Here is a 56,669-nt window from a genome sequence, read left to right on the forward strand (position 1 = left end):
TGAAGGGTCGTTCAAGACCAGGACGTTGATAGGTCAGGTGTGCACGTACAGTAATGTACTGAGCTAACTGATACTAATTGCCCGTAAGGCTTGATCCTATAACCGGTATGTTTCCGGGTTCGGTGAAGAACCCCGAGGCACGGTTGAGATCGGTGTTGTGCCGCAAACAACACAACCCCCACACACACGAATCCTTTACGCTTCTTCCAGATTGGCTGTGGCGCCAGGTCTACCCGGACCCGTCGCGACGCAGCAACCCGTCATGCCTGATGACCATAGCGAGTCGGTCCCACCCCTTCCCATCCCGAACAGGACCGTGAAACGACTCTACGCCGATGATAGTGCGGATTGCCCGTGTGAAAGTAGGTAATCGTCAGGCTCCTCATGCTGTATGTCCAGAACCCCGGTGTCTCCGAAAGAGAACCGGGGTTCTGGCGTTTACGCGGCTGTTCCCGAATAGAACCTCACCGCGGCGGTGGGGTTTTTGCGTTTACGCGCGGCCCCCCCCCGCTGTATGCGGAGCGCAAACCCATCGTGGCTCGTCTCGTCACAGCCTGCCATCCGCAACGCGTCGGCGACACGTTTCCCGCAAAGCTCGATTGCCCGCGATTGACTCAAACCTCCGTACGCTACTTCAGCTTACGCCGGCGACCTGGCTCCTTGCCATGGAAACGCCGTCAGCACTTGCCGGATCGCGATATCGAACGGTGTACGACGGCCTATTCCCAGTTCCTCCAGACGGCTCGAAGCAAGGTGGCAGTTATGCGGGCGCGGCGTCGCGTCCGCCGGCGTGTGTTGCGGCATCAGATGTGCGTCGAGTTGCAGCGCTTCGGCGAGACGTACCGCAATTTCGTATTTGGTCATCGGTTCGTCGCCGGACCATTGCACGATGCCGGTGATTGGTTCGCCGCGTGCATGCCGCTCAAGCATCTGCCGGATCACTACCGCGACGTCCGGCGTGAAGGTCGGATAGCGTATCGCCCACGCGTCCATTGTGGCGGGTTCACCGCCCGGAGCGGCCGACGCGGCGATCGCCGGCACGAGGCTCGTCACTGCCGACTCCGACCAGTTGACGATCGGCCCATACAACAGCGGCAGACGCAGCACGCAGCCGCGGTCCGTTGTCTCAGTCAGTGCACGTTCGCCTTCCAGCTTGCTATGTCCGTACGCGTTGAGCGGCGCGGGTGCGTTGTCGTGTCGATAGGGCGGATGAGTGCCGTCGAACACATAGTCGGTCGAAATGGACAGCGTCCATGCGCCGCGTCGGTCTGCCGCCGCAGCGATTGTGCGCACCGCGTCGACGTTCAGCGCGCGCGCCAGTGCCGGGTCTCGCTCGCATACGTCGGGACGGCGCTCCGCCGCGGCGATCACGACCGCGTCCGGCGCCGTCTGTTCGATGAAGCGTTCTACCGCTCCGGTATCACGGATATCGAGTGCGACGGTTTGCGCCGAGGGCCGGCTGAACGCAGTGGCAACAACTTTCCAGCTGGTTTGCTGCGTCAGTTCATCGACGAGCGCGCGCCCCAACATGCCGGAGCCCCCAATGACGGCAACCTTGAACATGAGCAGCTCCGTTCAGCGCGTGGACGAGACCGTATAGCCGGCCTCATCGATCGCCGCTTTCAGTGCTTCAACCGGCTGCACCGACTCCACCACCACCCGGCCGCTCGCCAGGTCCACCTGTACCTGCGCGGTGGCGTCGTGCTCGCGGATCGCGTTGGTGACGGCGGCGACACAGTGCTGGCAACTCATGCCTTCAACGTGGAGTTCGATTGTCATGACGGAAACCTCGGCGAAAGTAGATTGTGATGGGTTGAATTATGCCTGCCGATCCGTACTTCAGTCGTTGAGCTTCCCATCATGGGAAGGTGTACGATCGACCCAAACCTTGGGGAATAGACATGAACATTGGCGAAGCGGCTCGCGCGTCGGGCGTCACCGCGAAAATGATCCGCTACTACGAAAGCGTTGGTCTGCTGACGGCCCAGTCGCGTACCAGCGCCGGATACCGCGTATACGGACCAAAGGAAGTGCACGCGCTGCGCTTCATCCGCCAGGCACGGCGGCTTGGCTTTCTGGTGGAGGACATTCGCCGGCTGCTCGCGTTGTGGCACGACCGCTCACGCGCGAGTGCGGAGGTGAAACGGATTGCGCTTGAGCATGTCGCGGAGCTCGAGCGCCGGATTGCGGAGCTCACCGACATGCGCGACACCCTTGCGCATCTTGCCGATCATTGCCACGGCGACGACCGGCCTGACTGTCCGATCATCGAGCGATTGGCCGATACTGACCTCGTTTCGGGACAGGGGTGTCATCCTCTTTAAGGTGTCGGCCGGCATGAAGTGCAACTCAATTGCATAACCGGCGCAACCCGCGTGGGCTTTGCACCGATATTGTGCGTTAAATCAAGCATGCGGTTTTGACGCTTATTTTCGCTTTCAAAGAACGTAATGAAATCAGCACGATGTGCGCATCGTATTTGTGCATTATTCCAAAATGGAATGCCCATCATGCGAGCATTTCACTGTTCAGGTTGCACCATCAGGACTATGATTCGGGTTAACCCTTTTACGGGAAATCCCTGATGCCAATCACCGGGGATTCGATCTGATCCTCGGAGAACACCATGTTTGCATTCCTTCTTGAAACGCTGAGCACCTGGTTTGAAACCGCTGAACGTAACCGTCGCGAAGCCTACCTCGCATCGTCGTCGGATATCGTCCAGCTCGAACAGCGTATTCGCTCGCTCGAAACCAACGGCTACTCGCTGTAAATTGACGTTTAGAGCTTGATGTGGCGGCCCTCATTTGGGCGACCGCAGCGGTACCTGTGCAAAGCCCCGTGCAAAACGGGGCTTTGTTGTTTTCCGGCCGCGTAAATCGTCGGCTTTTACCTGCCTGAAAGGCCGCGGCGTCAGGACGCTCAGCGTGGCGAATATCGACTAGCTTCGCAACGTACGTCGAGGTAAGGTAGGGCGTTTTTGCACACGACGGTAATTCATCAACAACCGGGGCCGCCCATGTCTTCCGTCCGTTCGCTCCCATCATTCCAATCTACGCTGGCGACGATCGTCGTGGCGGTGCTGACACTCGGCAGCGCCGCGCCGGAAGCGTTTGCCGGGCCCGAGAGTGCTCGCCCGCCGGTGATTCTTGACACGTTGGGCGGTATCAACAACGGCCAGAGCGGCTCCCTGTTGCTGAACGCACCGCCGTCGCCGCAGCCGATCGTCGCTGCGCCGCCAATCGCCGCCCCCGTCGAGTTGCCGCAGGATTCCGCGCCACCGTTCGTCGTAGCGCCGTATATCCAGTTGCCGGTGGGCGGTGGGCCGTCGCGTCCGATTCCTCGGCCGATGCCGTTGCCGCAATAGACCAGCCCGGCCGCCGCGGCGGCCAATCCCTCACGCCGCGTTTTTCCATCACGTGCTGAACTGACACTGGCCTTGGGCGGCAGGCGACGCGTTGCGCATCTCGCCGTGTGTGCGAGTCCGTGCAGCGATGTGTGTCTGGGTACCTCGGACCCGCTCGATCCTTCATGCCAGCTGTGCATATCTCGTCGTTCCCGCCGCGTCAAAGCATTGGGGTTTCGGCGCATGGCGCCCGCCAAACCGTCCGACGACAATCGTTTCACGCTCTGTCGCTCGAAATCTGCGCGCGGGGGCACCGGCTCTAGATCGGAATACACAACAAGGAGACAGCAACATGCCGACTCATTGGATGCAACGGGCCGCGCGCGTCTGTATAGCGCTGTTCGCGTTTGCGGTGCTGCCCGCCGGGAGCGTGAGCGCAAAGGACACCACCGAAAAGCCGACGCTGACGCTGGCCGTCGGTGGCCTGCCGGGTCTCTACTATCTGCCGGTGCTCGCCGCGCAACAGCTCGGCTATTTCAAGGACGAAGGCCTGAACATCACGCTCGAGGATTTCGCCGGTGGCTCGAAAGCGCTCGAAGCGGTCGTGGGCGGCAGCGCAGACGTCGGTGCCGGCGCGTTCGAGCACACGCTGTTCATGCAGGCAAAGGGGCAGCACTACCGGGCGTTCGCGCTGATGGGCCGCGCGCCGCAGATCGTCATCGGCGTGGTGAAAGCGAAGGCGGACAGCATCAAGTCGCTTGCCGATTTCAAGGGGGCGAAGGTCGGCGTAAGCGCGCCGGGGTCGTCGACGGATCTGGTGCTCACCGTCGCGCTGCGCAAGGCCGGCGTGCAGCGCAGCGAGATTTCGGCGATCGGCGTGGGCAGCGGCGCAACCGTGCTGGCTGCGGTCGGCAGCGGGCAGATCGACGCGTTATCGAACGTCGATCCCATGATGACCAAGCTCACCCGCAGCGGCGCAATCAAGGTGTTGGTCGACACACGGACGGTGAAGGGCACGCAAGAGGTGTTCGGCGGTACGATGCCGGCGGCGACGCTGTATGCGCCGGAGACCTTCATCCAGAAAAACCCGAAGACCACGCAGGCGCTGGCCAATGCGATCGTGCGCGCGAATCACTGGCTGCAGACCGCGAGCGATGCCGATCTGCTGAAGATGGTGCCGCAGGCCTATTTGCTGGGTGACCCGCCGCTTTATCTGGAAGCGTTCCACAACGTGCGCGACGCCTATTCGCCGGATGGTCTGATGCCCGCCGATGGCCCGGCGACAGCGCTGCGCGCACTGGCGTCGTTCGATACCCGGCTCGATCCGAAAAAGATCGATCTGAGCGCGACCTATACCAACGAATTTGCGACCCGGGCCGCTGCGCAGTTGAAGTGAGCGGGCGGAAGGAGCGCGGTCGCGCGCGCGGCCACCGGCGGCCTGCTGCGCGCGCACGAGCAGCGCGGCCGGTGGCTGGCGTGAAGCGAGCGCGCGTAGCCGTGCAATCTAGCTCGGCTGGCCTACGCGCGGACCGGTTCACCCGCACCCGCACCCCTCACGCTCAGTTGCCGCGATACTCGACCTTGAACGTCGCGGCCTTGTCTTCACCGAGCGTCTTCACGAGCCACGGCATCTGCTCCTTCAGCATTTTCGCGAGCGTGTACGGCGGGTTCAGAATGAACATGCCGCTGCCGAACAGCCCGTAGCCATCCTCGGGCGGATTGCTGACCGTCAGGCTGACGTGCAGCCAGTTGTCCTTCTGCAACTGCTTGAGCTGATCGGGGAAGCGCTGCGACTCGGGGCGCTTCACTTGCGGATACCAGACGGCATAGGTACCGGTCGGAAAGCGCTTGAGGCTTTCTTCGACACAGCGCAGCGTGCGCGTGTAGTCGCGTTTATCTTCATACGACGGATCGAGCAGGACCAGCGCGCGCCGCGGCGCCGGCGGCAGCAGCGTGAGGATGCCGTCGAAGCCGTCGCCTGCATAGAGCATCGCGCGGCGGCCCGCGTCGCGGAAATTGTGGCGCAGCACGTCGATCTCGGTGCTGTGCAGTTCGAACAGGCGCATGCGATCCTGCGCGCGCAACTGTCGCCATGCGAGGTACGGCGAGCCCGGATAGAAGCGCAACTGGCCGTCGGGATTGAGCGCGCTCACTTCGTCGACGTATTCGGCGAACAGCGGCGGCAGATCGTTGCGCTCCCACAGTTTGGCGATGCCGGTTTCGAACTCGCCGGTCTTGGTCGCGTAGCCTTCCTTCAGCGAATAGACGCCGGCGCCGGCGTGCGTGTCGATGTACCAGTAGGCTTTGTCCTTCTGGCCGAGATAGCTTAAGAGCTGCAACACGACGGCGTGTTTCAGAACGTCGGCGTGATTGCCGGCATGGAAGGCGTGGCGGTAGCTGAGCATGATGAGAGGACGCTGAAAGAGCGCTGGCCGGGGCAAAGGAGAGGCGGCGCGCGGTCGCGTATTGTACGCGACCGCGCGGGCGCGGCGGTCCGTGCGCCCGCGCGGCCCCGCGGTTCGGTTACTCGTGCGCGTCGCCGATGATTTCCTCGATCCGCTGCTTGAGCTCCGGCGTAATGCGTGTGGCGAATTCGGCCGACCGCATGTTCTCTGCAATCTGCTCGACCCGCGAAGCGCCGGTGATCACCGTGCTGACATGGGGATTCTTCAGGATCCACGCGATCGCGAGTTGGCCGACGGTGCAGCCGAGTTCGTCGGCGATCTCGCCCAACTGGCCGACCACGTTGTTCCTGCCCGGGTCGGTGAGGTGCTGGCGCAGCCAGTCGTAGCCCTGCAGTTGCGCGCGGCTGTCGGCGGGTACGCCGTCGCGGTATTTGCCGGTCAGCAGACCCGATGCGAGCGGGCTCCACGTGGTCAGGCCGAGGCCGATGTCTTCATAGAGACGCTTGTATTCCTGCTCGACACGCTTGCGATGGAACAGGTTGTATTGCGGCTGTTCCATCACCGGCTTATGCAGATGATGGCGCTCGGCGATCTCGTACGCGGCGCGGATTTCGTCGGCGCTCCATTCGGACGTGCCCCAATACAGCGCTTTGCCGCGCGTGATCATGTCGCTCATCGCCCACACCGTTTCCTCGATCGGCGTGTTCGGATCGGGACGATGACAGAACGCGAGATCGACGTAATCGAGTTGCAGACGCTTGAGCGAATGGTCGATCGCGTTCAGCAGATATTTGCGGTTGAGCGTGTGGTACTGGTTCGGCGCTTCGGTGAGCCCCCAGAAAAACTTCGTCGACACCACGTAGCTCACGCGCGACCACCCGAGCTCCTTCAGCGCGTGCCCCATGATTTCCTCGGACTTGCCGCCCGCATAGGCCTCGGCGTTGTCGAAGAAGTTGACGCCGGCGTCGCGCGCCGCGGCCAGCGACTCGCGCGCCGCGCGATGATCGACCTGGTTGCCATAGGTCACCCACGAGCCGATCGACAGCTCGCTCACTTGCAGGCCGGAGCGGCCCAGACGTCGATAATCCATGCATGTCTCCTTGTTGGTGATGCGTCGGAATGGAGCCGGGATGACCCGGAATTCAGCGCCGAAAGCGTCCAGTGTAAAGAGATACCGTTCGATGTGCGGTTTACCTATGCGGGTCACAGGGTTCATGCACAATAGCAAGCCTGGCCGCCGGGCTGTAGCCGCCGAACGGTCTATGCCGTTCGGCCGAATTCACGCCGCGCGCGCTCGTGTGGTCTCATTGCTCATCAACTGCATGGAGGTTCTAGATGTCGTCTACGAACACGAATCTGAGCGGCAAGGTTGCCGTCATTACTGGCGCCGCGAGCGGCATCGGCAAACAGATCGCGTTGACTCTTTCCGCGGCGGGCGCGGCGGTCGCGATCGCCGACCTGAACCAGGACGGCGCCAACGCCGTAGCTGAGGAAATCAACAAGGCCGGCGGCAAGGCGATCGGCGTGGCGATGGACGTGACCAACGAAGACGCGGTCAACCAGGGCATCGACAAGGTCGCCGCCGAGTTCGGTTCGATCGACATTCTGGTGTCGAACGCCGGCATCCAGATCGTCAACCCGATCGAAAACTATTCGTTCGCCGACTGGAAGAAGATGCAGGCGATTCACGTGGACGGCGCGTTCCTGACCACCAAGGCCGCGCTCAAGCACATGTACAAGGACGATCGCGGCGGCGTCGTGATCTACATGGGCTCGGTCCACTCGCATCTGGCCTCGCCGTTGAAGTCGGCTTACGTGACCGCCAAGCATGCGTTGCTCGGTTTGTCGCGCGTGCTGGCGAAGGAAGGCGCGGCGCACAATGTGCGTTCGCACGTCGTGTGTCCGGGCTTCGTGCGCACGCCGCTGGTCGACAAGCAGATCCCCGAGCAGGCAAAGGAACTCGGCATCAGCGAAGAAGACGTGATCAAGCGCGTGATGCTGGGCGGCACGGTCGACGGCATCTTCACGACGGTCGAAGACGTCGCGCAGACGGTGCTGTTCCTGGCGGGCTTCCCCACCGCCGCGCTGACCGGTCAGTCGTTCGTCGTGAGCCACGGCTGGTATATGCACTAACGGAGTGCCTATGGCGCAACGCAATCTGAAGCGGGCGCGCGTGGGCGTGTCCGGCGACGGGGAGGGGGCCGGTCCGGCGCCCTCCACCCATCCGCGCCGGCCTCTCCAGTTGCCCAACTACGAAACCATCGCGCTGATGCTGCAAGGCGGCGGCGCGTTGGGCGCCTATCAGGCCGGTGTCTTTCAGGGACTTTACGAAGCCGGTATCGAACCGAACTGGCTCGCGGGAATTTCGATCGGCGCGCTGAATACCGCGATCATTGCTGGCAATCCGCCGGAAAAACGCGTCGAGCGTTTGCTGCAGTTCTGGGAGACGATCTGTCAGCCGGCTTTCGGGCCGCCGTTGCCGGCCTTCATCGAGCATGCGCTGTTCAATTCCAGCGATGCGGTGCGCAAGGCTTTTACCGCGACCCAGGCGGTGAGCGCACTGGTCGAGGGACAACGGGGCTTTTTCGTGCCGCGGTTCCCGCCGCCATTGCCCACGGTGTCCGGGCCGCCGCAAACGGCCAGCTACTACGACACCGCGCCGCTGAAAGCCACGCTCGAGTCGCTGTGCGATTTCGACCGGATCAATTCGGGCGAGATGCGCGTGTCGGTGGGCGCGGTCAATTGCGGGACCGGCAACTTCGCGTACTTCGACAATACCCATACGACGCTGCGGCCCGAGCATTTCATGGCCTCGGGCGCGTTGCCGCCGGGCTTCGCGGCGGTCGAGATCGACGGTCAGTACTACTGGGACGGCGGCCTGATGTCGAATACGCCGCTGTATGAGGTGATTCAATCCACCCCGCGGCGCGACACGCTGGCATTCCAGGTCGATCTGTGGAGCGCGATCGGCCCGGTGCCGGACAACCTCACCGACGTGCAGGGCCGCATGAAGGATATCCAGTATTCGAGCCGCACTCGTCTCGTGACGGACATGCTGCAGCGCTCGCAGCGCTTCCGGCACGTGCTGCGCGAAGTGCTGGACCGGGTGCCGGCCGGGCAGCGCGACGACCCGTGGTGCAAGCTCGCCGACGAGTTGTCCTGTTCGAAGCGCTACAACGTCATCCACCTGATCTACCGCCACAAGGAGTACGAAGGGCACTACAAGGACTTCCAGTTCGGCCTGTCGACGATGCGCGAGCATTGGCAAAGCGGTCTGGACGATATCCGCCGGTCGCTTGAACAGCCCGACTGGCTCGACTTGCCTGAGAACGAAGCGGGCTTCGTCACGCACGACATTCATCGCGACTCGCGTTGAATATCGACCAACAAAAAAACGGCGCCCTTTCCACCAGAAAGGGCGCCGTTTCTACAGGCGCTTGCAGCATCGAATCCGCTGGCTGGCGCGGCCTGAAAGCCGCGCCGCTCAATCTCTTACTTCAGCACCTGAGCAATCGCGCTAGCGACGACGTCGAGGTTGCGCGTGTTCAGCGCGGCCACGCAGATACGGCCGGTGCCCACCGCGTAGATGCCGAACTCTTCGCGCAGACGGTCAACCTGCGGTGCGGTCAGACCCGAGTACGAGAACATCCCGCGCTGCGCGTTCACGAAGCTGAAATCGCGATCGACGCCATTTGCCTTCAGACGCTCGACCAGACCATTGCGCATCGCGCGGATACGGTCGCGCATTTCGCCCAGTTCGGTTTCCCACGTCGCACGCAGTTCCGCCGACGCGAGCACCGCCGCCACCACCGAGCCGCCGTGCGTCGGCGGGTTCGAGTAGTTGGTGCGGATCACGCGCTTCAGTTGCGACAGCACACGGGCCGATTCTTCCTTGCTGGCGGTGATGATCGACAGCGCGCCGACGCGCTCGCCGTACAACGAGAACGACTTCGAGAACGACGACGACACGAACGCGTTGAGTTCCGCCGCCGCGAACAGACGCACGGCTGCCGCGTCCGCATCGATGCCGTCGCCGAAACCCTGGTAGGCGATGTCGAGGAACGGCACGAGATTGCGCGCCTTGACGACTTCGACCACCTGCTTCCACTGTTCGACGCTCAGGTCGACGCCGGTCGGGTTGTGGCAGCAAGCGTGCAGCACGACGATCGTGCCTGCCGGGTAGCTGTTCAGCGCGCCGAGCATGCCGTCGAAGTTCACGCCGTGCGTGTGCGCGTCGTAGTACGGATACGACTCGACGGTGAAGCCCGCGCCTTCGAACAGCGCGCGGTGGTTTTCCCAGCTCGGATCGCTGATCGCGACCTTGGCCGCCGGATTCATGCGCTTGAGGAAGTCCGCGCCGATCTTCAGCGCGCCCGTGCCGCCCAGCGCCTGCGCCGTGACGACGCGGCCGGCCGCGATCAGCGGCGAGTCGTTGCCGAGCAGCAGCTTTTGCACCGCGGCGTCGTAGGCGGCAATGCCTTCGATCGGCAGATAGCCGCGCGGCAGCGCGGCTTCGACGCGGGCCTTTTCCGCATCTCGCACGGCGCGCAGCAGCGGAATCTTGCCTTCTTCATTGAAGTACACGCCAACGCCCAGGTTGACCTTGGTGGCGCGGGCATCGGCGTTGAAAGCTTCGTTCAGGCCCAGAATCGGGTCGCGGGGAGCAAGTTCGACGGCGGAGAACAGAGACATGATGAGTGGGCAACAGTAGTGAAAAGAGGGCGGCTTCGCGCGCGGGCGGCGTTGCCATTGGCGTTGCGGAGTTCCGGGCGTTCGACGTAAGTCCGGCCAAACGCGAAATCCGCAGGTGGCCTGGCGGCAGCGGCGGGCGAGCGCAACTTCGCATTGTAACGAATCCGCGTGCGTTTTTAGGACGGCGGCGCCGGCGAACGACAATTATTTGCTTGAAAATCAGGCACTCCGGGGCCATCTGCGGCTGGTCGGAATTCGCGCGGGCCCGCTCACGGCGCCCGCCCATCGCGACGCGAGGCCACCCGATCCCCGCGTCGCGCAACCCGTTAGAATGATCCTTTGCCCCTGGCCCGGTGCCGCATCTCATGTCCGAACACCATCTGACTGAAGCCGACGATACGCTCGACGAATCCAAATTCGTCACGTTCGAAGGCTCGCCGTTCAAGCTCTACCAGCCGTATCCGCCCGCCGGCGACCAGCCCACGGCCATCGACTCGCTCGTCGAAGGGGTCGGCGACGGGCTGGCGTTCCAGACGCTGCTCGGTGTGACCGGTTCCGGCAAGACCTTCACGATGGCTAACACGATCGCGCGGCTCGGCCGCCCGGCGATCGTGTTCGCGCCGAACAAGACGCTTGCCGCGCAGATCTATTCGGAGTTCCGCGAGTTCTTCCCGCGCAATGCGGTCGAGTATTTCGTGTCGTACTACGACTACTACCAGCCGGAAGCGTACGTGCCGCAGCGCGACCTGTTCATCGAGAAAGACTCGTCGATCAACGAGCACATCGAGCAGATGCGGCTGTCGGCGACCAAGAGCCTGATGGAGCGGCGCGACGTGGTGATCGTCGGGACCGTGTCGGCGATTTACGGTATCGGCAATCCGTCCGAATACCATCAGATGATCCTGACGCTGCGCATCGGCGACAAGCTCGGCCAGCGCGACATCATCGCGCGTCTGATCGCGATGCAGTACAACCGCAACGAGGCGGACTTCCAGCGTGGTTCGTTCCGCGTGCGCGGCGATACGATCGATATTTTCCCGGCCGAGCACGCCGAGATGGCGGTGCGCGTCGAGCTGTTCGACGACGAAGTCGAAACGCTGCAGCTGTTCGATCCGCTCACCGGCCGCGTCCGGCAGAAAATTCCGCGCTTCACTGTGTATCCGTCGTCGCACTACGTGACGCCACGCGAGACCGTGCTGCGCGCGGTCGAAACGATCAAGGCCGAACTGCGCGAGCGGCTCGAGTTCTTCTACAGCGAAGGCAAGCTGGTCGAAGCGCAGCGGCTCGAGCAGCGCACCCGCTTCGACCTCGAAATGCTGCAGGAGCTCGGTTTCTGCAAGGGCATCGAAAACTATTCGCGGCACTTCTCCGGCGCCGCGCCGGGCGAGCCGCCGCCGACGCTGGTCGATTATCTGCCGCCCGACGCGATCATGATGCTCGACGAATCGCACGTGCTGATCGGCCAGTTGAACGCGATGTACAACGGCGACCGCTCGCGTAAGGAAAACCTCGTCGACTATGGTTTCCGTCTGCCGTCGGCGCTCGATAACCGGCCGCTGAAGTTCAACGAGTTCGAGCGCAAGATGCGCCAGGTGGTGTTCGTGTCGGCCACGCCCGCCGACTACGAGCGCAAGACCACCGGGCAGGTCGTCGAACAGGTGGTGCGGCCGACCGGCCTCGTCGACCCGGAGATCGAAGTGCGCCCGGCACGCACTCAGGTCGACGACGTGCTCAGCGAGATCAACGAGCGCATCAAGGCCGGTGACCGGATTCTGGTCACGGTGCTGACCAAGCGGATGGCCGAGCAGCTCACCGAGTTTCTCGCCGACCACGGCGTCAAGGTGCGCTATCTGCACAGCGACATCGACACCGTCGAGCGGGTCGAGATCATCCGCGACCTGCGGCTGGGCGCATTCGACGTGCTGGTCGGCATCAACTTGCTGCGCGAGGGGCTCGATATTCCGGAAGTGTCGCTCGTCGCGATTCTCGACGCGGACAAGGAAGGCTTCCTGCGCGCCGAGCGCTCGCTGATCCAGACGATCGGCCGGGCGGCGCGTAATGTGAACGGCAAGGCGATCCTGTATGCGGACAGGGTGACCGACTCGATGCGTCGCGCGATCGACGAAACCGAGCGGCGCCGCGCGAAGCAGATCGCGTTCAACGCCGAGCACGGCATCACGCCGCGCGGGGTGGTCAAGCGGATCCGCGACATCATCGACGGCGTGTACAACGTCGACGAAGCGCGCGCCGAGTTGAAGGAACAGCAGACCCGCGCGAAATTCGAGGATATGTCCGAGAAGCAGCTGGCCAAGGAAATCAAGCGCCTCGAAAAGCAGATGATGGAGCACGCGAAGAATCTCGAGTTCGAAAAGGCCGCGCAGACGCGCGACCAGCTGGCCTTGCTGCGTCAGCGCGTGTTCGGCGCGAATGTCGGCGACCACGTCTCGGGCCTCGAATAACCGCTGCGTTTTCCCGCTGCACTGAGTTTGTTGCTATCCCGACGGGTGCGGCTGCGCGCCGCGCCCGTTTGACGAAGCCCCGCCCTTAAACGTCTGCGCAATTTGCCCGTAGCGGGGGGCCCTCGGCCTGTCAATTCCGGCCCCGTTTGACCGCTTCCACACCGTCTTCCTTAAGCCAGCCTTAAGACCCTTCCGGCATAAGGCCTGGCGTGCTTCCGTGTTTGTTCTCCCTCGCGAACGATGATAAACTCGACCAATATTGAGAATGGTTCGCATTTAAATTTACATCCGGCTTGCGCGGCGCACTGTTCCCAATGGGTTCGATTCCAGTCTGATAAAAACAAGGAGTTTCAATGCGGATTTCTTCATTTGTGCGTGGCGGCGCGGCAGCCGTGGCCGCCGTCGCGGCGCTGTCGGCGTCGGCGGCCGAATATCCGATCGGCAAGCAGCAGATCCAGGGTGGGATGGAAATCGGCGCGGTCTATCTGCAGCCGATCACGATGGAACCCGAAGGCATGATGCGCAAGGCTTCGGATTCGGACATCCACCTCGAAGCCGATATTCACGCCGTCAAGAACAATCCGACCGGTTTCGCCGAAGGCGACTGGATGCCGTATCTGCAGGTGCGCTACGAACTGACGAAGGCCGGCTCGAGCCAGCCGCTCAAGGGCGACCTGATGGCGATGGTCGCGAACGATGGTCCGCACTATGGCGACAACGTCAAGCTGCAAGGCCCGGGCAAGTACCACCTGAAGCTGATCGTCGAACCGCCGATGCAAACCGGCCACATGGCGTTCGGCCGTCACGTCGACAAGGAAACCGGCGTGGGTCCGTGGTTCAAGCCGTTCGCGATCGAATATGACTTCACCTTCGCCGGGATCGGCAAGAAGGGCGGGTATTAAGCGGTGCAGCGAGTGATGCGGCGGGGTGCCCATCAGTGAATGCAGCAGACGGCGCGCGGGCGTCCGGTGATATCTCCGGAGTCGGCGCGTCGTGTTTTCCGGAAAGGCCAATGAGAATCAACCGAAAGATCGCGACGCTCGCCGCCACGCTGTTGCTGGCGGCCACGGCTCAGGCAGCCGACCTGCCGACCTTCCAGCTGGAAATGAACGACGGCAAGCTGAACCCGGCCCGGATCGAGGTGCCGGCGGGGCAGCGCATCAAGATCGAAGTGCGCAACACCGGCAAGGGCGCGGCCGAATTCGAAAGCGTGCAGTTGCGCAAAGAGAAGGTGTTGGCGCCCGGCGCCGACTCGTTCGTCGTGATTGCTCCGTTGCAACCGGGCGAATACAAGTTTTTCGACGATTTCCACCAGCAGGCGCAGGGCGTGATCGTCGCGAAGTAGCAATGGCCTCGAACGCGAGCGCGCCGCGTCAGGCGAGCGCTCGCGTTCGTGGGTAGTAGAGGCATCGAAGGGAGAGCTCGAATGGGTCAGATTCTGTTCATCGTGTGGCGGGAAAGTGTCGAGGCGCTGCTGGTCGTCGGCATCCTGTACGCGTGGTTGAAAAATGGCGACGCCGATGCGCGCCGCGGCTTGCCGTACCTGTGGGGCGGCGTGGCGGCCGGTATTGTCGCGGCGGTGGCGCTCGGCGCGGCGCTGGTGGGCTTCACCGAAGTCCTTTCCGGCGACGCTCAGGACTACTTCCAGACCGCGATGGTGCTGATCGCCTGCGTGCTGATCGTGCAGATGGTGCTGTGGATGAAGCAGCATGGCCGCACGCTCAAGCGCGACATGGAACAGTCGCTGCAAAAGAGCCAGCGCGATTCGAACTGGTGGGGCGTCGCGCTGCTGGTCGCGCTGGCGATCGCGCGCGAAGGAAGCGAGACGGTGATCTTCCTGTATGGCCTCGGCTTCGGCCAGTCGGGTCACGTCGACGGCAGCCAGACGCTAGCGGTGGCGATCGGCCTCGCGCTCGCGTTCCTGACCTTCTACCTGCTGCAACTCGGCGGCAAGGTGTTCTCGTGGCGGCTGTTCTTCCGCGTCACCGAAATCATGCTGCTGTTCCTCGGCGCGGGCCTGTTCCAGACCGGCGTCGACAAGCTGATCGACAAGGAATTCCTGCCGACGCTGGTCGACCAGCTGTGGAATTCGTCGGCGATCCTCGACGATTCAGGCACCTTCGGCTCGCTCGTCGCGACGCTGACCGGCTATCGCGCGCATCCGGCACTGATGAACGTGCTTACCTATGCGCTGTATTGGGCGGTCGTCTGGCTGCTGGTGCGTCGCGCGACTCGCAAGCCGGCGCAGCAGACCGCGGGGCGCGCGGCATGAGCACCATGATGGCTCCCCGGCCGGGCCGCCTCGCGGCGGCCGGCCAGTGGATGCAGCGGCATGGCGCGCTGATCCGCGGCATTCAGTGGATCGTAGTCGCGGTGTACGCGTTCCTGATCATCGTGCCCGCGGTGATGCCGTTGCCGGACGACTCCGCGCATCTGTGGAACAACCTGACGCTCGCCGCGCAGTTCGTGTTCTGGGGTATCTGGTGGCCGTTCGTGCTGCTGTCGATGGTGATGCTGGGGCGCGTCTGGTGTGGCGTGCTGTGTCCGGAAGGCGCGCTCGCCGAATTCGCCAGCAAGTTCGGCCGCGGCCGCGCGATTCCGCGCTGGATGCGCTGGGGCGGCTGGCCGTTCGTCGCGTTCGGCATCACGACGATCTACGGCCAGATGGTCAGCGTCTACCAGTATCCGAAGGCGGTGCTGCTGGTGCTGGGCGGCTCGACCTTCGCGGCGATCGTGATCGGTCTGCTGTACGGGCGCGAGAAGCGCGTCTGGTGCAAATACCTGTGTCCGGTGAACGGGGTCTTTTCGCTTCTGGCGCGGCTCGCGCCGTTCCACTACAAGGTCGACGAAGACGCGTGGCGCCGTTCGTATAAGAACGGCGAGCACGGCCATCGGGTGATTCCGATCAACTGCGCGCCGCTCGTGCCGTTGCGCAACATGAAGGGCGCCGCGGACTGCCATATGTGCGGCCGTTGCAGCGGCCATCGCGACGCGATTTCGCTGAGCTGGCGCACGCCGTCGACGGAAGTCGTGCAGCTGGGCGACCAGCGCGCGAACCCGTGGGACACCGCGCTGATCCTGTACGGTCTGCTCGGCATCGCGATCGGCGCGTTCCACTGGACCGCGTCGCGCTGGTTCATCGACCTGAAGATGTTCGCGGCGACGTGGCTCGTCGATCGCGATATCACGTGGCCGCTGGAAACCAACGCGCCTTGGTTCCTGTTCACCCATTACCCCGAGCAGAACGACGTGTTCTCGTGGCTCGACGGCTCGCTGCTGATCGGCTACATCCTCGCGACCGCGCTCGTCTATGGCACCGCGTTATTGCTGCTGCTGATCGGCGCGACGCGCATGCTAGGCCGCTTCAATGGGACCCGGCTGCATCATCTGACCCAGGGATTGATTCCGATCGCCGGTGCCGGCGTGTTCCTCGGCCTGTCCGCGACGACGCTGTCGTTGCTGCGCGCCGAGCACGTGCCGCTGTGGTGGGCGTCGGATCTGCGCATCGCGATTCTGGTCGTCGCCAGTGCGTGGAGCGCGTGGCTCGCGTGGCTCGTCACCGGCCGCTACAGCAAGCGCTTCGTGCCGCGCGCGCTGACGATGCTGTGGTTCGTCGCGGCGCTGGCGGTCGTCAACAGCGCGTGGTGGCTGATGTTCTGGGGCTGGGCGTCGAAGTAAGGCAGCGCCTGCGAGTGTTCGGTTGTCCCGCGAGCTAATGCGCGCGGGACAACCCGGAGACAACTCCAGGCGCGCTCAAACCCGCAACGGAAAAACAATAAGGCCGTGAGATGCCAACATCTCACGGCCTTATTCATTTCGATTCTCAGCGCTGCACGCCATCGCGCGCCTTCACTGCAGGTGGGAACCAAAAAAGCGGCCTGGCTCGCTGCGACGGCTGGCTTGGTGTCTGCACGAAGGGGTCTAGTTCTCGCGTGCAAGCCGTCGTGGCTGGCTAATGCCAAACACCTCTCTGGGAGGTGGTCCCCACAATACCCGGTACGACTAACTACTCGTGCTGCTTACTTCGTCAGAATCAGTTTGCCCAGGCGCGTGGCCCGCAGCTGGTACGTCTCGCCGTTGTGCACGATGCTGATGTGGCTATGGCCTTGCAGCAGCGCGTCGCTGCGCACGACCCGCTCCGACGTCTCTGCCGAACCGTTGCTCCTCTCCGAGGCGGGTTTCGCGGCGGGCGCGCCCGTTGACGACGATTTCGGGCGACTGGTCAGCGCGGCCGCCGGGCGGCGCAGGCTGAGCGTGGAAGGGCGGGAGAGATCGGTCATTCGTTTGAGCTTGTTCGTCGATTCGATGAAATAATTCTAAATGATAACCATTCCTATTTACAAGTTTGCGAAATTCATCGGGTTGTACTTTCGATAGGTAGTGGAGAAAGCGGCCGAGAGAATCGTGGGGGGCCGCCTGAATACGGCCCCGCGAAGGCGACGCGGGAGCAGCGCGCCCGCGTCGAAGATCAGTGCAACGGTCCCGGTTCCTGTTTCGCCGCGACGTACTGGCGAATCAGCCGCACCGTGTCGATGTCGTTCTCGCGATACGCGGACTTGACGATCTCCTGCGTCTGCACGGCGTCCTGATCGGTCGACACCGGCAGCGTGGTCGCGTATTCAAAGCGCAGGAACAACTGCAACTCGTCGGGCTGCTCGATCGTCATCGTCAGCGAGCCGCCGACGTGATCGGCGGTCGGCAGGATGTCGTAGCGCACGCTCTGGCTCTGCTCGAGCGTCACGCGATCGCGCACGGTCGCCTGGCCGTAGTGCAGCTCGCGCTCCAGCACATTGCCTTCGCGCGCCAGGATCGTGCAGCTGTCGAGGCCCATCACGAACAGTTGCGGCTGCTCGGCGCGCAGCACGAGCCCTTCCCACAGCTGCTCGCGGGTCATCGACTCGACGAAGGGATTCAACGGATCGTTGATCTGGATGAGGTGTTCGAAATTCAAGACGGCTGCGTCCTATGAAAATATTGCAATACCCGTGGTCCGGCCGGCGCGGGCGTTCGCGCGTGCCGGTCCGCCGCCTGTTTCATGCGACGGCGAGGGCGGAGCGGATCGAAATGGTATGCGTGAGGATCTTGTGGACCGGGCACGCATTGGCGATTTGCAATAGCCGTTCCCGCTGCTCGTCGGAAAGCTCGCCTTCGAGGATGATCTGGCGGTCGATCGTCGAGCCCCCGTCGCCGGTCTCGATCGACAGTTTGACGCGCACGCCGGCGAGCGGCCACGCTTTGCGCTGCGCGTACATCTTCAGCGTGATCGACGTGCACGCGCCGAGGCTCGACAGCAACAGCGAGACGGGTGTCGGGCCGCGGTCGCCGCCGCCTAGCGATTCGGGTTCGTCGGCGAGCCACGTGTGCTTGCCGTCATCGAACATCACCTGGAAATTCGTCGAACCGATGTGGGCGGTGACGGTGGACTCTGCCATGCGCGCTCCTGAAAATGGACGGGAAACGGGGATGAGAAACGCCGCGCGCCGTGGCCCGTCGCGATGACGGGCACGCTGCACGGCATGAGTCGTTATTGTGACCGAATTTATCGGCGTTCGCGCCTTGAAGGATGGGCTTCGGCCGGGTCGACAAACCGGCCGCTGCGCGGCGCGCTGTGCGTCAGTGCGTGATTTCGCCCATCCGCCCGGCCTGATAATCGATCACCGCCTGGCGGATCTCATCCTCGGTGTTCATCACGAACGGGCCGTAGCGGACCACCGGTTCCTTGAGCGGCACGCCGCCGAGCAGCAGCACCTCCAGCGGCTCGTCGCCGGCGGCAAGCGTCACCGAGTCGCCGTCATCGCCGAACACGATCATCTGGCGCGCGTCGATCGCGCGACCCGCGTCGCCGTCTCCATACCGCCCGCGCCCCGACAGCCCATACGCGAACACCCGATAGTCGGCGGGCACCGGTTGGCGGATAGACGCGCCCGGTTGCAGCGAGAAGTGCTGGTACAGGATCGGCGTGCGCGTTTCGATCGCGGCCTTCACGCCGAGCGCCTCACCGGCGATCACCTTCACGCGCACCTTGCCGTCCGCGGAGGTGGCCACCGGAATGCTCGCCGACGGTATCTCCTGATAACGCGGCGCGATCATCTTGTCGCGACGCGGCAGGTTGACCCACAACTGCAATCCGTGCACACGGCCGCCGGTGCGGGTGAATTCCGGGTCGGGCATTTCGCTGTGCACGACGCCCGCGCCGGCGGTCATCCATTGCACGTCGCCGGCGCGCAGGGTGCCCGAGTGGCCGGCCGAATCCTTGTGGCCGAACTGACCCTCCAGCACGTAGGTGACGGTCTCGAAGCCGCGATGCGGATGATCGGGCGCGCCGATCGCTTCGCCCGGCGCGTAATCGACCGGTCCCATTTCGTCGAGTAGCAGGAACGGGTCGAAGTCCATCAACAGCCGCGTCGGAAACGGGCGGTGGACCACAAAGCCACCGCCTTCGACCGTGTGAACCGACGGAAAGGTGCGTTCGATCGTGCGTGACGTGCTCATCAATATCACCTCAAAAAATGGGGAATAGCGTCATTTTTGAAACATGGGGCTATTATAGGGACCGTTTTTCGAGGTGCCAGCCGCCCGATGGCAATGGATTGTTCTGTTAATGGAACGATGAGATGAAGATCGATTCACATAATCTGAATGACCTGATGTACTTTTCGCAGGTCGTCGAACATGGCGGGTTTTCCGCCGCAGAGCGGGTGCTCGGCATCTCGAAGTCGCGTCTGTCGCGCCGGCTCACGGAGCTGGAGGCGTCGCTCGGCGTGCGGCTGTTGCAGCGTTCGACCCGCAAGCTCGCGCTGACCGAAGCGGGGCAACTGTTTTATCAGCACTGTCAGGCGATGCTGAGCGAGGCGCAGGCGGCGGTCAACGTGGTACAGCAGCTACGCTCGTCGCCGCGCGGCACGGTGCGGGTCAGCGTGCCGGTGACGATCTCGCAGACGATCCTGTCGACCATCCTCCCTGAGTTCATGCACCGCTATCCCGAGGTGCGCGTGGTGATGCGGGTCACGAACCGGGTGGTCGATCTGTTCGAGGATTCGATCGACGTCGCGTTGCGCGTGCGTTCCGATCCGCCGGAAAACGCCAACATCGTCGTGCGGCCGTTGTGGCGCACCGAGCAGATGCTGGTCGGCGCGCCGAGCCTGCTGCAGCAGAACGCGCCGCCGCTCACGCCCGCCGATCTGAGTCGTTTCGAAACGCTCGACGTCCCGACCGGCGACGGCCGTCACGTCTACAACCTGATCTCGCCCGACGGCACGCGCCACGCGCACGAACACGAACCGCGCCTCGTCACCGCCGACCTGATGACGATCCGCGAAGCGGTGCTGGCCGGCGTCGGCATCGCCGCGCTGCCGGAGATGATGTATGGCGCCGCGTTGCGGGCGGGGCAGTTGTCGCCGGTGATGCCGGGCTGGAGTTTTCCGACTCCGCAGTTGTACGCGGTGTTCGTGTCGCGCCAGGGGATGGTGCCGGCGGTGCGCGCGTTCGTCGACTATCTGGTCGAGATGCTCGATCCGGATCAAGGTACGCACATCCTGGGCGAGTGTCCGGTGCGCGATGAAAAGGCGCAAGCGCGAGAGGCATCGGTCAGCAAGGCGGCTGCGACGTCCGCGGTAACTTCATAAGTAGCCCGCTCAGGTGGCCCGCTCGGCTAGCCCGCTGCGCCGGTCATCCGCCCAGGCCGCCGGCGCGTATCCGCATCGCGGGCGCGCGCGGCGCAAATCGTTTTTAGCATTTAAGCGCGGCCTGTCATGATTACTTTCAATGGCCGTTTGCTTGAATGCGTGCGCGCACAGGCATATATTGAAATCCCTTTCGCTAAGGAGCCTCCTATGCGAAAACTCATGGCCGCTATCATAGCGAGCCTGATAGGGCTGACCGCGCTGTCCGTGTCGACCACGGCCGTCGCATGCGGTGGTACGAGCTATCAGTCTTCGGCCGATGGCAAATGACCCCGCCGCCCGAAGGCGCCGAGTGCGCGCAAAAAAAGGCCTTCATCGGACGATGAAGGCCTTTTACTTTTTGGGCCCTGTTCGAGGGGCCCGGCGTGGCTTTGCAGCAGGCGCCGGTTACTTCGCCTTCGGCTGCGTGACGAAGCCGATCTTGGTCAGACCGCCGGACTGCGCGGCCGACATCACCTGCGCGACCTTCTCGTACGGCACCTTGCGGTCCGCGTCGAGATGCAGTTCCGGCTGCGGGCTCGCCTGCGCGGCCTGCGCGATCTTCGCCGCGAGCGCCGCGTCGTCGACCTTGTCTTTGTCCCACAGGACATTGCCGTCCGCGTCGATCGAAACCGTGACCTGCGCGGGCTTGGTGTCTTCTTTCTGACTGCTTGCATGCGGCAGATCGATCTTGACCGCGTGACGGATCACCGGAATCGTCACCATGAACACGATCAGCAGAACCAGCATCACGTCGACGAGCGGCGTCATGTTGATCTCGTTCATCAGGCCGTCGTCATCGTCTCCGGCAAAAGGGCTCATTGCCATCGGAATGCCTCGTCGATCAGTTGGCGCGGGTCGCGAGACGCAGACCGTCGCGCTTGGTGGACGACAGACGCGCGCCCGTCACGAAGAACGCATGCAGACCGTGCGCGAAGCGGCTCAGCTTCGCGACGATCGCCTTGTTGGCGCGGGTCAGCGCGTTGTAACCGAGCACCGCGGGAATCGCGACGAACAGACCGAACGCGGTCATGATCAGCGCCTCGCCGACCGGGCCAGCGACCTGATCGATTGACGACTGGCCGCTCGCGCCGATTGCGAGCAGCGCGTGATAGATGCCCCACACGGTGCCGAACAGACCGACGAACGGCGCGGTGCTGCCGATCGACGCGAGAATCGCGAGGCCGCTCTGCATGCGCGCGACGCTCTCGTCCATCGTGTCCTTCAGGCAGCGCGTGACCCAGTCCGACACATCCATCCGGTCGTGCAGATGCGGCTGCGTCTGATGATGATGGTCGGCCGCTTCCTGACCCGACAGCGCGAGCGCGAGGAACGGGTTGTCCTGCGGGGTCGATGCGCCGCCGCCGAGCTTCTTCACGCCGTCGGCGAGATCGTCCGAATGCCAGAACGCCTGCTCGGCGTTCTTCGTCAGACGCTTCAGACGCATCACGTTCCAGCCTTTGACGACGATTACGCTCCACGACATCACCGACATCACCAGCAGCGCGAGCGCGATACCGCGCGTCACGAAATCCCCTTGCGCCCACACGTGCGCCAATCCGTAGTTTTGCATTGCAATTCCTTGTTTTGAAAGCTGCTTCAATCGGTCAGATTGAAGTTGAAAGGCTGGGTATACGCGGCCCTGACCGGCTGGCCGTTCTCGAGATAAGGCTTGCAGGCGCTCGCGTGCACCGCGGCGAGCGCGGCGTCGTCGAGGCGGCTGAAGCCGCTGCTCTTCTTCAGCGCGATCTCTTCGAGCTTGCCGCTCAGGCCGATCACGAAGCGCACGTACGCGGTGCCGGTCTCGCCGCGACGGCGCGACAGCGCCGGGTAGTCCGGTTGAGCGATATTGCATTCGACGTGCGAAACGTTCTTCGGCGCGCTGATTTCCATCGTCTGCCGGCCGATCGCGGGAGCCGCGGCGGCGGGCGGCGCGGCCGGAGCGGCGGGCGCGGGCGGCGTGGGATCGGCGGCCTCGACCGGCGTCGGCGACGGCGCGGCCGCTTGCGGCAACGGAGTCGGCGCCGGTTTGGGCGTTGGCTTCGGCTTGGGCTGGATCTTCGGCTTCGTTTGCACCGGCGGCGTCGGCTGGGGCGGCGGCGGGGCGATCGATTGCAGCGCGATCGGCGCGGCGAGCGGCGCCGGCGGCAGCAGCTCGGCCGTCATCACGTGCGACTCGATCGCCGGCTGAGCCGGCTCCTGACGCAGTGTCATCACGACCGCGAGCAGCGCGACGTGAATCGCCGCGACCGCCGCAATGGCGGTCAACGTGCGCGAATTCGGTCGGGTGGACGAAGCCAGCGGAGCGCCGGCGGTTACGGGTTGTGGTGCCTGCATGGTCAGTGTGGCAGCACGGCGCCGGGGCGGCGTGTCGGACGGGACAGCGTCATGTTCGGAAGATCAGCAGCGAAATGAACAGGGTAGCAACGAAACCAATCAGCAATTCCATCGCGAACTCCTTTCTCAGGGTGAGCGGGATAGCTGGCTGGTACGGATACTGGCTTGCTGACGGCAGTGGATGAAGCAGTGGCGCCGAAGATGTGCAGCACGTCGGCGGCACATTCGAAAGCGCATTAAAAGCTACGTTAAATGTGTATCCGGCGTAAGGGGCGCGTGGACGCAGCGGGCAAAGCCCGTGCGCCCGTCGAGCCGACTCAGGCTGCCTTGCGCTCGTAGAACGACACCTGCGCGACCTGGGCAACCGACTGCACATGCTGGTGGTCGATCCCGACACCGCAACGGCTCGCGCACACGCCGCTTTGCAACATGACGTCGCGGACGGATTCCTCGCACTTGCCGCAGCAGGAGGCGACGCCGAGCTCGAACTGCAGCTCGTCGAATGAATCGATGCCGTCCGCAATCGAGGAGCGGATTGTGCGGTCGGACACGGATTTGCAGACACAGACAATCATGGCAGGGCGTGATAGCTAACGTTAATGCGAATTATTATCATTTTGTTTGGACCGTTTGGCAAGCGCGCTGGACGATTTTTTGTAACAAAACCAGACTCTTAGAATGGGTTTCGTCGGAGGGAAGGAAAGTCGGCGGCGTGCTGGGCGGGGCAGGAAATCGCCGTGGAGGCGAGGCCGCGCCGGCCTGCGGGTGCCGCAGGCTGCGCCGGTCAGGCCGCGCGCGAGTCCGCGGCGGCCGTGCGGCGCGACGGGATCAGCACCTGTTCGACCGCCGCATCGATCTGCAGCAGCGTCGCGGCGAGTTGTTGCTGGTGGCGGCCGTCGTCGGTGGAGTAAAAGCGCGGCAGCGGGGCGGCGGCCGGTGCGGCGGCGCGCAGGCCGTGCTGCTCCAGCACGCGTTCGAGCTGGCGCGCGATCGCCACGCTGGTGTCGATCAGCGCGAGCCGCTGGCCGACGATGTCGCGAATCGCCGCGTCGAGGAACGGGTAATGGGTGCAGCCGAGCACCAGCGTGTCGGCACCGGCGTCCAGCATCGGTTCGAGATAGCCGTGCAGCAGCGTGCGCAATTCGGCCGAGCCGACGTCGCAACGCTCGACCGCCTGCACGAGGCCGTGGCCGGGCTGGCACAGGAAGCGGCAGTCGGCGGCATAGCGTTCGAGCAGCCCCTGAAAACGGGCGCTGCGCAGCGTGGCCTGAGTCGCGAGCACGCCGGCAACCCGGCTTTTCGATTGCAACGCGGCCGGTTTGACGCCCGGTTCGACGCCGACGAGTGGAATAGGGAGTTTTTCGCGCACGTACGCGATCGACTGCGCAGTCGCGGTGTTGCACGCGACCACCAGCGCCTTCGCGCCTCTGGCGGCCAGCCATTCGCCGATCGCGAGCGTGCGGTCGGTGATGAAGTCGTCGTCGCGTTCGCCGTATGGCGCGTACAGCGAGTCGGCGACGTACAGCAGCGCCTCTTCCGGCAATTGCGCGCGCACCGCGCGCAGTACCGACAGACCGCCGAGCCCCGAATCGAAAATACCGATCGGCGCCTGCGACGCGGCGTCAGCGGCAAGACCGAAGGCAGTCGGGGAGGGCGATTGGGCAGGCATAGGCGAAGAAAACGTCCGCGGCGCGGCGAACCGCAACGAGCGGGGAAATCCGGAAGGTGCGCAAGTATATCGCCGGCACGGCGCCCTTTAGCGCGAATCCTCAGCGCCGTGGCGGTGACGCTACGCTTGCGGCTCAACGCATTGCCGAGCCGCCCGCGCGTGAACGTGCAGCGTGATCCGCTCAGGATTCGACCGAACCCATCGCGCTTTGCTGATAGTTCTGGATACCGATTTTGTCGATCAGATCGATCTGCGTTTCCAGCCAGTCGATATGTTCTTCGGTGTCGTCGAGAATTGTCGTAAAGATTTCACGCGAAATGTAATCGCGAACCGATTCGCAATACGCAATCGCTTCCTTGCAGGTGCTTTGCGAAATCTGTTCGAGCTTCAGATCGCATTCGAGAATCTCTTTGGTTTCCTCACCGATCAGCAGCTTGTGCAGATCCTGCAGATTCGGCAAACCGTCGAGCATGAAAACGCGTTCGATCAACATGTCGGCGTGTTTCATTTCGCCGATCGACTCGTCGTATTCGTGCTTGCCCAGCTTTTCGAGGCCCCAGTGACGGTACATCCGCGCGTGCAGGAAGTACTGGTTGATAGCGGTCAGCTCGTTTTTCAGCTGCGCGTTCAGATATTCGATGACCTTCTTGTCGCCTTGCATGTTTATTTCCTTTAGGGGACCCTGGAATTTCCAACAACAATAAACGCCCTACCTGAAAAAGCCAAGGAAGCCGGCACAACTTTTGGCATATTCGCCAATACCGTGTGACGCTTCGCATGGGCAATAAAAAGCCGGGACCGCGGCCCCGGCTTCTTCACGCACACTGGCAGGCGTGCTCAGGCTTTCGCGGTCGATCAGGCGGTCGCGACCGGGATCTTGCCGATCTTCGCCTGCCACTCCTTCGGGCCGGTCTGGTGCACCGAGGTGCCGGTCGAATCGACGGCCACCGTCACCGGCATATCCTGCACGTCGAATTCGTAGATCGCTTCCATGCCGAGGTCTTCGAACGCGAGCACTTTCGCGCTGCGGATCGCCTTCGACACCAGATACGCGGCGCCGCCGACGGCCATCAGATACGCGGCCTTGTGCTTCTTGATCGCCTCGATCGCGACCGGGCCGCGCTCGGCCTTGCCGATCATCGAAATGAGGCCCGTTTGCGCGAGCATCGTCTCGGTGAACTTGTCCATGCGGGTCGCGGTGGTCGGGCCTGCCGGGCCGACTGCCTCGTCACGCACCGGATCGACCGGGCCGACGTAGTAGATCACGCGGTTGGTGAAATCGACCGGCAGCTTTTCACCCTTCGCGAGCATGTCGGCGATGCGCTTGTGCGCGGCGTCGCGGCCCGTCAACATCTTGCCCGACAGCAGCAGCGTCTGGCCCGGCTTCCAGTTCGCGACCTGTTCCGGCGTCAGCGTGTTCAGATCGACGCGCTGGCTGGTTTCCGTGTTCGGTTCCCAGTGCACCTTCGGCCATGCGTCGAGCGACGGCGCTTCGAGTTTGGCGACGCCCGAGCCGTCGAGCGTGAAGTGCGCGTGGCGGGTCGCCGCGCAGTTCGGGATGATCGCGACCGGCTTCGACGCGGCGTGCGTCGGCGCGGCCATGATCTTCACGTCGAGGACGGTGGACAGACCGCCGAGACCCTGCGCGCCGATCCCCAGTGCGTTGACCTTCTCGTGCAGTTCGACGCGCAGCTCTTCGATCCAGTCCTTCGGACCGCGAGCGATCACGTCCTGAATGTCGATCGGATCCATCAGCGATTCCTTGGCCATCACCATTGCTTTTTCAGCGGTGCCGCCGATACCGATGCCGAGCATCCCCGGCGGACACCAGCCGGCGCCCATCGTCGGCACGGTCTTCAGGATCCAGTCGACGATCGAATCCGACGGGTTCAGCATCGCGAACTTCGACTTGTTTTCCGAGCCGCCGCCCTTCGCCGCGACCTGCACGTCGACCTTGTCGCCAGGCACGATCTCGTAGTGGATCACGGCCGGCGTGTTGTCCTTGGTGTTCTTGCGCGCGCCTTCCGGCGGGCTCACGATCGATGCGCGCAGCACGTTGTCCGGGTTCAGGTAACCGCGGCGCACGCCTTCGTTGATCATGTCGGTCACGCTCATCGTCGCGCCGTCCCAGCGCACGTCCATACCGACCTTGACGAACACCGTGACGATGCCGGTGTCCTGGCAGATCGGGCGCTTGCCTTCGGCGCACATGCGGCTGTTGGTCAGGATCTGCGCGATCGCGTCCTTCGCGGCCGGGCTCTGCTCGAGTTCGTACGCGCGGCCGAGGGCTTCGATGTAGTCGAGCGGATGGTAATAGCTGATGTACTGCAGCGAATCAGCGATGCTCTGAATCAGGTCTTCCTGTTTGATGACGGTCATGGCTAGCTCAGTGGGGAGTGGCGCTTGTAGTCGGATCGCAGCGCGGTGCGGTCAGTCTTGCGCCTTCAGGGGAGTGGAACCTTTGATGCCGCCCACGGCGTGCAGATGCGCGGGCTCTTCGAAATGCTTCGGATGCGTGTGCGTGGTCAGACGATCGACCAGCGCCATCACCAGCGCGGACACGAGGAACGCGACGTGGATGATCACCTGCCACATGATCGTGTGGGTCGAATTCTGGTCGGGGCTGATGAAGGTCTTGAGCAGATGGATCGACGAAATGCTGATCAGCGCCATCGAAAGTTTGACTTTCAGCACGCCGGCGTTCACGTGATCGAGCCATTCCGGCTCGTCCGGATGGCCTTCGAGACCGAGCCGCGACACGAACGTTTCATACCCGCCGATGATCACCATGATCAGCAGGTTCGAGATCATCACCACGTCGATCAGGCCCAGCACGACCAGCATGATGTTGGTCTCGTCGAGCTTCATCGAATCGGCGACCAGATGCCAGACTTCTTTCAGGAACAGCACCACATAGACGCCCTGCGCGACGATCAGGCCGAGATAGAGCGGCACCTGCAGCCAGCGGCTCATGAATATGAGGTGGGGGAGCGCGCGTATTGGGCGGCGCGGATGGGCGGCGGTGGGTCGCGAAGCGGACATAGGCAACGGTTCGATGAAGCGCGGATGACGGAACGTGGGCCAACGCGCCGGCGGCGCGTGGGACGGGCACGCGGCGGGAATGGATCGGTGCACTGCGCGAGCACGCTGCTCGACTGCGTATCCGACACGCAAACCCGGCGCCGACGACGCTGCGGCTCGCGGCCACCGTGGGCCGCGCGGCTCGCGTCGGGCGCGCTATTGTACAGCGTCGGTCGAAAATGCTGCCGGGCGGCCGGCAAGCGCGGGCGCAATGCCCGGCCGGCTCACGACGCGACCGGCGGCACGCGCCGTGCCTTCAGACTCGCGAGCCCGATGCCGGCGACCACGCAGGCGAGCGCGATGCCGTGCGCGAGCGTGGGCCGCTCGCCGAGAACCACGATCCCATAGAGCGCGGCGGCGACCGGCAGCACCGCGCTGAACACGCCGGCGAGACTGCCCGGCACGTGGCGGATGCCTTTCATCCACAGCCAGAACGAGAAGATGCTGGCCGACAGTCCGTACCACAGCACCAGCATCCAGACGCTCGACGGCACCGCGCGATAGTCGAACTGTGCGAGCGCGCCGGCGCCGAGCGGCAGCATCAAGAGCAGGCCGAACAGGTGCGTGTACGCGCAGATGTCGAGCGGCGCGAGCGTTTGCGTGAGACGGCGCGACAGGATGATATAGAGCGATTCGCAACCCACCGCGCCGAGCACCATCAGGTTGCCGGCGAGCGAACCCGCGCCGGCCGCGGCACTCGCCTCTTGCCCGCTATGCGCGAGATTGATCACGACCACGCCGGCGATCGCCAGCCCGATCGACGCGAGCGCGCGGCGATCGGGCCGCTCCCTGAGGATCAGCCACGACAGCAGCGCGACCACCGCGGGAATCGTGCTGGTGATCACGCCGGCCGCGACCGCACTGGTGCGCGCGACGCCGTTAAGCATCAGCAGCGTGAAGCCGAAGGTGCCGAACAGGGCCTGCAAAAACAGATTGATCCATTCGTCGCGTTTGACGCGGCGCAGCCTGGCGACGCGCAACAGCGGCCACAGCACCGCCATCGCGATCACGAAACGCAGCAGCGCGAACAACGGGACGGGGACAAAGGCGACGATCGATTTACCGATTCCGACATTGCTGCCGACGAGCAGCATCGAGGTAATGAGGAGCAGGGCGTAGCGATTCAAGCTGGAATCCGGACGGCTAGTTCAGTTAGCATTGTAAGAGCCCGTGCCGGACGGCGTAAGGGCGGGACAAGGGCGCAACGAGGGCGCGCCGCGTGCCGCGCGATCTAAGGGTTTTCGCTGGGGCGGCAGGCCGCGCTGCGTAAGTGGCCGGTAAGTTGCAGCCATTATGTTTGAACATGACGGGCGGGCCGCGTATCTGGCCCGCGTCGCATGGACGATGTTGCGACGCCGCACCGCCAGGGGCGGCATCGCGAGGTGGGAGACAGCGCCGCTTGCGTTCGAGCGGCGCGCACACGATAAGGCGCGCGAGCAGCGCGCGCCGGCCAGGTTTTACGTTTCATCTTCACCAAGGGGTTGTCGATGTCTGCGATTGAATCGGTTCTTCAGGAACGCCGCGTTTTTCCGCCTTCCGCCGCCACGGCGAACGGCGCCACGATCTCCGGCATGGACGCGTACCGCGCGCTCGCCGCCGAAGCGGAGCGCGATTACGAAGGCTTCTGGGGACGTCTCGCGAACGAGACGCTCAGCTGGCACAAGCCATTCACGAAGGTGCTCGACGAATCGAAGGCGCCGTTCTACACGTGGTTCGAGGACGGTCAGCTGAACGCGTCGTACAACAGCATCGACCGTCACGTCGAGGCCGGCAACGGCGAGCGCGTCGCGATCGTGTTCGAGGCCGACGACGGCACCGTCACCAACGTCACCTATCAGGATCTGCTGCAGCGCGTGTCGCGTTTCGCGAATGCACTGAAAAAGCGCGGCGTGAAGAAGGGCGACCCGGTCGTCATCTATATGCCGATGTCGATCGAAGGGATCGTCGCGATGCAGGCTTGCGCGCGCATCGGCGCGACCCACTCGGTGGTGTTCGGCGGCTTCTCGTCGAAGTCGCTGAACGAACGGCTGGTCGACGTCGGCGCGGTCGCGCTGATTACGTCGGACGAACAGATGCGCGGCGGCAAGGCGCTGCCGCTGAAGAACATCGCCGACGAAGCGCTCGCGCTCGGCGGCTGCGAGAAGGTCAAGAGCGTGATCGTGTATCGCCGCACCGGCGGCAAGGTCGGGTGGCACGAAGGCCTCGACCTGTGGATGCACGAGATCACGCAGGGCGAATCGGATCAATGCGCGCCCGAGTGGGTCGACGCCGAGCATCCGCTGTTCATCCTCTATACGTCCGGTTCGACCGGCAAGCCGAAGGGCGTGCAGCACAGCACCGGCGGCTATCTGCTGTGGGCCGCGCAGACGCTCAAGTGGACCTTCGACTGGCGGCCCTCCGACGTGTTCTGGTGTACCGCCGACATCGGCTGGATCACCGGCCATAGCTACATCACGTATGGACCGCTGACGCTCGGCGGCACCCAGGTCGTGTTCGAAGGCGTGCCGACCTATCCGGACGCCGGCCGCTTCTGGCAGATGATCGCCAAACACAAGGTCACGCTGTTCTACACCGCGCCGACCGCGATCCGTTCGCTGATCAAGGCGTCCGAAGCCGACGCGAAAGTGCATCCGAAGAGCTACGACCTGTCGACGCTGCGCATCATCGGCACGGTCGGCGAGCCGATCAATCCGGAAGCGTGGGTGTGGTACTACGAGAACGTCGGCGGCGGCCGCTGCCCGATCGTCGATACGTGGTGGCAAACCGAAACCGGCGGCCACATGATCGCGCCGATGCCGGGCGCCACGCCGCTGGTGCCGGGCTCGTGCACGTTGCCGCTGCCGGGCATCATGGCCGCGGTCGTCGATGAAACCGGACAGGACGTGCCGAACGGGCAGGGCGGGATTCTGGTGGTCAAGCGTCCGTGGCCGGCGATGCTGCGCAACGTGTGGGGCGATCCGGACCGCTACAAGAAGAGCTACTTCCCCGACGAACTCGGCGGCAAGCTGTATCTCGCCGGCGACGGCGCGGTGCGCGACAAGGAGACCGGCTACTTCACGATCATGGGCCGGATCGACGACGTGCTGAACGTGTCGGGTCACCGGCTCGGCACGATGGAAATCGAATCGGCGCTGGTTGCCAATCCGCTCGTCGCCGAGGCCGCGGTGGTGGGCCGGCCGGATGCGACCACCGGCGAAGCGGTGTGCGCGTTCGTCGTGCTCAAGCGCGCGCGTCCGCAGGGCGAAGAAGCGGTGAAGCTCGCGAACGAGTTGCGCAACTGGGTCGGTAAAGAGATCGGTCCGATCGCCAAGCCGAAGGACATCCGCTTCGGCGAGAACCTGCCGAAGACGCGTTCGGGCAAGATCATGCGCCGCCTGCTGCGCTCGCTCGCCAAGGGCGAAGCGATCACGCAGGACGTGTCGACGCTGGAGAACCCGGCGATTCTCGATCAGCTCGGCGAATCGCTGTAAGTGCGCGAGCGCTCCGGCTGCTTTGCGTGCTTCGATTGCTTTGAGGAGAGGGGCTGGGTCGGGCCTCTCGTGCGAATGGCCGGCGTGAACGGGGCGCGGTTGCAGGCGGCCTGTTTCACGCGGGCCGCTTCAATGCCTGCCGCACGGCCATTGTGCATGGCCTTCGTTGTCGCGTGCCGCAAGGCCTCGTCAAGGACTCGCTCATCAAGCCTCGCGCGGACAATCCCGATTGCCTGCCCGAGGCCTTTTTGATAAATAGGCGCATGGCCGCGCCTCATCCTTCCTCCCGCGCTACGTTGAACCCGGCACCCGAACCGCCTCCGGTCTCGGCGGCGATGGCGCTCGCGCATCGCAAGTACTGGCGTTTCAATCTCGCGCTGATCGCCACGTTGATGACGCTCGGCTTCATCGTGTCGTTCGTCGTGCCGCTGCTCGCGCCGTCGCTCGATCCCATACGGCTCGGCGGCTTCAGGCTGCCGTTCTATTTCGGCGCGCAGGGCGCGATCCTGATCTACCTCGCGTTGATCGTCGTCTATATCGTGCTGATGCAGCGCGCCGACCGGCAATTGCAGCGCGCGTTCGACGCGGATGCGCGGCGCGGTGCGGCAGCCGATGCGATCAGCGATACCGTCGCGGCAGCGACGGCCCCCAGCAGCGCCGACGCCGACGCCGGCGCGCAGTCCGCGCGCGGACGCTGAGCCGATGAAGCTCACGCACCGGCTGATCCGCTCATATGCGTTCTATACGCTCGGCTTCCTGCTGTTCGTCTATGTGATGTGGCGCATCGAGCGCAGCACCGGACCGGGCGTGTGGATCGGCTATGTGTTCCTGTTCGTGCCGATCGCGGTGTACGCGGTGATCGGCGTGCTGTCGCGTACCTCCGATCTCGTCGAATACTACGTGGCCGGGCGGCGCGTGCCGTCGGCGTTCAACGGGATGGCGACCGCGGCGGACTGGCTGTCGGCCGCGTCGTTTATCGGCCTCGCCGGCTCGATCTACGTGACCGGCTATGACGGCCTCGCGTATCTGATGGGTTGGACCGGCGGCTACTGCCTCGTCGCGTTCCTGCTCGCGCCGTACGTGCGCAAGCTCGCGCGCTACACGATTCCCGATTTTCTCGGCACGCGCTTTTCGAGCAACGCGGTGCGCGGGCTCGCCGCGCTTGCCGCGATCCTGTGCTCGTTCGTTTATCTGGTCGCGCAGATCCAGGGCGTCGGGTTGATTGCGACGCGCTTTATCGGCGTCGATTTCGCGATCGGGATTTTCTGCGGGCTGGCCGGCATTCTCGTGTGTTCGTTTCTCGGCGGCATGCGCGCGGTCACGTGGACCCAGGTCGCGCAGTACATCATCCTGATCGCGGCGATTCTGATTCCGGTGTCGATGATCGCGCACAAGGACGGTCTCGGCTGGGTGCCGCAACTCAATTACGGTCGTCTGATGGAGCGCATGGAAGCGCTCGAAAAGCAGGTGCGCGACGCGCCGCTCGAGGAGCGCGTGCGCGACGACTATCGACGCCGCGCCGCGCTGATGCAGCTGCGCATCGATACGTTGCCGCAATCGTATGTCGATCAGAAGCAGCGTCTCACCTTCGAGGTCGCCGATCTGCGCCGCCACAACGGCCCGTTGCGCGAAATCAAGGAACGCGAGCGCGCGCTCGAACAGTTTCCGCACGATGCGTCCGCCGCGCAGATCGTGTGGACCCAGCAGCGCGACGAGATGCTGATGCGCGCGACCGCGCCGGTGCCGATGCACGAGCCGTTTCCGGCGCGCGGCGACGAAGACCGCAGCACCCATACGCGCAATTTCCTGTCGCTGCTGCTGTGTCTGTCGCTCGGTACCGCGAGCCTGCCGCACATTCTGACGCGCTATAACACGACGACCTCGGTCGCGTCGGCGCGGCGCTCGGTCGGCTGGACGCTGTTTTTCGTCGCGCTGTTTTATCTGACGGTGCCGGTGCTGGCAGTGCTGATCAAGTACGAGATGCTGACCAACCTGGTCGGCCATCACTTCGCCGATCTGCCGCAATGGCTGACGCAATGGCGCAAGGTCGAGCCGAGCCTGATCAGCCTCGCCGATACTAATGGCGACGGCATCGTGCGCTGGAGCGAAATCCAGATGCAGCCGGATATGGTGGTGCTCGCGGCGCCGGAGATCGCGGGGCTGCCGTATGTGATGTCGGGTTTGATCGCGGCGGGGGCGTTGGCGGCGGCGCTGTCGACCGCGGACGGTCTGTTGCTGACGATCGCCAATGCGCTGTCGCACGACGTGTACTACCACATGGTCGATCCGAATGCGTCGAGTCAGCGGCGCGTGACGATCTCGAAGATTCTGCTGCTGGGGGTGGCGCTGTTTGCGTCGTATGTCGCGTCGCTCAATACCGGGAACATTCTGTTTCTGGTCGGCGCGGCGTTTTCGCTGGCGGCGTCGAGTCTGTTTCCGGTGCTGGTGCTCGGCGTGTTCTGGAAGCGCACGACGCGGCTCGGCGCGGTGGCGGGGATGGTAGCGGGGCTGGTCGTGTGTATCTACTACATCGTGTCGACGTACCCGTTCTTTACGCAGATGACGGGTTTCACGGGTCCGCGCTGGTTCGGGATCGAGCCGATCAGTTCGGGCGTGTTCGGTGTGCCGGCGGGGTTTCTGGTTGCGATCGGGGTCAGTCTGTTGGATCGGAAGGCGGATGCTTATACGATGGCGTTGGTGGATTACATTCGGCATCCGTAGGGTCGCCGGGAATCTGGCGACCAAAACAAAAATCCCCGTAAGTCGTTGACCGTACGGGGATTTTTTGCGAATTCTTGCTGGCGGAGAGAGGGGGATTCGAACCCCCGATAGGTTATTAACCTATACACGCTTTCCAGGCGTGCGACTTAAACCACTCATCCATCTCTCCGCGAAGGAGGCGAATTATAGCAAACTTCGCGCCGTCCGCCAGAGCCGGCTTGAGGGAGTTCGATGCGCGCCTCGAACTTGCGTATCGTTCGACGCGTCGTGTGGTCGAGCGCGCCGCGCTTGTGATGCCGGATACCATATCGGGCACCACGCCTCCACTCGCGCAACACCCACAACGAACCGGACCGACCCGCCATGAGCGTATTCACCGAAGACAAGATCGACTGCCACTGTCACGTATTCGACCCGTCGCGCTTTCCGTATCGCGCGGACGCGGTTTACCGTCCCGCGCAGCAGGAGATCGGCACGACCGCGCAATTCGTCAACGTGATGGATGCATACGGTGTGCGCCACGCGCTGCTGGTGGGGCCGACCAGCGGCTACCGCACCGACAACCGTTGCATGCTCGATGCGCTGCAAAGCCACCCGGCGCGCTTTCGCGGCATCGCCGTGGTCGAGATGGACACCGGTCGCGACGAACTGCGTGCGCTGCGCGCTCAGGGCGTCGTCGGCGTCGCGCTCAATGCGGCGATGGACGGGCTCGAACCGGTGATGGGCGCGGCCGGCCTGTTCGCCGCGCTCGCGGATCTCGGCATGATCGCGCAGGTTCAGGTGGTCGACGACCAGATGACGACACTCGGTCCCTGGCTGGCGCGGCAGCCGGCGACGCTCGTCGTCGATCACTGCGGGCGGCCGGACGGCGCGCTCGGTGTCGGGCAGCCCGCTTTCGAAGCGCTGCTGCGTCTGGCCGATCGCGGTAACACGACGGTGAAGCTGTCCGGCTGGCAAAAGTACGCGCGCCTGCCGTATCCGTACGAGGACGCGTGGCCGTACGCGCATGCGTTGCTGCGCGCGTTCGGGCCGGGACATTGCGTGTGGGGCTCGGATTGGCCGTTTCTGCGCGCGCCCGAACGTCTCGATTACGGGCCGTTGTTGACGCTGTTCGAACAGATCGTGCCCGATGCCGAAGCGCGCCGGCAGATCATGTGGGACACGCCGCGGCGGCTTTTCGGCTTTGACCAGCCGTTGCGGGGCGCAGCGTAGAGCGCGGCTATTCGCGCATTCAAATTGCCGGACACGGGCGGCGCGGGCAAGATAGCGTGAACGGCGCACGACCGCGCACGACGGCGCACGACGGCGCACGACGGCAAAGCAGCGGGTCGGCGCGTCAATTCTTCGAGGACACGCAGATGAATCATCCCGACTACGCACGCGAGGACACCGGCAATCTCGTGCTGCTCGAGCACGTCAACCTGACGATCCCGGACCAGCGTCCGGCGACCGCGTTCTACGTCAGCGGTCTCGGACTCACGCGCGATCCGTATCTGATGACCGGCGTGACCAACATGTGGATCAACGTCGGCCGTTCGCAGATTCATCTGCCGCACGGCGACCCGCAGCGTCTGCGCGGCCATGTCGGGCTCGTGCTCGGGGAGCGCGCGGCGCTGCTCGAACGGTTGCGCGCGGTGCGCCCGTTGCTCGCGCATAGCAGCTTCGGCTGGCGCGAAGGCGCGGACCGCGTGGAAGTGACCTGTCCGTGGGGCAATCGCTACGACTGCCTCGATCGCGACGCGGGCGCGCCCGACGCTCCATGGAGTGGTCTCGATCTCGGCATCGCGTACGTGCAACTCGATGTGCCGGTCGGCAGCGCGGCGTCGATCGCGGCGTTCTATCGCGAGATGTTCGGCGCGTGCGTCGAAGTGCGTGAACGCGACGGTTCGCGGCAGGCAGTGGTTGCAATCGGCACGCGCCAGCAATTGATTTACGTGGAGACGTCCGGCGCGACCCAGCGCTACGACGGGCATCACATCCAGATTTACGTCGCCGATTTTTCCGGACCGTATGCACGCCTTGCCGCGCGCGGACTCACTTACGGCGAGGAGACGCATCAATACCGGTTTGCCGATCTCGTCGATCCGGTGAGCGGCGAGCGCCGCTTCCAACTCGAACATGAAGTGCGCAGTCTGCGTCACCCGCTGTATGCGAGACCGCTCGTGAACCGCAACCCGGACATGACGAACCGGAACTATCCAGGCGGTGGCGAAGGCTTTCGCGGACGGTTCTGATCGCGTTCGCTTATTCGCGGGCGATACGCTCAGCCATTTGTTATTCGTCACTCAAGGCCGGATCCGGCCACCCACATTCAGCCGCCCGATTGAATTTCCTTGCGCCGGTATTTAACCGGCTTTTGATTTTGCTTTGCCGCTGCTACCTAAAGACAATATGAAAACGAGCAGGGCCGGCGGTTTCATCTCCCGAATGGCTGCGCATTAATCGCTCTGTACTACGCGCTGCCGTGACGAATACTTGCGTCGCCGCTTGCGGCATGAGTGGGCCGCCGAGGGCCCCGGCAACCTGCGGTCGACTCGCTATCTGGGACGCGCTACCGCTGGCTGCGCATTGCTATACAGGGTCGGATTCAACCAGCGCGCGGCTATCCGCCCTCCGATCGAAGTTCAGAAAGTGCGAATCTTTACCGACGCAACACATACAAGAAAAATTTGACCTTTTTTGGTAAAAAAGTATGACTTGTTCTAGGCCAAGTCATTTCTTCAGGGTACGATTTACGCCGGTTTGAACGATTTCGGGAATAATTTCCCGGTAAAGTTGTATCTGGGCTGTAATCGGTAAAAGGTTCGCGGCAGTTTTTTGCCCGCGCACCCGTACGTGTCGACCCTGTCAATCTGAATCGCCGCGAAGCAAGCCTTCGTGCGCCTCGGTTCAATCGGACACCAGACGTGCGTTCATAGCACTGTAGGACAGTAGGTTCACAGAACCGCGATTTGATCGCGAGAAGTTCTGCGCCGCTGTTCGTCCGAATCTCAGCAAATTCAAATTCAGTCTTTTTATCGGGAATTTTCCCGGCATTGGATTTACTCTTCATGGTAAAACGACGTCAATTTATTGGCTGCCTGACGGCATTTGGCGCAAGCGCTCTTTTGACCGCGTGCGGCGGTGGCGGCAGCTCGGAAGAAGGCGGCAGCGCTAATTCCGCTTCTCCCAACGCGACGAATAAGGCGACCGCGAAATCCGCGTCCGCGCACAATACGTCGATTCCGCCGGCTTCGTCGCTCACCGACGGCAACGGCGACGTGTGGACGCTCTCCGGCGGTTCGGTCTACAAGAATGGTCAGAAAGCCGGCAACAACTACAACGTGTCGCTGGTCCTGTTCTACGGCAACACGATCTATCACGAGGGCACCGGCGGTCAGTTCTACGGATGGACCGGCTCGGGTTGGGTGTCGTGCAACGATCCGCGTCTGGGCGGCACGTCTGCCGATGGCACCACGTTGCCCACCGCGTCGTACATCATCGACAAGTCGGCCGCGATCTGGACGCTGGTCAACGGCGTCATCTACTGCAACGGTGCGACGGTCGGCAACACCTACAACGTGACGCTGGTGTTGTGGTACGGCGGCAAGATTTATCACTGCGGGACCGGCGGCCAGTTCTACGTCAACGCGGACGTCTCCCAGCAATGGCTGCCGTGTAACGATCCGCGTACCGCCATCTCGGCGCCGGCGGGCATGTTCTACGGGATGAACGGCCACTTCGACTACACGTACACGCCGAGCAAGCTCGTGTCGATCCTGCAGGCGATGGGCTGTACCAGCTATCGCGTCGGCTGCACCGCCGACCAGATCCAGCTCGACGCGGTAAGCAAGATCGCGAAGGCGTTCCAGTCGGCCGGCATGACCCTGGTGGTCCTGATCAATCAGGGCGTCTACGACAACAACGGCCGGGTGTGGAACAGCGAATCGACCGCTTACAGCGAAGGCTTCTCGGCCGCGCAAACGATTGCGAACACGATGAAGCCGTATGGCGTGACCATTTACGAATGCGGCAACGAGTTGACGCGCCAGGATGCCACCGTGAACGACTTCACCTACGCTGGCACCAAGGCGTCGGACTTCAACAACGCGAACTGGCCGGCGATGCGCGGCGTGATGCGCGGGATGATCGACGGCGTGAAGTCGGTCCAGCCGGACGCCAAATGCGGGATCAACTTCTGCGTGAACGACGTCGGTGCGTCGGATGCGCTGTGGGACGGCATGCAGCCCGATGGCAGCGGCGGTTATCCGAAGGTGCGTTGGGACATCACCACGTGGCACAACTACGAGGTGTATGGCGATCTGCTGTCGCTCGGCACCGACGGCGCGGGCCCGGGCTTCGATCTGCCGACCTACTGCAAGGCGCGCTATGGCGTACCGTTCATCGTCACCGAATGGAACACCGGACCCGAGCAGACGCAAGCCTATCGCGGCAGCTACATCACGTCGAAGCTCGGCGATTACTACCAGGCTCGCAAGACCCACAACATCCAGGCCGTCATGTATTACGTGCTCGATAGCGGCAACGACACGTACGGGATCATGCTCAACGGCACGCCGATGAATCCGCCGTACAGCGCGTTCACGAGCTTCACCTCGAGCCATCCCGACAACTGATGCGCAAACGTTAGCGCGTCAACTTCTGTCCGGTGTGACGGGATAGCGGCGCCAAGCGCGCAACGCAGCGGCGCCCGTCACTCTCGCGGATCGTTCCGGGAGGTGCGGGCGCCGTTCTATTTCCGCCGGGCGCGCGCACCCAGGCCATCGCCATTCCGCCGTCAGCACGTCCACCGATCTTGCTCTAAACTACCGCGCCGAACTCACGCCGCCCGCCACGTCACGAGCAAGTCACCGATGCCCGCTCCCGCCGATCCCACCGATTCGTCCACCATCAGCCTGCCCAAACATCCGCCGTTCCAGCGCTTCTGGTGCACCCGCATCCTGTCGTCGCTGTCGTTCCAGATGCTCGCGGTCGCGATGGGCTGGCACGTCTACGCGCTCACGCACAGCGCGTTCGCACTCGGCCTCGTCGGCCTCGCGCAGTTTCTGCCGATGTTCCTGCTGACGCTGGTCGTCGGTCACGTCGCCGATCGTTACGATCGCCGCCGCATCGCCGCGATCTGTCAGAGTCTCGAAAGCATTGTCGCGCTGCTGTTCGCGATCGGCACCTTCGGCGGCTGGCTCAGCGCGCCGGTCATCTATGTGCTGGCCGCTTGCGTCGGCGCATCGCGCGCGTTCGAGTCGCCGGCGGTGTCGTCGCTGCTGCCGGCGGTGGTGCCGCGCGGCGAGTTGCCGAAGGCGACCGCGTGGGCCACTTCCGCGAATCAGACCGCGCAGATCGCCGGGCCCGCGCTCGGCGGTTTGCTATACGGGATCGGGCCGGGCGCCGCGTATCTCGCGTGCATGGTGTCGTTCGCGGCCGCGGCAGTAGCGGTATGGAGCATTCCGCTGCAACTGAAACCCGCGAGCCGCGCACCGGTCACGCTCGAATCGATCTTCTCGGGCATCGCGTTCATTCGCCGCGAACCGGTGATTCTCGGCGCGCTTTCGCTCGATCTGTTCGCGGTGCTGTTCGGCGGCGCGACTGCGCTGTTGCCGATCTTCGCGCGCGACGTGCTGCACGCGGGCCCGCTCGGGCTCGGGCTGCTGCGCTCGGGCACCGCGATCGGCGCGCTCGCGGGCACCATCTGGCTCGCGCATTTCCCGCTGCGCAGGCGGCCCGGCGCGGCGATGTTCGGCGGCGTGATCGCGTTCGGCATCGCGACGATCGTGTTCGGGCTGTCGCATCAGTTCATCGTGTCGCTGATCGCGTTGATGGTGCTCGGCGCGTCGGACACGATCAGCGTGGTGGTGCGTTTGTCGCTCGTGCAGCTGCGCACGCCCGACGATATGCTCGGCCGCGTCAATGCGGTCAATTCGCTGTTCATTGGCACGTCGAATCAATTGGGCGAGTTCGAGTCGGGGATTACCGCGGGGTGGTGGGGCGCACGGCCGGCGGTGCTGGTCGGCGGCGTCGCGACGGTGGCGATCGCGCTGCTGTGGATGCGGCTGTTTCCGCAGCTGCGCAATACCCGCAAGCTCGAACGCGAAGAGGAACTGGCGAGCGCCTGACAGCGCTCGCCGGAGCGCGGGCCGCTCAGGTGCCGGCCGGCATCCGCGCCGGGCGCCACGCGCTCCAACGTACGGTCGCGAGCACCGATGCCGCGACGATCAACCCGCCCCCGACCCACGCGGTCAGCGAAATTCGCTCCCCTAACCAAAGACACGCGAACAGCGCACCGAACGCCGGTTCGCTGCCCATCAGCAGCGACACGCGCGTCGGGCTGCTGCGTTTGATCGCGAAGTTCTGCGCGAAGAACGCGAACAGCGTGCAGGCGATCACCAGATACGCGACGTAGCCCCAGAAGGCCGGATGCGCATGCCACGACGGCAGCGCGGGCCACTGCCGCGGCGCGAACAGCAAAGCGGCGACCGTGCTGCCCATCGCGACCACGCCGGATTGCACCGCGGTCACCGTCAACGGCGGCAACGCCGGATCGCGCATCACATGCTTGGTTACGCAGACGGTCAGCGCGCGCAGCAGCGCGGCGAGCAGGATCAGCGCATCGCCGGGATTCACGCTCAGCGTGCCGGCGCCGGCCAGCAACCATGCGCCGCCGAGCGAAAGCAGCACCGCGAGCCATTCGACGCGGCTCGGCGCGCGCCGCAACAACCCCCATTCGACCAGCGGCGTCAGCACCACGCAGACGCTGATCAGAAATGCCGCATTGGCCGCGCGGGTCATCAGGATCCCAAAGGTTTCACACAGGAACACCGCGAGCAGCAGCAGGCCGACGCCCACCACGCCGCGCAGCGTGCGCGCGTTCGTGGTGCGCAGCGCGCGCAGTGACGGCGTCAGAAGCGCGAACGTGATGCCGAAGCGCAGCGCGAGCAGACCGAGCACCGGATAGAACGCCAGCGCGCTTTTGACGACGCCGTACGAGGTGCCCCAGACGGCGGCCACCGCAAGCAGCATCAGATCGGACAGCATCAATAGACGTTCGGATTTCGACATGGCGGGGGCCTTGGAGAGGTAGCGGAAGACAACGAACGAGTTATTGTCCCGTTTTGCGCCACGAACGATAATCGGGTCGTCGCGCACAGCTTTTATGTCGCGAATGCACAAATCGATTGAACCGCGTTGTGTCCGTCCCGCGAGGCTGCTCCCCATGATTCCAACCGAACTGTTTGCGCTGTTGCCCGATATGGCGGTGTTTGCGCGCGTCGTCGAGGCCGGCAATTTTTCGCTGGCGGCGCGCCAGCTCGGCAGTACGCCGTCCACCGTCAGCCGCCAGATCAAGCGGCTCGAGCACGCGCTCGCGACGCGCCTGCTCGAACGCTCGACGCGCACGGTGCGCGTGACCGAATCGGGCGCGCAGGTCGCGCTGCTGTGCCGCGACATGGTGAGCGCCGCGTCCGCCGCCGTCGATGCGGCCGGCCAACTGGCCGGCAAGCCGCAAGGCAAGGTCAGCGTCAGCGCGCCGACGCAGTTCGCGCGCACGATGTTGCATCCGCTGATGCCGGGTTTTCTGCGCGCGTACGACGCCGTCGATCTGCAGATTCTGTTCACCGATCACGACGTCGACCCGCTCGCCGCCGATGTCGATCTGGTGATCCGCCTGACCGAACATCCGCCGCCGGGTCTGGCGGGGCGTCGGCTCGGCGCGGTGCGCTGGCTGCTGGCGGCGTCGCCCGGCTATCTGCTCACGCACGGAGTGCCGGCCGAGCCGCGCGATCTGCGCGGCCACGCGTGCATTTACCTCGGCGAAAGCGCGGACGATAACCGCTGGCGCTTTCGTCGCGGCGCCGAGACGCAGAGCGTCGAGGTACGCGGGCGCTATGTCGCCAATCATGCGGGCGCGCGACTCGAAGCGGCGTTGCAGCACTTCGGCATCGCCTGCGTGCCCGAGTTCGCGGCGGCCGCCGCGCTGGCGAGCGGCGAGCTGGTCGAAGTGCTGCCCGACTGGCAGCTCGATATGCGCGCGTATGTGGGCTCGGTGTGGCTGCTGTATCCGCCGAACCGCTTTTTGCCGCCGAAGGTCAGGGTGCTGATCGACTACCTCGCGCAGCATGTGGGCGCGGCGCTGGATGCGCACGTAAAATCGCTCACCCCCAACCCGACGCGTGTCGCGGCGACCCGGCCGCGACCGACAGGAGAACCTTCATGAGCCAAGCCGAACTGCAGCCAGGCGCGCCGGTCGCGGCGACCGTCTATCGCGGCGACTGCATCGAGAACACCCATCTCGCGCACATCGCGCTCGTCGATGCGGATGGCCGTCTGCTGTATTCGTTCGGCGATCCCACGCGCATCACGCTGCCGCGCTCGGCCGCGAAGCCGGCGCAGGCGCTCGCGGTGCTGGAAACCGGCGCGCTCGACCGTTACGGTTTCGACGCCGCCGATCTCGCGCTGATGTGCGCGTCGCACAGCAGCGAGCCGCGCCATCTCGAACGCACCCGCGCGATGCTCGCGAAAGTGCAGGCGAGCGAAGCGGACATGCGTTGCGGCGGGCATCCGCCGTTGTCGGACGCGGTGTATGTGGACTGGCTCCGGCGCGGCTTCACGCCGACCGCGGTGTGCAGCAATTGCTCGGGCAAACACGCGGGGATGCTGGCCGGCGCACGCGCGCTCGGCGTCGCGCTGGCCGGCTATGAGCTGCCCGACCATCCGTTGCAGCAGCGCGTGAAGCAGACGGTCGCGAGCGTATGCGATCTGCCCGACGACGGCGTGCAATGGGCGATCGACGGCTGCAATCTGCCGACACCGGCGTTTGCGTTGGACCGGCTCGCGCGGCTCTTCGCGAAGCTCGCCGCCGCCGAAGATCAGGTCGAAGCCGCCGCGCTGCCAGCGCAGTTGGCGCCGCGCACGGCCGCGCTCGCACGGATCTATCGCGCGATGACGTCATATCCGGAGCTGGTCGGCGGGGAAGGGCGGTTCTGCACGCTGCTGATGCAGGCGTTCGGCGGCGCGCTGGTCGGCAAGCTCGGCGCGGACGGCAGCTATGCGATCGGAGTGCGCGCGTCGGAGCAGACCGCGCGGCTCGGCGCGCGCGGTGCGCTCGGCATCGCGGTGAAGATCGAGGATGGCAACGTCGGCGTGTTATACGCGGTGACCGCCGAGCTGCTCGCGCTGCTCGAGTTGGGGACTCCTGAGCAACGCGCGGCGCTCGCCGGTTTTCATGCGCCGAAGCGGCTCAACACGATGGGCGTCGAGATCGGCCGGATGGATTTTTCGACCGAACTGGCGCGCGCGCCGCAGTGATGTACTACGCGGCCGCGCGCGCTGGCGCGACGCCGAGCGCATTGCGGATCGCGTTGGCCAGTTCGGCTGCCGCGAACTTCGCGACGTAGCCGTTGGCGCCCGCGTTTTTCACGTGCGCCTCGTTGGCCGCGCCGGTCAGCGACGAATGGATGATCACCGGAATATCACGGGTGCGTTCGTCGGCCTTGATCTGGCGCGTCAGCATGAAGCCGTCCATCTCCGGCATCTCGAGGTCGGTCAGCACCAGCGCGATGCTGTCTTTCGCGCGCGCGCCGTTCTGCTGCGCGTCGCGCGCGACCTGTTGCAGCGTGGCCCACGCTTCCTCGCCGGTCTTGGTCATGATGAAGTCCGCGCCGATCGCGGTCAGCGCCTGTTCGATCAGCTTGCGCGCGAAGCCGGAATCGTCGGCGGCGAGAATCTTCGCCCCGCGCGCAATGCCGAGCGCTTCGCCGACCGAGGCCGGATCGACGCTCGGATGCTGCGACGGGAACACGTCGCGCAACACCTGTTCGACGTCGATCACCTGAGCGAGCCGCGAGTCGCCGGTATTGCCGTCGATGCGCGCGATGCTGGTCACCAGCTTGCCGCCCGCGGAGCCGTCGGCCGACAGCACCTGGTTCCATTCGAGCCGCACGATGTCGTCGACTTCCTCGACCGCGAACGCCTGGGTCGAGCGCGCGAATTCGGTGACCAGCAAAATATTCAGGCCGCGCGTCGGCTCGCAGCCCATCAGGCGCGGCAGGTCGATCACCGGAATGATCTGGCCGCGAATATCGACCGCGCCCATCACGAACGGCGACGAACCGGCGATCGGCGTGACCGTCGGCATCGTCGAGATTTCGCGCACTTTGAACACGTTGATCCCATACAGCTCGTGCGCATCGCTGCCGGGCACGCTGCCGAGGCGATAGAGCAGCAGTTCGAACTTGTTGGAACTCGTGAGGTTGCTACGTTCGTTGCTGCGGTCGTTGTTGCGTTCGTGGTTGGCACGCTGTTCGTTTGCCATCGGAATCTTTCTCCAGGGTGCGGCGCTCGCCGCTTGTCAATGCGTGGGTGCGCCATGCAGGTCGTTCGCCCTGGCGCGTGGCTTATTTCTCGGTTATCGGCCGCGGTCGCGAAAAATTCAGCGCGATGCCGCGTTTTTTGCGTGGCGCGCGGGTTGATACGGATGCCTGACCACCGGTGGTCCGATGCCGCGTTTTCGTATAAGGGTTGCTGCGCCGGTCGGCGCTACGCCGAATGCGATCTTTTCAGCGATAATCCGACGCTCGTTCGGAGCCGTTCTCACGCACCGCGCTTGTGCGCGCGAATGCGGCGCAACAGCAGGCGTCCCGACGATTCTTTCCGCCTTCGATCCGGATGCCCGCATGAGCAAACCCGCCAATCTGCCGCAACAGCTGGACCATCTGCTTCGGCAAGCCGTCGCGATGCAACAGAACGGCGCGCTCGCCGAAGCGGAAGAACTCTATCGCGAGATTCTCGAACTCAAGCCCAAACATGCGGACGCTTTGCGCTGGCTCGGCGAACTCGCGTTGCAGGGCGGCCGTTTGCCCGAAGGTGTGGAGCTGCTGAAAAAGACCCTCGCGGTCAATCCAAAACAGCCGGCCGTGCATTCGAATCTCGCGTATGCGTTAAACGCGCTGCAACGTCACGACGAAGCGCTCGCCAGCGCCGAACGCGCGCTCGCGCTGCAGCCGAAATTCCCCGATGCATTGAACAATCGCGGTAATGCGCAGGCCGCGCTGAACCGGCCGCTCGATGCACTCGCGAGCTTCGAGCGCGCGCTTGCGCTGGCGCCGCAATTCGCGGCGGCCTGGAATAATCGCGCGTGCGTGCTGCGCGATCTCGGCCGTTATACCGATGCGCTCGATAGTTGCGATCAGGCGCTGAGCTTGCAGCCGAACTATCCGGATGCATGGAGCAATCGCGGCAATGCGCTCGGCGATCTGAACCAGCCGCAAGAGGCCGAGCGCTGCTATCGACGCGCGCTGGAACTCGCGCCCGGCTTCGTCGATGCATGGAATAACCTGGGTCTCGCGCAGGTCGAGCTGGACCGGCGCCGCGACGCGTTATCGAGCTACGAACGCGCGCTCGAACTGAATCCCGCAGCGGTGGAAACGCATTGGAATCGGGCGCTGTGTCTGCTGCAGATGGGCCGCTTCGAGGCCGGCTGGCGCGAGTACGAATGGCGCTGGGAACGTAACCGTATCCGCGCGGGCAAGCGCGAATTCGCACAGCCGCTGTGGCGCGGCGATTTTCCGCTCGACGGCAAGACGATCCTGCTGCATGCGGAGCAGGGGCTTGGCGATACGTTGCAGTTCTGCCGTTATGCGCCGCTGGTCGCGAAGCTCGGCGCGAAGGTCGTGCTGGAAGTGCCGGGCGCGTTGCTGCGGCTGATGAAAACGCTCGACGGAGTGGACCAGTTGATCGAAGCCGGACAGCCGCTGCCGCCGTTCGATTGTCATTGCCCGTTGCTCAGTTTGCCGCTTGCATTTCGAACCGACGAGACGAGCATCCCTGCGACGACGCCTTATCTGTTTGCCGATCCGGTTGCTGTCGAGCAATGGCGCAGGCGGCTGGATGTCGATGCGAATTCCAGTGCCCGCCAACTGAAAGTCGGCCTCGTGTGGGCCGGCGAAAACCGCGCGCACGTCGCCGAACTGCGCAAGATCGATGCGCGCCGCTCGCTCACATTCGAGCGTTTCGCGCCGCTGCTCGACGTGCCGAACGTGCGCTTTTTCAGCGTGCAGAAGGGGATGGCCGCGCCGCAACTCGCCGCGAGCAAACTGCGCGAACGGGTCGCCGATTACGCCGATGAGTTGCACGATTTCGCCGACACGGCAGCGCTGGTCGCGAATCTCGATCTGGTGATTTCAGTCGATACATCCACCGCGCATCTGGCCGGCGCGCTCGCTACGCCGGTGTGGATTTTGAACCGTTTCGATACCTGCTGGCGCTGGCTGCTCGCACGGAGCGACACGCCGTGGTATCCGCACGCGCGGCTGTTCAGGCAGCCGGCTCTAGGTGATTGGGACAGCGTGATCGACGCGGTTCGCGACACGCTCAGCGAGTTGAATGCGGCGCATGCCGGCGGGGCGTAGCGCGTAGCGGCGCTCGCGCTCGTGCCCCTATCCGTTGTTCGAGCCGCGTTCGCATTCCCATTCGCTGCTCGCGGCCGAACCTCAACGATCAAAGGCCGCAATGAAGGGCGATACAGACGGCCGCCACATCCATGCTGGCGGTTCAACGCACTTCTACTCCCCGGCAGCCTGCTCGCGCATGCGACGGGCTTCGTCGCGCAGGAACTGCTGGTAATCGTCCAGATCGCCGTCGAAGGGCTCGACGCCGCCCTTGGTGACCAGCCAGAACTCGTCGCATACCGCGCGCAGCAGTGACCGGTCGTGACTGACCAGCATCACGGTGCCTTCGAATTCGTTGAGTGCCACGCCTAGCGCTTCCCGTGTGGCCAGATCCAGGTGGTTGGTCGGCTCGTCGAGCAGCAGCAGGTTGGGGCGCTGCCACACGATCATGCACAACACGAGCCGCGCCTTTTCGCCGCCGCTCATCGTGCTGACCGCCTGATGGACCATGTCGCCACTGAAGTTGAAGGTGCCCAGGAAGGTGCGAAGCGATTGTTCAGTGCCGCTCTGGCCGGGGGCGCGCATATGCGGCGGCGTGTCTCTCGCAAGGCGGATCATGTGTTCCATCGGCGTGTCGAGCGGGCGCAGCACGTCGAGTTCCTGCTGGGCGAAGTAGCCGATGTTCAGGCCTTTGCCTTCGCTGATTTCGCCGGCAATCGGCGCCAGCGCGTGCGCTATCGTCTTCACCAGCGTGGACTTGCCCTGACCGTTGGCACCCAGGATGCCGATGCGCTGGCCGGCCAGCACGGATCGGTTGATGCCGTGCACGATGACCGTGGGCGGCGTGCCCGCCGATGCGTCGGTCGGCGCGGGGTAGCCGAAGCTCGCGTCCAGCATCGACAACAGCGGGTTCGGGACGTTGAGGGGCTCCTTGAACTCGAAGTTGAACTCCGCATCGGCAAGCACCGGTGCGATCTTCTCCATGCGCTCGAGCGCCTTGACCCGGCTCTGCGCCTGCTTAGCCTTCGAGGCCTTGGCCTTGAAACGGTCGATAAATTTCTGCAGGTGGGCGATCTTGTCCGCCTGCCTCGCTATCGCGGCCTGCTGCAACAGCAGCTGTTCAGCGCGCATGTCTTCGAACTTGCTGTAGTTGCCGCCATAACGCACGAGCTTGGCGTTGTCGACGTGCACCGTCACCTGCGTCACCGCGTCGAGGAATTCGCGATCGTGGCTGATCACGACCAGCGTTCCCTGATAGCGCTTGAGCCACGCTTCCAGCCAGACCAGCGCATCGAGGTCGAGGTGATTGGTCGGCTCGTCGAGCAGCAGCAGGTCGGACGGGCACATCAGCGCGCGTGCCAGTTGCAGCCGCATGCGCCAGCCGCCGGAGAAACTGTTGACGGGCTGGCTCAGCTGCGCATCAGTGAAGCCAAGACCCAGGATCAGCGCCTGAGCACGTGCGGGGGCATCGTGTGCGCCGGCGTCGTGCAGGTCCATGTAGGCGTGCGCCATGCGCATTCCGTCATCGCCAGCTTCGGCGGCGGCGACTTCGGCCTGCGCGGCGAGCAGCACGGTGTCACCTTCGACGACGAAGTCGGTCGCGCTCTGCTCGGTTTCGGGCATCTCCTGCGCGACCTGACCCATTCTCCATGCGGGAGGGATCGAGAATTCGCCACTATCTTCGTGCAGCGTGCCGTTTAGAAGGCCGAAGAACGATGACTTGCCGGCGCCATTGCGGCCGACAAGGCCAATCTTTTCGCCGGGTGCGAAGGTGACGGACGCGCGGTCGAGCACGACATTGACGCCGCGGCGCAGCGTGACATTACGGACGGAAATCATAAGGAGCTACTTCGGAGAGGACCCGCATGATAGCCCACTGGACGTACGAGACTGTCTCTTTCTGGCCGCACGAAGCGTGACCGGCTAGCTGGATCTGTCCCCGGCGATCGGCAACCGCGATTGCAACCGGTGACGCATAATATCGGCCATGTCATTTTTGCGCGCCATTTTCAGGACCCGCCATGGAAATTAAAGTCAACTTTCTCGACAAACTCCGCCTTGAAGCCAAGTTCGATGACTTCACGGTTATTGCCGATCAGCCCATTCGTTATAAGGGCGATGGCTCGGCGCCTGGTCCGTTTGATTACTTTCTGGCCTCGTCGGCTTTGTGTGCGGCTTACTTTGTGAAGCTGTACTGCGTAAATAAAAATATTCCGACAGAAAATATCCGCCTGTCACAGAATAATATTATCGATCCTGAAAACCGGTACAAACAGATTTTCAAGATTCAGGTGGAACTGCCGCCGGATATCTCGGAAGTGGACCGCCGGGGCATCTTGCGCTTTATCGACCGTTGTACGGTGAAAAAAGTCGTGCAAACCGGACCCGAGTTTGTCATTGAAGAGGTGGAAAACCTCGATGCCGACGCTCAGTCGTTGCTGACGTTGAAGCCGGCATCGGATGTCAGCACTTATATTGCGGGTAAAGATCTGCCGTTGGAGCAAACCATCGCCAATATGTCGGGCATTCTGGCGGGCCTTGGCATGAAGATCGAGATCGCTTCGTGGCGCAATATCGTTCCGAATGTATGGTCGCTGCATATCCGCGATGCGCACTCGCCGATGTGTTTTACCAATGGCAAGGGCTCGACCAAGGAAAGCGCGTTGGCGTCGGCATTGGGAGAGTTTATCGAGCGCCTCAATTGCAACCATTTCTATGGCGGTGCGTTTTGGGGCGAAGATATCGCCAACGCGGAATTTGTCCATTATCCGAACGAGCGCTGGTTCAAGCCGGGCCGTAAGGATGCGCTGCCTGCTGAAATTCTGGACCCGTATTGCCTGGAAATTTATAACCCCGATGGCGAGTTGCGAGGCTCGCATCTGTACGACACCAACTCCGGCAATGTGCAGCGCGGTATCTGTTCGCTGCCGTATGTGCGGCAGTCGGACGGCGAAGTGGTGTATTTCCCGTCCAACCTGATCGAGAACCTGTTCGTCAGCAATGGCATGAGTGCCGGTAATACGCTGGCCGAAGCACAGGTGCAATGTCTGTCCGAAATCTTCGAACGCGCGGTCAAGCGTGAAATTCTCGAAGGTGAAATCGCGTTGCCCGATGTGCCGCAAGAAGTGCTGGCGAAATATCCCGGCATCCTGGCCGGGATTCAGGGATTGGAAGAGCAGGGCTTTCCGGTGCTGGTAAAGGATGCATCGCTGGGGGGCACCTATCCGGTGATGTGCGTCACGTTGATGAACCCGCGCACAGGCGGTGTGTTTGCCTCGTTCGGCGCGCATCCGAGCTTCGAGGTGGCGCTCGAGCGCAGTCTGACCGAATTGCTGCAGGGGCGCAGTTTCGAAGGCCTGAACGATTTGCCTCAGCCCACCTTTGTCAGTAACGCGGTGACCGAACCGAATAACTTTGTCGAGCACTTCATCGATTCCAGCGGTGTGGTGTCGTGGCGCTTTTTCAGCGCCAAGGCGAATTTCGAATTCGTTGAGTGGGATTTCTCGGGCCACGGTGAAAATTCCAATGCGCAAGAAGCCGCCACGTTGTTCGGAATTCTCGAAGAGATGGGCAAAGAGGTCTACATGGCGGTATTCGATCAACTGGGTGCCGTCGCCTGCCGGATTCTGGTGCCCGGTTATTCGGAGGTTTATCCGGTAGAAGATCTGATCTGGGATAACACCAATAAGGCGCTATTGTTCCGCGCCGATATTCTGAATCTGCATCGTCTGGATGATGCCGCGCTGGAAGCATTGCTCGAGCGGTTGGAGAACAACGAACTGGATGAGCAGTCCGATATTGCCACTTTGATCGGCATCGAATTTGACGAGAACACGGGCTGGGGGCAGCTAACCGTTCTCGAATTGAAGCTGCTGATACATCTGGCGTTGCAGCAATTCGAGGCGACGCAAGAACTGGTGGGAGCCTTCCTGCAGTACAACGACAACACGGTCGAGCGTGGATTGTTTTACCAGGCCTTGAATGCGGTGCTGGAAGTACTGCTCGACGACGAGCTGGAACTGGACGACTACGCGGTCAACTTCCGTCGCATGTTTGGCGATGCCCGGATGGACGCGGTAATGGGGTCGGTGGACGGCAGCGTGCGCTTTTATGGCTTGACGCCAACCAGTATGAAACTGGAGGGTCTCGACAGACACCATCGTCTCATCGATAGCTATAGAAAACTGCATAAAGCGCGGGCTGCTGTGGCGGCTATCGCGAGTTAGGGGTTCATTTCACGACTGGATTCTCCGGGCGCGCGCGGATTTCGGTGGCCGGAGAATCCCGTGTCAAAGAGGCCTCTCGTTGGCGGGGCCTCAATCGACGACATCACCGTATTCTTTTAGTACGTCACGGAAGCCCCACTGCCCGTAAAACTGTGCTGGGTAGGAGAGTCATTCGCATAGTCGGAAACCGCCTGGATGATGTTGACGATCTGCTGCGGCAGCCGGCCGCCACTGATAGCGGTCATGGCAGTGCGATCCATCTCGACGGCGACGGGGATGTCTTTGATAACGAGCGTGTTCATGTCGATTCTCCAAGGGGCAATGAGTCAGTCAGGAATGTGAGAGCTTGTAGCGAGGGTGTCGTCACGCCTCGATCGTGATCGAGGCAAAGTGCATGCCAAACGCTTACGCCGCGCGTCAGGCGATCCCGCAACCACCTGAAAATACTGGCTCGTAATGGCGAGCGGCGCGAATGGGCCGAGCGACGTGCGCGCCGCGGCCGGTGGGCCGCGTCCAACGGTTCGCAGGCGCTGTCGGTTCGATCGCGACACATTCCGTTGCCCCGCCCGCGCGATCCGACGCATTTCCGCCGACCCGCGTAGACTGAGCGTCCGTTCATCGACGGCAATGCCAAGGAGAGCTATTCAATGGAATACAGACATCTGGGTGCATCCGGTTTCAAGGTGCCGGTGCTCAGTTTCGGCACCGGTACATTCGGCGGCAAGGGCGAGTTTTTTCAGGCGTGGGGCGCGACCGACGTCGCCGAAGCGCGGCGTCTGATCGACATCTGCTTCGACGCGGGCGTGACGATGTTCGACACCGCCGATATCTATTCGCGCGGCGCGTCGGAGTCGGTACTCGGCGAAGCGCTGAAGGGCAAGCGCGACCAGGCGATCATCTCGACCAAGGCGACCTTCCGGTTCGACGATGGACCGAACAACGTCGGCTCGTCGCGTTTCCATCTGATCCAGGCGGTCGATTCGGCGCTCAAGCGGCTGCAAACCGACTACATCGATCTGTTCCAGCTGCACGGTTTCGATGCGAAGACGCCGGTCGCCGAAGTGCTGTCGACGCTCGACGACCTCGTACGCGCGGGCAAGATCCGCTATACCGGCGTGTCGAATTTCTCCGGCTGGCATCTGATGAAGTCGCTCGATGTCGCCGACCGCTACGGTTATCCGCGCTACGTCGCGAATCAGACGTACTACTCGCTGGTCGGCCGCGATTACGAATGGGAGCTGATGCCGCTCGGCATCGACCAGGGCGTCGGCGCGGTGGTCTGGAGTCCTCTCGGCTGGGGCCGGCTGACCGGCAAACTGAAGCGCGGCCAGCCGCTGCCGGAGACGAGCCGCCTGCACAAGACCGCCGACATGGGGCCGCCGGTGCCCGAAGAGTATCTGTTCCGGGTGCTCGACGCGCTGGACGAAGTCTCCGCCGAAACCGGCAAGACTGTGCCGCAGGTAGCGTTGAACTGGCTGCTGCAACGCCCGACCGTCGCGACCGTGCTGATCGGCGCGCGCAATGAAGAACAGTTGCGCCAGAACCTCGGCGCGGTCGGCTGGAGTCTGACGCCCGAGCAGGTCGCGACGCTCGACGCGGCGAGCGCGACGCGGCCAGCGTATCCGTACTGGCATCAGGAAGGTTTCGCGGAGCGCAATCCGAAGGCGGTCTGAGCATCGCGCCGCACGGCGCCGCGCCGAGATCGGGCGCGGCGCGCGGCGAGTCTCCCGGTCCGGCGCAGCGGCTAGCCGGACCGGTCACTCGTCAAGCCAACCCGCCATTGGCCCGCAACACCTGCCCATTCACCCACCCACCGTCCGGCCCCACCAGAAACGCAACCACGCCCGCCACGTCGTCCGGCTCGCCGAGCCGTTGCAGCGGCGGCATCTTCGCGAACGTGTCGATCTGCCCGGCGGTTTTGCCGTCGAGGAACAGCGGCGTCGCGACTGGTCCCGGCGCGACCGCGTTGACCGTGATGTTGCGCCCGCGCAGCTCTTTCGCGAACACTCGCGTGAACGCTTCGACGGCCGCCTTGGTCGCCGTGTACATGCCGTAACCGGGCAGGTTCAGCGCGAGCGCGCTGGTCGAGAAATTGACGATGCGCGCGCCGTCGTTGATCCGCGCGGCCGCTTCGCGCAGCGTGTTGAAGGTGCCGCGCACGTTGATGTCGAAAGTCTGGTCGTAGAGCGCGTCGGAGGTGTCGGCGAGCGGCGCCGGCTTCATCACGCCTGCGTTGTTGATCAGCACGTCCACTTTGCCCAATTCCCGTTCGGTGATGTCGAACAGGCGGCGCACGTCGTCCGGCTTCGACACATCCGCCTTCACCGCGACGGCCTGGCCGCCGGCTTCGCGGATCGCGGCGACCAGCGTTTCGGCTTCGCCCGCACTGGACGCGTAGTTGACCGCGACCGCGAAGCCGTCGCGCGCGAGCCGCTGCGCGATGGCCATCCCGATGCCGCGCGCCGCGCCGGTGACGATTGCGACTTTCGATTGTTGAATGCTGTTCATGATTGGTTTCCTTTGCGGAGTGGGTGAGTCGGTGAGCTGAATCATGAATGCTTTCGACGCCGAGATAATCGGGCTAGACTTGCGATCATCATTCCATTTACTTTAATAATCCCGTTGCCATGGACCGGTTCGAGGAAATGCGCGTATTCGTGCGGATCGCCGAGCGCCAGAGCTTTACCCGCGCATCCGACGATCTGCGTATTCCGCGCGCGACCGTCACCAATCTGATGAAGCGGATGGAGCAGCGGCTCGGCGCCCGCTTGCTCGAACGCACGACCCGCACGGTGCGCCTGACGCCCGACGGCGACGCGTACTACCGCCGCTGCGTGCGTCTGCTCGCCGATATGGAGGAGGCCGAAGGATCGTTTTCGAATCTCGCGCCGAAAGGGCTGCTGCGCGTGAATGTGCAGGGCACGCTCGCGCGGCATTTCGTGGTGCCGGCGCTGCCCGCGTTTCTCGAACGCTATCCGGGCATCGAACTGATGATCGGCGAGGACGACCGGCTCGTGGATCTGGTGCGCGAGGGGATCGACTGCGTGTTGCGCGCGGGCGTACTGCAGGATTCGTCGATGGTCGGGCGGCGCGTCGCATTGCTCCAGCAAGTGACGGTTGCGAGTCCTGAGTATCTGGCCGCGTACGGCGAGCCGGCCACGCCGGCGGAGTTGTCGGGGCTGTCCGCGCATCGCGCGGTCAACTACATTTCGAGCGCGACCGGCAAGCCGGTGCCGCTCGAATTTCGCATCGACGGACGCGATAGCGCGCTGGTATTGCCGTCGGCGGTATCGGTGAGCGGCGCCGATCTGTACGCCGGCGCGGCGCTTGCCGGCCTCGGCATCGTCCAGGTGCCGCGCTACCGGGTCGACGGCGAACTGGCCACCGGGCGCTTGCGAGTGATCCTCGCCGGCTATCCGCCGCCGCCGATGCCGGTGTCGGTGCTGTATCCGCAGAACCGCCAGCTGTCGTCGCGCGTGCGGGTGTTCGCGCAGTGGCTGACGGAGATTTTCGCCGCGGTCGGTTAAAGCGCGACGGTTCGCGTTAGGATCGAATCCCGCGCACTCATTCGAAGGAATCGCACATGTTGTCGGAAGACGAACTGGCGTTACTCGACGCGATCCGCTCGACCGGCAGCCTGTCGCGCGCGGCGGCGCGGCTCGGCAAGGCGCCGTCGACGATCTCCCACGCCGCGCGGCAACTGGAGGCGCGCTTCGACGCGCTGCTGTTCGACCGGCGTCGCTACCGGCTGCAACTGACGCCGGCCGGCCAACTGCTCGCCGACGAAGCCGGCCGGCTGATGCTAGACCTGCAACGGATGACGCAACGCGTGAAGCAGGTGGCCAGCGGCTGGGAAGAACGGCTGTGGATCGTGACGGACGAGATCCTCGAATTCGAACTGCTGATGCCGGTCGTGCGCGCGTTCGACGAACTCGGCTCGGGCGTGCGGCTGCGCTTCACGCACGAAGTTCTCGGCGGCACGTGGGAGGCGTTGCGCGACGGCCGCGCGGACCTGATCGTCGGCGCGACCAACGAGCCGCCGTCGATCGCGGGGCTGCGCTGGTTCGAACTGGGCGTGATGGAGTGGGTGTTCGCGGTCGCGCCGCGTCATCCGCTCGCGGCGCTCGAAGAGCCGCTCACCCGCGAGCGGATTCGCGAGCATCGCGCGGTGGTGGTGGCCGATTCTTCGCGCGCGAGCGCCGGTCGCGCATATGGGGTGCTGGGTGGCCAAACCGCGCTCGCGGTGCCGACGATGCGCGCGAAAATCCTCGCGCAGCGCGACGGGCTGGGTGTCGGCTGGCTGCCGCGCGAACGGGTCGCGTCGTTGCTGGAGCGCGGCGAACTGGTCGAAAAATGCACCGCCGATCCGCGCGAGCCGAACGTGTTGTACGTCGCGTGGCGCGGCGACCAGGAAGGGCGCGCGCTGACGTGGTGGCTCGAGCAGCTGCGCCAGCCGCGGCTCGCGCAGCGGTTGGTGCGGGGGCTGGCGGTGACGGCTTAGGGTTTGCCGGCGCTGCCCGACCCTTAACACGAGTTCGGCCCGCGTCAAAATCCCGATTTCAAAATCGAATCCTATCTATATCGCGGTAGCGGTCAGACCGATAAAGTACGTACCAAGCGAAAGCTTTGTATGGATCGCTTAAACGGTGCTGGACCATATTCGACATGCCGCCGCAAGGCGCGACAGTGCGAGATCCATGAGGCGTTCAACGGTTCTTCGTCATTAGTCGATCTTCGCGGCGACTGGCTGATCAGTTAGTTCAACATACAAAAACGGATGATGTGCGCCGAACGTGCGTCCTTCGCTTTTTAAGCTGGATCAACTTTGGCGTGGCGCAGGACGGGCGTTCAGTTTGCCGTCGACGCGCTCGCCATGTTCGCCAAGGCCCAGTCAAGACGGAAAACTGGCGCGCGAATTTCTACCCTCCGTGACATCCGGTAGCTCGTCTGCTGGTCGCCGCATCGTACGGAGAGCGTCCGCATTCTGCTCGATGAAATCCGACGGGTGAACGTCGAAGGGGCAGACGCGCAGCTGACATGATTGGCTGAGCGTCCGAACGTTGGTGTTCAAAGCAGTAGACCTCAATTTGTCCCTCAACGATCGTTCCAAAACTCTTACGTTCGCTTCGGTCTCCAGGCGCGTGATAACCATGTTTTTGTAGCGAATATCTACTGACCTTAGAGGCATTAATCGGTTCTATTTAATTCGCAGTATTAAACAAAGTTAAATAAAGTTAAATAATTTTTGTAGAAGGACGAGTCGTGAACAAATCGTATAAAAGCATCTGGAATGAAGCGCTTGGATCGTGGGTGGCTGCATCGGAGAACACATCGGCACGCGGCAAGAAAAGTTCGAGTCGAAAGTTAAACACTGTGGTCGCCGCTGCGGCGCTTGCGATGTGTCCGATGGTCGCGTCCGCGTCCGCTCTGTGTCTGAAGGACAGTAATGGGACGAGCTTTGTTACGGGAGATGGCGGGGGCGGTGTAAATCAAGGCGCCTGTAGTGATGTTTTTAATACGACCACGGGTCTGAGCACTTTCGCGCTTTTGCAGTCAGGCTCCAGCGCAGCGAACAGTGCTTCGCAATTGTTGCTGACCGGCGGCAAGGCCGTTTTCTCTCTGAATCCGAGCCCTTCTGGCGTCAGCAGTTCGGTGAATCAGCTGACGATGACCGCATCCGGAAACAACGTGTTGATGACCGGGTTGGCGGCGGGCGCCGTGACGAGTTCGAGTCTGGACGCAATCAACGGTAGCCAGCTGTATTCGCTGTCCACGTCGACCTCGACGGGCCTGAGCACGGCGACCAGCGGCATCGGCTCGCTGTCGACGGGCCTGAGCACGACCAAAAGCAACGTCGCTTCGCTGTCGGCGTCGGCCTCGACTGGTCTGAGCACCGTGACCAACAATCTGTCCACCCTGAGCACGTCCATTACGAACGGCACGGTTGGCCCTGTCCAGCGGACCGGCACGGCCAACAAGCTCGCTCTCGTCGCGGCGGCCGGCACGGGCGCGACGCCGGGCGCTGCACAGGTGCTCACCAACATGGCGAACGGGCAGGTTTCGGCGGCCAGCACGGACGCCATCAATGGAAGCCAGCTGTATTCGCTGTCGGCCTCGACCTCGATCGGTCTGAGCACGGCGACGAGCGGCATCGGCTCGCTGTCGACGGGTTTGAGCACGACCAACAGCAATGTTGCTTCGCTGTCGGCCTCGACCTCGACGGGT

Annotated in this window: 50 protein-coding genes, 1 tRNA gene, 2 rRNA genes and 1 pseudogene (1 of these 54 running past the window's edge); 30 read left to right on the forward strand and 24 right to left on the reverse strand. The window is 63.7% G+C overall.

Annotation, left to right across the window (positions count from 1 at the left end; genetic code table 11):
* Positions 1 to 98: ribosomal RNA gene (locus LJ656_RS00005) — 23S ribosomal RNA — on the forward strand; the annotation flags it as partial.
* Between the two features lie 167 nt (positions 99 to 265).
* A 5S ribosomal RNA gene (rrf, locus tag LJ656_RS00010) occupies positions 266 to 379 on the forward strand.
* A gap of 260 nt (positions 380 to 639) precedes the next feature.
* On the opposite strand, the gene LJ656_RS00015 is transcribed toward rrf, so the two are convergent.
* Positions 640 to 1,563, reverse strand: coding sequence for a dTDP-4-dehydrorhamnose reductase family protein (locus LJ656_RS00015; RefSeq protein ID WP_230507152.1), 924 nt, complete (start codon positions 1,561 to 1,563; stop codon positions 640 to 642).
* Positions 1,564 to 1,575: 12 nt separating this feature from the next.
* Complete coding sequence (locus LJ656_RS00020) at positions 1,576 to 1,779, reverse strand: heavy-metal-associated domain-containing protein (RefSeq protein ID WP_230507153.1); 204 nt, start codon at positions 1,777 to 1,779, stop codon at positions 1,576 to 1,578.
* Between the two features lie 122 nt (positions 1,780 to 1,901).
* Here LJ656_RS00020 and cueR point away from each other — a divergent pair, with 122 nt between their 5' ends.
* The 4 genes from cueR to LJ656_RS00040 all read left to right on the forward strand — a co-directional run bounded on the left by cueR (position 1,902) and on the right by LJ656_RS00040 (position 4,742).
* Positions 1,902 to 2,324, forward strand: coding sequence for a Cu(I)-responsive transcriptional regulator (gene cueR, locus LJ656_RS00025; protein ID WP_230507154.1), 423 nt, complete (start codon positions 1,902 to 1,904; stop codon positions 2,322 to 2,324).
* Between the two features lie 302 nt (positions 2,325 to 2,626).
* Positions 2,627 to 2,773 carry a DUF3563 family protein gene (locus LJ656_RS00030; protein WP_230507155.1) on the forward strand — a complete coding sequence of 49 codons (147 nt, stop codon included), beginning with the start codon at positions 2,627 to 2,629 and terminating at the stop codon, positions 2,771 to 2,773.
* A gap of 246 nt (positions 2,774 to 3,019) precedes the next feature.
* A complete protein-coding gene (locus LJ656_RS00035; protein WP_230507156.1) occupies positions 3,020 to 3,367 on the forward strand; it encodes a hypothetical protein in 348 nt (115 codons plus the stop codon).
* A gap of 331 nt (positions 3,368 to 3,698) precedes the next feature.
* Entirely contained in the window at positions 3,699 to 4,742 is a 1,044-nt protein-coding gene (locus LJ656_RS00040) for an ABC transporter substrate-binding protein (RefSeq protein WP_230507158.1), read from the forward strand.
* Between the two features lie 163 nt (positions 4,743 to 4,905).
* Here the strand turns inward: LJ656_RS00040 and LJ656_RS00045 are convergent, their stop codons facing one another.
* Positions 4,906 to 5,751, reverse strand: coding sequence for a 23S rRNA (adenine(2030)-N(6))-methyltransferase RlmJ (locus LJ656_RS00045; protein WP_230507160.1), 846 nt, complete (start codon positions 5,749 to 5,751; stop codon positions 4,906 to 4,908).
* Between the two features lie 118 nt (positions 5,752 to 5,869).
* Positions 5,870 to 6,841, reverse strand: coding sequence for a potassium channel beta subunit family protein (locus LJ656_RS00050; protein WP_230507161.1), 972 nt, complete (start codon positions 6,839 to 6,841; stop codon positions 5,870 to 5,872).
* A gap of 245 nt (positions 6,842 to 7,086) precedes the next feature.
* Between LJ656_RS00050 and LJ656_RS00055 the strand changes: the two genes are divergently transcribed.
* Positions 7,087 to 7,884, forward strand: coding sequence for a 3-hydroxybutyrate dehydrogenase (locus tag LJ656_RS00055; RefSeq protein ID WP_230507162.1), 798 nt, complete (start codon positions 7,087 to 7,089; stop codon positions 7,882 to 7,884).
* Positions 7,885 to 7,894: 10 nt separating this feature from the next.
* Positions 7,895 to 9,127 carry a DUF3734 domain-containing protein gene (locus tag LJ656_RS00060; RefSeq protein WP_230507163.1) on the forward strand — a complete coding sequence of 411 codons (1,233 nt, stop codon included), beginning with the start codon at positions 7,895 to 7,897 and terminating at the stop codon, positions 9,125 to 9,127.
* A 116-nt stretch (positions 9,128 to 9,243) separates the two neighbouring features.
* Here LJ656_RS00060 and LJ656_RS00065 read toward each other — a convergent pair whose 3' ends face one another.
* Positions 9,244 to 10,443 (reverse strand): amino acid aminotransferase, encoded by a 1,200-nt coding sequence (locus LJ656_RS00065; RefSeq protein ID WP_230507164.1) that lies wholly within the window; start codon positions 10,441 to 10,443, stop codon positions 9,244 to 9,246.
* A 365-nt stretch (positions 10,444 to 10,808) separates the two neighbouring features.
* Between LJ656_RS00065 and uvrB the strand changes: the two genes are divergently transcribed.
* The 5 genes from uvrB to LJ656_RS00090 all read left to right on the forward strand — a co-directional run bounded on the left by uvrB (position 10,809) and on the right by LJ656_RS00090 (position 16,580).
* Entirely contained in the window at positions 10,809 to 12,902 is a 2,094-nt protein-coding gene (gene uvrB / locus LJ656_RS00070; RefSeq protein WP_230507165.1) for an excinuclease ABC subunit UvrB, read from the forward strand.
* A gap of 353 nt (positions 12,903 to 13,255) precedes the next feature.
* Complete coding sequence (locus LJ656_RS00075; RefSeq protein ID WP_230507166.1) at positions 13,256 to 13,804, forward strand: iron transporter; 549 nt, start codon at positions 13,256 to 13,258, stop codon at positions 13,802 to 13,804.
* Positions 13,805 to 13,914: 110 nt separating this feature from the next.
* On the forward strand, positions 13,915 to 14,247 hold the full coding sequence (locus tag LJ656_RS00080) for a cupredoxin domain-containing protein (protein ID WP_230507167.1): 333 nt from the start codon (positions 13,915 to 13,917) through the stop codon (positions 14,245 to 14,247).
* Between the two features lie 81 nt (positions 14,248 to 14,328).
* Positions 14,329 to 15,174 (forward strand): FTR1 family iron permease, encoded by an 846-nt coding sequence (locus LJ656_RS00085; RefSeq protein WP_230507168.1) that lies wholly within the window; start codon positions 14,329 to 14,331, stop codon positions 15,172 to 15,174.
* Positions 15,171 to 16,580 (forward strand): 4Fe-4S binding protein, encoded by a 1,410-nt coding sequence (locus tag LJ656_RS00090; RefSeq protein ID WP_230507170.1) that lies wholly within the window; start codon positions 15,171 to 15,173, stop codon positions 16,578 to 16,580. The genes LJ656_RS00085 and LJ656_RS00090 overlap by 4 nt, the downstream gene beginning before the upstream one ends.
* 341 nt (positions 16,581 to 16,921) lie before the next feature.
* Here the strand turns inward: LJ656_RS00090 and hemP are convergent, their stop codons facing one another.
* The 4 genes from hemP to LJ656_RS00110 form a co-directional block, all read right to left on the reverse strand.
* Complete coding sequence (hemP, locus tag LJ656_RS00095) at positions 16,922 to 17,182, reverse strand: hemin uptake protein HemP (RefSeq protein WP_230507172.1); 261 nt, start codon at positions 17,180 to 17,182, stop codon at positions 16,922 to 16,924.
* Between the two features lie 188 nt (positions 17,183 to 17,370).
* Entirely contained in the window at positions 17,371 to 17,853 is a 483-nt protein-coding gene (locus LJ656_RS00100; RefSeq protein ID WP_230507174.1) for an SRPBCC family protein, read from the reverse strand.
* Between the two features lie 82 nt (positions 17,854 to 17,935).
* The gene (locus tag LJ656_RS00105; protein WP_230507175.1) at positions 17,936 to 18,334 is read right to left on the reverse strand and encodes an OsmC family protein; all 399 of its coding nucleotides are present in this window, start codon (positions 18,332 to 18,334) and stop codon (positions 17,936 to 17,938) included.
* A gap of 181 nt (positions 18,335 to 18,515) precedes the next feature.
* On the reverse strand, positions 18,516 to 19,394 hold the full coding sequence (locus LJ656_RS00110) for a pirin family protein (protein ID WP_230507176.1): 879 nt from the start codon (positions 19,392 to 19,394) through the stop codon (positions 18,516 to 18,518).
* Between the two features lie 122 nt (positions 19,395 to 19,516).
* Here LJ656_RS00110 and LJ656_RS00115 point away from each other — a divergent pair, with 122 nt between their 5' ends.
* Positions 19,517 to 20,527, forward strand: a complete 1,011-nt coding sequence (locus LJ656_RS00115) for a LysR family transcriptional regulator (protein ID WP_230507177.1) — start codon at positions 19,517 to 19,519, stop codon at positions 20,525 to 20,527.
* A 444-nt stretch (positions 20,528 to 20,971) separates the two neighbouring features.
* Here the strand turns inward: LJ656_RS00115 and LJ656_RS00120 are convergent, their stop codons facing one another.
* The 9 genes from LJ656_RS00120 to LJ656_RS00160 form a co-directional block, all read right to left on the reverse strand.
* On the reverse strand, positions 20,972 to 21,391 hold the full coding sequence (locus LJ656_RS00120) for an ExbD/TolR family protein (RefSeq protein ID WP_075296724.1): 420 nt from the start codon (positions 21,389 to 21,391) through the stop codon (positions 20,972 to 20,974).
* Positions 21,392 to 21,407: 16 nt separating this feature from the next.
* Positions 21,408 to 22,136 carry a MotA/TolQ/ExbB proton channel family protein gene (locus LJ656_RS00125; protein WP_230507178.1) on the reverse strand — a complete coding sequence of 243 codons (729 nt, stop codon included), beginning with the start codon at positions 22,134 to 22,136 and terminating at the stop codon, positions 21,408 to 21,410.
* Between the two features lie 26 nt (positions 22,137 to 22,162).
* A complete protein-coding gene (locus tag LJ656_RS00130; RefSeq protein WP_230507179.1) occupies positions 22,163 to 22,900 on the reverse strand; it encodes an energy transducer TonB in 738 nt (245 codons plus the stop codon).
* Positions 22,901 to 23,217: 317 nt separating this feature from the next.
* The gene (locus LJ656_RS00135) at positions 23,218 to 23,475 is read right to left on the reverse strand and encodes a (2Fe-2S)-binding protein (RefSeq protein WP_230507180.1); all 258 of its coding nucleotides are present in this window, start codon (positions 23,473 to 23,475) and stop codon (positions 23,218 to 23,220) included.
* Positions 23,476 to 23,684: 209 nt separating this feature from the next.
* Entirely contained in the window at positions 23,685 to 24,569 is an 885-nt protein-coding gene (gene murI, locus LJ656_RS00140; RefSeq protein WP_230507181.1) for a glutamate racemase, read from the reverse strand.
* A 181-nt stretch (positions 24,570 to 24,750) separates the two neighbouring features.
* Positions 24,751 to 25,230 carry a bacterioferritin gene (gene bfr / locus LJ656_RS00145; RefSeq protein WP_230507183.1) on the reverse strand — a complete coding sequence of 160 codons (480 nt, stop codon included), beginning with the start codon at positions 25,228 to 25,230 and terminating at the stop codon, positions 24,751 to 24,753.
* Between the two features lie 194 nt (positions 25,231 to 25,424).
* Entirely contained in the window at positions 25,425 to 26,948 is a 1,524-nt protein-coding gene (locus LJ656_RS00150) for a fumarate hydratase (RefSeq protein ID WP_230507184.1), read from the reverse strand.
* Between the two features lie 51 nt (positions 26,949 to 26,999).
* Positions 27,000 to 27,611, reverse strand: coding sequence for a TIGR00645 family protein (locus LJ656_RS00155; RefSeq protein WP_230507185.1), 612 nt, complete (start codon positions 27,609 to 27,611; stop codon positions 27,000 to 27,002).
* Positions 27,612 to 27,874: 263 nt separating this feature from the next.
* Entirely contained in the window at positions 27,875 to 28,777 is a 903-nt protein-coding gene (locus LJ656_RS00160; protein WP_230507186.1) for a DMT family transporter, read from the reverse strand.
* Positions 28,778 to 29,137: 360 nt separating this feature from the next.
* Here LJ656_RS00160 and acs point away from each other — a divergent pair, with 360 nt between their 5' ends.
* The 3 genes from acs (at position 29,138) to LJ656_RS00175 (ending at position 33,841) form a co-directional block, all read left to right on the forward strand.
* Positions 29,138 to 31,120: an acetate--CoA ligase gene (gene acs, locus LJ656_RS00165; protein ID WP_230507187.1), complete on the forward strand. Its 1,983-nt coding sequence runs from the start codon at positions 29,138 to 29,140 to the stop codon at positions 31,118 to 31,120.
* Positions 31,121 to 31,383: 263 nt separating this feature from the next.
* Positions 31,384 to 31,818 carry a DUF4212 domain-containing protein gene (locus LJ656_RS00170; RefSeq protein WP_230507188.1) on the forward strand — a complete coding sequence of 145 codons (435 nt, stop codon included), beginning with the start codon at positions 31,384 to 31,386 and terminating at the stop codon, positions 31,816 to 31,818.
* A 4-nt stretch (positions 31,819 to 31,822) separates the two neighbouring features.
* Complete coding sequence (locus LJ656_RS00175) at positions 31,823 to 33,841, forward strand: sodium:solute symporter family protein (RefSeq protein WP_230507189.1); 2,019 nt, start codon at positions 31,823 to 31,825, stop codon at positions 33,839 to 33,841.
* A gap of 78 nt (positions 33,842 to 33,919) precedes the next feature.
* On the opposite strand, the gene LJ656_RS00180 is transcribed toward LJ656_RS00175, so the two are convergent.
* Positions 33,920 to 34,010: transfer RNA gene (locus LJ656_RS00180), tRNA-Ser, on the reverse strand.
* A gap of 194 nt (positions 34,011 to 34,204) precedes the next feature.
* On the opposite strand from LJ656_RS00180, the gene LJ656_RS00185 reads away from it, so the two are divergent.
* The 4 genes from LJ656_RS00185 (at position 34,205) to LJ656_RS00200 (ending at position 39,951) form a co-directional block, all read left to right on the forward strand.
* The gene (locus LJ656_RS00185) at positions 34,205 to 35,053 is read left to right on the forward strand and encodes an amidohydrolase family protein (RefSeq protein ID WP_230507190.1); all 849 of its coding nucleotides are present in this window, start codon (positions 34,205 to 34,207) and stop codon (positions 35,051 to 35,053) included.
* 146 nt (positions 35,054 to 35,199) lie between these two features.
* Positions 35,200 to 36,075 carry a VOC family protein gene (locus LJ656_RS00190; protein ID WP_230507192.1) on the forward strand — a complete coding sequence of 292 codons (876 nt, stop codon included), beginning with the start codon at positions 35,200 to 35,202 and terminating at the stop codon, positions 36,073 to 36,075.
* Between the two features lie 816 nt (positions 36,076 to 36,891).
* Complete coding sequence (locus tag LJ656_RS00195; protein ID WP_230507193.1) at positions 36,892 to 38,457, forward strand: hypothetical protein; 1,566 nt, start codon at positions 36,892 to 36,894, stop codon at positions 38,455 to 38,457.
* Positions 38,458 to 38,694: 237 nt separating this feature from the next.
* A complete protein-coding gene (locus LJ656_RS00200; RefSeq protein ID WP_230507194.1) occupies positions 38,695 to 39,951 on the forward strand; it encodes an MFS transporter in 1,257 nt (418 codons plus the stop codon).
* A gap of 25 nt (positions 39,952 to 39,976) precedes the next feature.
* Here the strand turns inward: LJ656_RS00200 and LJ656_RS00205 are convergent, their stop codons facing one another.
* Positions 39,977 to 40,894 carry a DMT family transporter gene (locus tag LJ656_RS00205; RefSeq protein WP_230507195.1) on the reverse strand — a complete coding sequence of 306 codons (918 nt, stop codon included), beginning with the start codon at positions 40,892 to 40,894 and terminating at the stop codon, positions 39,977 to 39,979.
* Between the two features lie 154 nt (positions 40,895 to 41,048).
* Between LJ656_RS00205 and LJ656_RS00210 the strand changes: the two genes are divergently transcribed.
* Both LJ656_RS00210 and LJ656_RS00215 read left to right on the forward strand, forming a co-directional pair.
* Positions 41,049 to 42,047: a LysR family transcriptional regulator gene (locus tag LJ656_RS00210; RefSeq protein WP_230507196.1), complete on the forward strand. Its 999-nt coding sequence runs from the start codon at positions 41,049 to 41,051 to the stop codon at positions 42,045 to 42,047.
* Positions 42,044 to 43,138 (forward strand): asparaginase, encoded by a 1,095-nt coding sequence (locus LJ656_RS00215; RefSeq protein WP_230507197.1) that lies wholly within the window; start codon positions 42,044 to 42,046, stop codon positions 43,136 to 43,138. The genes LJ656_RS00210 and LJ656_RS00215 overlap by 4 nt, the downstream gene beginning before the upstream one ends.
* 4 nt (positions 43,139 to 43,142) lie before the next feature.
* Here the strand turns inward: LJ656_RS00215 and LJ656_RS00220 are convergent, their stop codons facing one another.
* On the reverse strand, positions 43,143 to 44,144 hold the full coding sequence (locus LJ656_RS00220) for a chemotaxis protein CheV (RefSeq protein WP_230507198.1): 1,002 nt from the start codon (positions 44,142 to 44,144) through the stop codon (positions 43,143 to 43,145).
* Between the two features lie 361 nt (positions 44,145 to 44,505).
* On the opposite strand from LJ656_RS00220, the gene LJ656_RS00225 reads away from it, so the two are divergent.
* Positions 44,506 to 46,239: a tetratricopeptide repeat protein gene (locus LJ656_RS00225; protein ID WP_230507199.1), complete on the forward strand. Its 1,734-nt coding sequence runs from the start codon at positions 44,506 to 44,508 to the stop codon at positions 46,237 to 46,239.
* A gap of 153 nt (positions 46,240 to 46,392) precedes the next feature.
* Here LJ656_RS00225 and LJ656_RS00230 read toward each other — a convergent pair whose 3' ends face one another.
* Positions 46,393 to 48,057 (reverse strand): ABC-F family ATP-binding cassette domain-containing protein, encoded by a 1,665-nt coding sequence (locus tag LJ656_RS00230; protein WP_230507201.1) that lies wholly within the window; start codon positions 48,055 to 48,057, stop codon positions 46,393 to 46,395.
* A 182-nt stretch (positions 48,058 to 48,239) separates the two neighbouring features.
* Here LJ656_RS00230 and LJ656_RS00235 point away from each other — a divergent pair, with 182 nt between their 5' ends.
* Positions 48,240 to 50,444, forward strand: coding sequence for an OsmC domain/YcaO domain-containing protein (locus LJ656_RS00235; RefSeq protein ID WP_230507203.1), 2,205 nt, complete (start codon positions 48,240 to 48,242; stop codon positions 50,442 to 50,444).
* 116 nt (positions 50,445 to 50,560) lie between these two features.
* On the opposite strand, the gene LJ656_RS00240 is transcribed toward LJ656_RS00235, so the two are convergent.
* Positions 50,561 to 50,746 (reverse strand): hypothetical protein, encoded by a 186-nt coding sequence (locus LJ656_RS00240; protein ID WP_075296787.1) that lies wholly within the window; start codon positions 50,744 to 50,746, stop codon positions 50,561 to 50,563.
* 345 nt (positions 50,747 to 51,091) lie between these two features.
* Here LJ656_RS00240 and LJ656_RS00245 point away from each other — a divergent pair, with 345 nt between their 5' ends.
* On the forward strand, positions 51,092 to 52,117 hold the full coding sequence (locus LJ656_RS00245) for an aldo/keto reductase (protein ID WP_230507205.1): 1,026 nt from the start codon (positions 51,092 to 51,094) through the stop codon (positions 52,115 to 52,117).
* 91 nt (positions 52,118 to 52,208) lie between these two features.
* Here LJ656_RS00245 and LJ656_RS00250 read toward each other — a convergent pair whose 3' ends face one another.
* Positions 52,209 to 52,952 (reverse strand): SDR family oxidoreductase, encoded by a 744-nt coding sequence (locus LJ656_RS00250; RefSeq protein WP_230507207.1) that lies wholly within the window; start codon positions 52,950 to 52,952, stop codon positions 52,209 to 52,211.
* A gap of 119 nt (positions 52,953 to 53,071) precedes the next feature.
* Here LJ656_RS00250 and LJ656_RS00255 point away from each other — a divergent pair, with 119 nt between their 5' ends.
* From LJ656_RS00255 to LJ656_RS00265, 4 genes and pseudogenes are all read left to right on the forward strand, one after another.
* Entirely contained in the window at positions 53,072 to 53,971 is a 900-nt protein-coding gene (locus LJ656_RS00255; protein WP_230507209.1) for a LysR family transcriptional regulator, read from the forward strand.
* Between the two features lie 56 nt (positions 53,972 to 54,027).
* A complete protein-coding gene (locus tag LJ656_RS00260; RefSeq protein ID WP_230507211.1) occupies positions 54,028 to 54,945 on the forward strand; it encodes a LysR family transcriptional regulator in 918 nt (305 codons plus the stop codon).
* A gap of 761 nt (positions 54,946 to 55,706) precedes the next feature.
* Positions 55,707 to 55,829: pseudogene (locus LJ656_RS35075) on the forward strand (ESPR domain-containing protein); the annotation flags it as partial.
* A gap of 282 nt (positions 55,830 to 56,111) precedes the next feature.
* Positions 56,112 to 56,669 carry the beginning of a beta strand repeat-containing protein gene (locus LJ656_RS00265; RefSeq protein ID WP_230507213.1) on the forward strand. 4,149 nt of this gene lie beyond the right edge of the window, so the window shows 558 of its 4,707 coding nt (coding positions 1-558); its start codon is at positions 56,112 to 56,114; its stop codon lies beyond the right edge, outside the window.

The sequence above is a fragment of the Paraburkholderia sejongensis genome (genome assembly GCF_020880815.1).
GTDB classification, from domain to species: Bacteria; Pseudomonadota; Gammaproteobacteria; order Burkholderiales; family Burkholderiaceae; genus Paraburkholderia; species Paraburkholderia sejongensis.

Bases quoted from the DNA above. Each gene is read 5' to 3' on its own strand.
- hemP (WP_230507172.1), bottom strand. From the start codon at position 17,182: ATGACCGATCTCTCCCGCCCTTCCACGCTCAGCCTGCGCCGCCCGGCG.
- LJ656_RS00210 (WP_230507196.1), top strand. From the start codon at position 41,049: ATGATTCCAACCGAACTGTTTGCGCTGTTGCCCGATATGGCGGTGTTT.
- LJ656_RS00105 (WP_230507175.1), bottom strand. From the start codon at position 18,334: ATGGCAGAGTCCACCGTCACCGCCCACATCGGTTCGACGAATTTCCAG.
- LJ656_RS00130 (WP_230507179.1), bottom strand. From the start codon at position 22,900: ATGCAGGCACCACAACCCGTAACCGCCGGCGCTCCGCTGGCTTCGTCC.
- LJ656_RS00045 (WP_230507160.1), bottom strand. From the start codon at position 5,751: ATGCTCAGCTACCGCCACGCCTTCCATGCCGGCAATCACGCCGACGTT.
- LJ656_RS00255 (WP_230507209.1), top strand. From the start codon at position 53,072: ATGGACCGGTTCGAGGAAATGCGCGTATTCGTGCGGATCGCCGAGCGC.
- LJ656_RS00080 (WP_230507167.1), top strand. From the start codon at position 13,915: ATGAGAATCAACCGAAAGATCGCGACGCTCGCCGCCACGCTGTTGCTG.
- LJ656_RS00190 (WP_230507192.1), top strand. From the start codon at position 35,200: ATGAATCATCCCGACTACGCACGCGAGGACACCGGCAATCTCGTGCTG.
- LJ656_RS00020 (WP_230507153.1), bottom strand. From the start codon at position 1,779: ATGACAATCGAACTCCACGTTGAAGGCATGAGTTGCCAGCACTGTGTC.
- LJ656_RS00185 (WP_230507190.1), top strand. From the start codon at position 34,205: ATGAGCGTATTCACCGAAGACAAGATCGACTGCCACTGTCACGTATTC.
- bfr (WP_230507183.1), bottom strand. From the start codon at position 25,230: ATGCAAGGCGACAAGAAGGTCATCGAATATCTGAACGCGCAGCTGAAA.
- LJ656_RS00150 (WP_230507184.1), bottom strand. From the start codon at position 26,948: ATGACCGTCATCAAACAGGAAGACCTGATTCAGAGCATCGCTGATTCG.
- LJ656_RS00230 (WP_230507201.1), bottom strand. From the start codon at position 48,057: ATGATTTCCGTCCGTAATGTCACGCTGCGCCGCGGCGTCAATGTCGTG.
- LJ656_RS00245 (WP_230507205.1), top strand. From the start codon at position 51,092: ATGGAATACAGACATCTGGGTGCATCCGGTTTCAAGGTGCCGGTGCTC.
- LJ656_RS00220 (WP_230507198.1), bottom strand. From the start codon at position 44,144: ATGGCAAACGAACAGCGTGCCAACCACGAACGCAACAACGACCGCAGC.
- LJ656_RS00055 (WP_230507162.1), top strand. From the start codon at position 7,087: ATGTCGTCTACGAACACGAATCTGAGCGGCAAGGTTGCCGTCATTACT.
- LJ656_RS00065 (WP_230507164.1), bottom strand. From the start codon at position 10,443: ATGTCTCTGTTCTCCGCCGTCGAACTTGCTCCCCGCGACCCGATTCTG.
- LJ656_RS00260 (WP_230507211.1), top strand. From the start codon at position 54,028: ATGTTGTCGGAAGACGAACTGGCGTTACTCGACGCGATCCGCTCGACC.
- LJ656_RS00175 (WP_230507189.1), top strand. From the start codon at position 31,823: ATGAAGCTCACGCACCGGCTGATCCGCTCATATGCGTTCTATACGCTC.
- LJ656_RS00205 (WP_230507195.1), bottom strand. From the start codon at position 40,894: ATGTCGAAATCCGAACGTCTATTGATGCTGTCCGATCTGATGCTGCTT.
- acs (WP_230507187.1), top strand. From the start codon at position 29,138: ATGTCTGCGATTGAATCGGTTCTTCAGGAACGCCGCGTTTTTCCGCCT.
- LJ656_RS00215 (WP_230507197.1), top strand. From the start codon at position 42,044: ATGAGCCAAGCCGAACTGCAGCCAGGCGCGCCGGTCGCGGCGACCGTC.
- LJ656_RS00085 (WP_230507168.1), top strand. From the start codon at position 14,329: ATGGGTCAGATTCTGTTCATCGTGTGGCGGGAAAGTGTCGAGGCGCTG.
- LJ656_RS00235 (WP_230507203.1), top strand. From the start codon at position 48,240: ATGGAAATTAAAGTCAACTTTCTCGACAAACTCCGCCTTGAAGCCAAG.
- LJ656_RS00110 (WP_230507176.1), bottom strand. From the start codon at position 19,394: ATGAGCACGTCACGCACGATCGAACGCACCTTTCCGTCGGTTCACACG.
- LJ656_RS00050 (WP_230507161.1), bottom strand. From the start codon at position 6,841: ATGGATTATCGACGTCTGGGCCGCTCCGGCCTGCAAGTGAGCGAGCTG.
- murI (WP_230507181.1), bottom strand. From the start codon at position 24,569: ATGCCTGCCCAATCGCCCTCCCCGACTGCCTTCGGTCTTGCCGCTGAC.
- LJ656_RS00015 (WP_230507152.1), bottom strand. From the start codon at position 1,563: ATGTTCAAGGTTGCCGTCATTGGGGGCTCCGGCATGTTGGGGCGCGCG.
- cueR (WP_230507154.1), top strand. From the start codon at position 1,902: ATGAACATTGGCGAAGCGGCTCGCGCGTCGGGCGTCACCGCGAAAATG.
- LJ656_RS00125 (WP_230507178.1), bottom strand. From the start codon at position 22,136: ATGCAAAACTACGGATTGGCGCACGTGTGGGCGCAAGGGGATTTCGTG.
- LJ656_RS00170 (WP_230507188.1), top strand. From the start codon at position 31,384: ATGGCCGCGCCTCATCCTTCCTCCCGCGCTACGTTGAACCCGGCACCC.
- LJ656_RS00135 (WP_230507180.1), bottom strand. From the start codon at position 23,475: ATGATTGTCTGTGTCTGCAAATCCGTGTCCGACCGCACAATCCGCTCC.
- LJ656_RS00240 (WP_075296787.1), bottom strand. From the start codon at position 50,746: ATGAACACGCTCGTTATCAAAGACATCCCCGTCGCCGTCGAGATGGAT.
- LJ656_RS00200 (WP_230507194.1), top strand. From the start codon at position 38,695: ATGCCCGCTCCCGCCGATCCCACCGATTCGTCCACCATCAGCCTGCCC.
- LJ656_RS00075 (WP_230507166.1), top strand. From the start codon at position 13,256: ATGCGGATTTCTTCATTTGTGCGTGGCGGCGCGGCAGCCGTGGCCGCC.
- LJ656_RS00035 (WP_230507156.1), top strand. From the start codon at position 3,020: ATGTCTTCCGTCCGTTCGCTCCCATCATTCCAATCTACGCTGGCGACG.
- LJ656_RS00060 (WP_230507163.1), top strand. From the start codon at position 7,895: ATGGCGCAACGCAATCTGAAGCGGGCGCGCGTGGGCGTGTCCGGCGAC.
- LJ656_RS00115 (WP_230507177.1), top strand. From the start codon at position 19,517: ATGAAGATCGATTCACATAATCTGAATGACCTGATGTACTTTTCGCAG.
- LJ656_RS00040 (WP_230507158.1), top strand. From the start codon at position 3,699: ATGCCGACTCATTGGATGCAACGGGCCGCGCGCGTCTGTATAGCGCTG.
- LJ656_RS00030 (WP_230507155.1), top strand. From the start codon at position 2,627: ATGTTTGCATTCCTTCTTGAAACGCTGAGCACCTGGTTTGAAACCGCT.
- LJ656_RS00155 (WP_230507185.1), bottom strand. From the start codon at position 27,611: ATGTCCGCTTCGCGACCCACCGCCGCCCATCCGCGCCGCCCAATACGC.
- LJ656_RS00120 (WP_075296724.1), bottom strand. From the start codon at position 21,391: ATGGCAATGAGCCCTTTTGCCGGAGACGATGACGACGGCCTGATGAAC.
- uvrB (WP_230507165.1), top strand. From the start codon at position 10,809: ATGTCCGAACACCATCTGACTGAAGCCGACGATACGCTCGACGAATCC.
- LJ656_RS00090 (WP_230507170.1), top strand. From the start codon at position 15,171: ATGAGCACCATGATGGCTCCCCGGCCGGGCCGCCTCGCGGCGGCCGGC.
- LJ656_RS00250 (WP_230507207.1), bottom strand. From the start codon at position 52,952: ATGAACAGCATTCAACAATCGAAAGTCGCAATCGTCACCGGCGCGGCG.
- LJ656_RS00225 (WP_230507199.1), top strand. From the start codon at position 44,506: ATGAGCAAACCCGCCAATCTGCCGCAACAGCTGGACCATCTGCTTCGG.
- LJ656_RS00195 (WP_230507193.1), top strand. From the start codon at position 36,892: ATGGTAAAACGACGTCAATTTATTGGCTGCCTGACGGCATTTGGCGCA.